Origin of the sequence: Clostridium sp. E02 (genome assembly GCF_003833015.1) — a bacterium.
Classification (GTDB): Bacteria; Bacillota; Clostridia; order Lachnospirales; family Lachnospiraceae; genus Lacrimispora.
Genome location: NZ_RJLQ01000007.1, coordinates 115,344 through 173,014, shown reverse-complemented (window position 1 = coordinate 173,014; position 57,671 = coordinate 115,344). Strand labels below are relative to the sequence as shown.

Annotated in this window: 55 protein-coding genes (2 of these 55 cut by a window edge); 49 read left to right on the top strand and 6 right to left on the bottom strand. The window is 39.7% G+C overall.

The features are described from left to right. The 9 genes from EFT72_RS07115 to gtfA all read left to right on the top strand — a co-directional run. Positions 1 to 1,599 carry the 3' portion of an FAD-dependent oxidoreductase gene (locus EFT72_RS07115; protein ID WP_124066216.1) on the top strand. The gene continues 1,092 nt to the left of window position 1, outside the view, so the window shows 1,599 of its 2,691 coding nt (coding positions 1,093-2,691); its start codon lies beyond the left edge, outside the window; it ends in the stop codon at positions 1,597 to 1,599. 20 nt (positions 1,600 to 1,619) lie between these two features. Next, positions 1,620 to 1,961 (top strand): hydrogenase maturation nickel metallochaperone HypA, encoded by a 342-nt coding sequence (locus tag EFT72_RS07110; protein ID WP_124066215.1) that lies wholly within the window; start codon positions 1,620 to 1,622, stop codon positions 1,959 to 1,961. Positions 1,962 to 2,153: 192 nt separating this feature from the next. Then, the gene (locus EFT72_RS07105; protein WP_124066214.1) at positions 2,154 to 3,173 is read left to right on the top strand and encodes a transglutaminase domain-containing protein; all 1,020 of its coding nucleotides are present in this window, start codon (positions 2,154 to 2,156) and stop codon (positions 3,171 to 3,173) included. A 90-nt stretch (positions 3,174 to 3,263) separates the two neighbouring features. Then, entirely contained in the window at positions 3,264 to 4,241 is a 978-nt protein-coding gene (locus EFT72_RS07100; protein ID WP_124066213.1) for a LacI family DNA-binding transcriptional regulator, read from the top strand. Between the two features lie 205 nt (positions 4,242 to 4,446). Further along, a complete protein-coding gene (tnpA, locus tag EFT72_RS07095) occupies positions 4,447 to 4,908 on the top strand; it encodes an IS200/IS605 family transposase (RefSeq protein WP_124065458.1) in 462 nt (153 codons plus the stop codon). A gap of 431 nt (positions 4,909 to 5,339) precedes the next feature. Then, on the top strand, positions 5,340 to 6,674 hold the full coding sequence (locus tag EFT72_RS07090) for an ABC transporter substrate-binding protein (RefSeq protein WP_124066212.1): 1,335 nt from the start codon (positions 5,340 to 5,342) through the stop codon (positions 6,672 to 6,674). Between the two features lie 30 nt (positions 6,675 to 6,704). After that, positions 6,705 to 7,586, top strand: a complete 882-nt coding sequence (locus EFT72_RS07085) for a sugar ABC transporter permease (RefSeq protein WP_124066211.1) — start codon at positions 6,705 to 6,707, stop codon at positions 7,584 to 7,586. Continuing rightward, complete coding sequence (locus tag EFT72_RS07080) at positions 7,586 to 8,452, top strand: carbohydrate ABC transporter permease (protein ID WP_124066210.1); 867 nt, start codon at positions 7,586 to 7,588, stop codon at positions 8,450 to 8,452. The genes EFT72_RS07085 and EFT72_RS07080 overlap by 1 nt, the downstream gene beginning before the upstream one ends. Before the next feature lie 138 nt (positions 8,453 to 8,590). After that, positions 8,591 to 10,027: a sucrose phosphorylase gene (gtfA, locus tag EFT72_RS07075; RefSeq protein ID WP_124066225.1), complete on the top strand. Its 1,437-nt coding sequence runs from the start codon at positions 8,591 to 8,593 to the stop codon at positions 10,025 to 10,027. 71 nt (positions 10,028 to 10,098) lie between these two features. On the opposite strand, the gene EFT72_RS07070 is transcribed toward gtfA, so the two are convergent. Beyond that, entirely contained in the window at positions 10,099 to 11,838 is a 1,740-nt protein-coding gene (locus EFT72_RS07070; protein ID WP_124066209.1) for an ABC-F family ATP-binding cassette domain-containing protein, read from the bottom strand. A gap of 330 nt (positions 11,839 to 12,168) precedes the next feature. Between EFT72_RS07070 and EFT72_RS07065 the strand changes: the two genes are divergently transcribed. From EFT72_RS07065 to EFT72_RS07000, 13 genes are all read left to right on the top strand, one after another. Continuing rightward, positions 12,169 to 12,597, top strand: a complete 429-nt coding sequence (locus tag EFT72_RS07065; RefSeq protein WP_164473104.1) for a transcriptional regulator — start codon at positions 12,169 to 12,171, stop codon at positions 12,595 to 12,597. An 87-nt stretch (positions 12,598 to 12,684) separates the two neighbouring features. Next, positions 12,685 to 14,445, top strand: coding sequence for an ABC transporter ATP-binding protein (locus EFT72_RS07060; RefSeq protein WP_124066207.1), 1,761 nt, complete (start codon positions 12,685 to 12,687; stop codon positions 14,443 to 14,445). Continuing rightward, a complete protein-coding gene (locus EFT72_RS07055) occupies positions 14,442 to 16,265 on the top strand; it encodes an ABC transporter ATP-binding protein (protein ID WP_124066206.1) in 1,824 nt (607 codons plus the stop codon). The genes EFT72_RS07060 and EFT72_RS07055 overlap by 4 nt, the downstream gene beginning before the upstream one ends. 97 nt (positions 16,266 to 16,362) lie before the next feature. After that, positions 16,363 to 16,857, top strand: a complete 495-nt coding sequence (locus EFT72_RS07050; protein ID WP_124066205.1) for a GAF domain-containing protein — start codon at positions 16,363 to 16,365, stop codon at positions 16,855 to 16,857. A 178-nt stretch (positions 16,858 to 17,035) separates the two neighbouring features. Continuing rightward, positions 17,036 to 17,335, top strand: coding sequence for a zinc-ribbon domain-containing protein (locus EFT72_RS07045; RefSeq protein WP_124066204.1), 300 nt, complete (start codon positions 17,036 to 17,038; stop codon positions 17,333 to 17,335). 427 nt (positions 17,336 to 17,762) lie between these two features. Next, positions 17,763 to 18,680 carry a phosphotransferase gene (locus EFT72_RS07035; RefSeq protein WP_243109965.1) on the top strand — a complete coding sequence of 306 codons (918 nt, stop codon included), beginning with the start codon at positions 17,763 to 17,765 and terminating at the stop codon, positions 18,678 to 18,680. 194 nt (positions 18,681 to 18,874) lie between these two features. Beyond that, a complete protein-coding gene (locus EFT72_RS07030; protein ID WP_124066202.1) occupies positions 18,875 to 19,234 on the top strand; it encodes a NifB/NifX family molybdenum-iron cluster-binding protein in 360 nt (119 codons plus the stop codon). A gap of 18 nt (positions 19,235 to 19,252) precedes the next feature. Continuing rightward, positions 19,253 to 20,077: an ATP-binding protein gene (locus tag EFT72_RS07025; RefSeq protein WP_124066201.1), complete on the top strand. Its 825-nt coding sequence runs from the start codon at positions 19,253 to 19,255 to the stop codon at positions 20,075 to 20,077. Continuing rightward, positions 20,074 to 20,931, top strand: coding sequence for an ATP-binding protein (locus EFT72_RS07020; protein WP_124066200.1), 858 nt, complete (start codon positions 20,074 to 20,076; stop codon positions 20,929 to 20,931). Before EFT72_RS07025 ends, EFT72_RS07020 begins: the two co-directional genes overlap by 4 nt. Before the next feature lie 31 nt (positions 20,932 to 20,962). Then, entirely contained in the window at positions 20,963 to 21,319 is a 357-nt protein-coding gene (locus EFT72_RS07015) for a NifB/NifX family molybdenum-iron cluster-binding protein (protein WP_124066199.1), read from the top strand. Then, entirely contained in the window at positions 21,319 to 22,155 is an 837-nt protein-coding gene (locus tag EFT72_RS07010; RefSeq protein ID WP_124066198.1) for an MBL fold metallo-hydrolase, read from the top strand. Before EFT72_RS07015 ends, EFT72_RS07010 begins: the two co-directional genes overlap by 1 nt. A 160-nt stretch (positions 22,156 to 22,315) precedes the next feature. Beyond that, entirely contained in the window at positions 22,316 to 22,792 is a 477-nt protein-coding gene (locus tag EFT72_RS07005) for a DUF134 domain-containing protein (protein ID WP_124066197.1), read from the top strand. Between the two features lie 183 nt (positions 22,793 to 22,975). Next, entirely contained in the window at positions 22,976 to 23,824 is an 849-nt protein-coding gene (locus EFT72_RS07000) for an Mrp/NBP35 family ATP-binding protein (RefSeq protein ID WP_124066196.1), read from the top strand. Here EFT72_RS07000 and EFT72_RS06995 read toward each other — a convergent pair. Then, entirely contained in the window at positions 23,819 to 24,940 is a 1,122-nt protein-coding gene (locus tag EFT72_RS06995; RefSeq protein ID WP_164473103.1) for a PucR family transcriptional regulator, read from the bottom strand. The genes EFT72_RS07000 and EFT72_RS06995 overlap by 6 nt on opposite strands. Before the next feature lie 162 nt (positions 24,941 to 25,102). Here EFT72_RS06995 and EFT72_RS06990 point away from each other — a divergent pair, with 162 nt between their 5' ends. The 19 genes from EFT72_RS06990 (at position 25,103) to cooS (ending at position 43,151) form a co-directional block, all read left to right on the top strand. After that, positions 25,103 to 25,708 carry a cytidylate kinase-like family protein gene (locus EFT72_RS06990; RefSeq protein ID WP_124066194.1) on the top strand — a complete coding sequence of 202 codons (606 nt, stop codon included), beginning with the start codon at positions 25,103 to 25,105 and terminating at the stop codon, positions 25,706 to 25,708. A gap of 103 nt (positions 25,709 to 25,811) precedes the next feature. Continuing rightward, entirely contained in the window at positions 25,812 to 26,534 is a 723-nt protein-coding gene (locus EFT72_RS06985; RefSeq protein WP_124066223.1) for an amino acid ABC transporter ATP-binding protein, read from the top strand. A 38-nt stretch (positions 26,535 to 26,572) separates the two neighbouring features. Further along, positions 26,573 to 27,268: an amino acid ABC transporter permease gene (locus EFT72_RS06980; protein ID WP_124066193.1), complete on the top strand. Its 696-nt coding sequence runs from the start codon at positions 26,573 to 26,575 to the stop codon at positions 27,266 to 27,268. Positions 27,269 to 27,311: 43 nt separating this feature from the next. Then, positions 27,312 to 28,205: an ABC transporter substrate-binding protein gene (locus EFT72_RS06975; RefSeq protein ID WP_124066192.1), complete on the top strand. Its 894-nt coding sequence runs from the start codon at positions 27,312 to 27,314 to the stop codon at positions 28,203 to 28,205. Positions 28,206 to 28,231: 26 nt separating this feature from the next. Then, positions 28,232 to 29,362 carry an iron-containing alcohol dehydrogenase gene (locus tag EFT72_RS06970; protein ID WP_124066191.1) on the top strand — a complete coding sequence of 377 codons (1,131 nt, stop codon included), beginning with the start codon at positions 28,232 to 28,234 and terminating at the stop codon, positions 29,360 to 29,362. Positions 29,363 to 29,407: 45 nt separating this feature from the next. After that, complete coding sequence (locus EFT72_RS06965; RefSeq protein WP_124066190.1) at positions 29,408 to 30,760, top strand: aspartate aminotransferase family protein; 1,353 nt, start codon at positions 29,408 to 29,410, stop codon at positions 30,758 to 30,760. A 168-nt stretch (positions 30,761 to 30,928) separates the two neighbouring features. Continuing rightward, on the top strand, positions 30,929 to 31,669 hold the full coding sequence (gene larB, locus EFT72_RS06960) for a nickel pincer cofactor biosynthesis protein LarB (protein ID WP_124066189.1): 741 nt from the start codon (positions 30,929 to 30,931) through the stop codon (positions 31,667 to 31,669). A 1-nt stretch (position 31,670) separates the two neighbouring features. Then, positions 31,671 to 32,936 carry a nickel pincer cofactor biosynthesis protein LarC gene (larC, locus tag EFT72_RS06955; RefSeq protein WP_124066188.1) on the top strand — a complete coding sequence of 422 codons (1,266 nt, stop codon included), beginning with the start codon at positions 31,671 to 31,673 and terminating at the stop codon, positions 32,934 to 32,936. After that, positions 32,923 to 33,747, top strand: a complete 825-nt coding sequence (gene larE / locus EFT72_RS06950) for an ATP-dependent sacrificial sulfur transferase LarE (RefSeq protein WP_279221983.1) — start codon at positions 32,923 to 32,925, stop codon at positions 33,745 to 33,747. The genes larC and larE overlap by 14 nt, the downstream gene beginning before the upstream one ends. A gap of 208 nt (positions 33,748 to 33,955) precedes the next feature. Beyond that, positions 33,956 to 34,444, top strand: coding sequence for a flavodoxin (locus EFT72_RS06945; RefSeq protein ID WP_124066186.1), 489 nt, complete (start codon positions 33,956 to 33,958; stop codon positions 34,442 to 34,444). 81 nt (positions 34,445 to 34,525) lie between these two features. Next, positions 34,526 to 34,729 carry a hypothetical protein gene (locus tag EFT72_RS06940; protein WP_124066185.1) on the top strand — a complete coding sequence of 68 codons (204 nt, stop codon included), beginning with the start codon at positions 34,526 to 34,528 and terminating at the stop codon, positions 34,727 to 34,729. 167 nt (positions 34,730 to 34,896) lie between these two features. Next, on the top strand, positions 34,897 to 35,457 hold the full coding sequence (locus EFT72_RS06935) for a sigma-70 family RNA polymerase sigma factor (protein ID WP_124066184.1): 561 nt from the start codon (positions 34,897 to 34,899) through the stop codon (positions 35,455 to 35,457). 70 nt (positions 35,458 to 35,527) lie between these two features. Beyond that, the gene (locus tag EFT72_RS06930; RefSeq protein WP_124066183.1) at positions 35,528 to 36,232 is read left to right on the top strand and encodes a lantibiotic protection ABC transporter ATP-binding protein; all 705 of its coding nucleotides are present in this window, start codon (positions 35,528 to 35,530) and stop codon (positions 36,230 to 36,232) included. Positions 36,233 to 36,234: 2 nt separating this feature from the next. Then, complete coding sequence (locus EFT72_RS06925) at positions 36,235 to 36,993, top strand: lantibiotic immunity ABC transporter MutE/EpiE family permease subunit (RefSeq protein WP_124066182.1); 759 nt, start codon at positions 36,235 to 36,237, stop codon at positions 36,991 to 36,993. A 1-nt stretch (position 36,994) separates the two neighbouring features. Then, positions 36,995 to 37,783, top strand: a complete 789-nt coding sequence (locus EFT72_RS06920; protein WP_124066181.1) for a lantibiotic immunity ABC transporter MutG family permease subunit — start codon at positions 36,995 to 36,997, stop codon at positions 37,781 to 37,783. Between the two features lie 18 nt (positions 37,784 to 37,801). Next, positions 37,802 to 38,494 (top strand): response regulator transcription factor, encoded by a 693-nt coding sequence (locus EFT72_RS06915; protein ID WP_124066180.1) that lies wholly within the window; start codon positions 37,802 to 37,804, stop codon positions 38,492 to 38,494. Between the two features lie 19 nt (positions 38,495 to 38,513). Next, on the top strand, positions 38,514 to 39,956 hold the full coding sequence (locus EFT72_RS06910; RefSeq protein ID WP_124066179.1) for a HAMP domain-containing sensor histidine kinase: 1,443 nt from the start codon (positions 38,514 to 38,516) through the stop codon (positions 39,954 to 39,956). Between the two features lie 32 nt (positions 39,957 to 39,988). Beyond that, complete coding sequence (locus tag EFT72_RS06905) at positions 39,989 to 41,161, top strand: MFS transporter (RefSeq protein WP_124066178.1); 1,173 nt, start codon at positions 39,989 to 39,991, stop codon at positions 41,159 to 41,161. A gap of 79 nt (positions 41,162 to 41,240) precedes the next feature. Continuing rightward, a complete protein-coding gene (cooS, locus tag EFT72_RS06900; RefSeq protein WP_124066177.1) occupies positions 41,241 to 43,151 on the top strand; it encodes an anaerobic carbon-monoxide dehydrogenase catalytic subunit in 1,911 nt (636 codons plus the stop codon). 99 nt (positions 43,152 to 43,250) lie between these two features. On the opposite strand, the gene feoB is transcribed toward cooS, so the two are convergent. Together feoB and EFT72_RS06890 are read right to left on the bottom strand one after the other, a co-directional pair. Further along, positions 43,251 to 45,401 (bottom strand): ferrous iron transport protein B, encoded by a 2,151-nt coding sequence (feoB, locus tag EFT72_RS06895; RefSeq protein ID WP_124066176.1) that lies wholly within the window; start codon positions 45,399 to 45,401, stop codon positions 43,251 to 43,253. 38 nt (positions 45,402 to 45,439) lie between these two features. Continuing rightward, positions 45,440 to 45,676, bottom strand: coding sequence for a FeoA family protein (locus EFT72_RS06890; RefSeq protein WP_124066175.1), 237 nt, complete (start codon positions 45,674 to 45,676; stop codon positions 45,440 to 45,442). A gap of 124 nt (positions 45,677 to 45,800) precedes the next feature. On the opposite strand from EFT72_RS06890, the gene EFT72_RS06885 reads away from it, so the two are divergent. Continuing rightward, complete coding sequence (locus EFT72_RS06885; RefSeq protein WP_124066174.1) at positions 45,801 to 46,286, top strand: iron dependent repressor, metal binding and dimerization domain protein; 486 nt, start codon at positions 45,801 to 45,803, stop codon at positions 46,284 to 46,286. Here the strand turns inward: EFT72_RS06885 and EFT72_RS06880 are convergent. Next, entirely contained in the window at positions 46,269 to 47,033 is a 765-nt protein-coding gene (locus EFT72_RS06880) for an AraC family transcriptional regulator (RefSeq protein ID WP_124066173.1), read from the bottom strand. The genes EFT72_RS06885 and EFT72_RS06880 overlap by 18 nt on opposite strands. Before the next feature lie 122 nt (positions 47,034 to 47,155). Here EFT72_RS06880 and EFT72_RS06875 point away from each other — a divergent pair, with 122 nt between their 5' ends. The 5 genes from EFT72_RS06875 to EFT72_RS06855 all read left to right on the top strand — a co-directional run bounded on the left by EFT72_RS06875 (position 47,156) and on the right by EFT72_RS06855 (position 55,001). Next, positions 47,156 to 48,184: a cellulase family glycosylhydrolase gene (locus EFT72_RS06875; protein ID WP_124066172.1), complete on the top strand. Its 1,029-nt coding sequence runs from the start codon at positions 47,156 to 47,158 to the stop codon at positions 48,182 to 48,184. A gap of 31 nt (positions 48,185 to 48,215) precedes the next feature. Continuing rightward, complete coding sequence (locus EFT72_RS06870; protein WP_124066171.1) at positions 48,216 to 49,577, top strand: family 16 glycosylhydrolase; 1,362 nt, start codon at positions 48,216 to 48,218, stop codon at positions 49,575 to 49,577. A gap of 165 nt (positions 49,578 to 49,742) precedes the next feature. Further along, entirely contained in the window at positions 49,743 to 52,049 is a 2,307-nt protein-coding gene (locus EFT72_RS06865; protein WP_124066170.1) for a glycoside hydrolase family 95 protein, read from the top strand. Between the two features lie 34 nt (positions 52,050 to 52,083). Then, positions 52,084 to 54,462 (top strand): glycoside hydrolase family 31 protein, encoded by a 2,379-nt coding sequence (locus EFT72_RS06860; protein WP_124066169.1) that lies wholly within the window; start codon positions 52,084 to 52,086, stop codon positions 54,460 to 54,462. After that, positions 54,459 to 55,001: a CDP-alcohol phosphatidyltransferase family protein gene (locus tag EFT72_RS06855; RefSeq protein ID WP_124066168.1), complete on the top strand. Its 543-nt coding sequence runs from the start codon at positions 54,459 to 54,461 to the stop codon at positions 54,999 to 55,001. Before EFT72_RS06860 ends, EFT72_RS06855 begins: the two co-directional genes overlap by 4 nt. A 77-nt stretch (positions 55,002 to 55,078) precedes the next feature. On the opposite strand, the gene EFT72_RS06850 is transcribed toward EFT72_RS06855, so the two are convergent. Then, entirely contained in the window at positions 55,079 to 55,939 is an 861-nt protein-coding gene (locus tag EFT72_RS06850; protein ID WP_124066167.1) for an AraC family transcriptional regulator, read from the bottom strand. A 206-nt stretch (positions 55,940 to 56,145) separates the two neighbouring features. Here EFT72_RS06850 and EFT72_RS06845 point away from each other — a divergent pair, with 206 nt between their 5' ends. Together EFT72_RS06845 and xylB are read left to right on the top strand one after the other, a co-directional pair. Next, positions 56,146 to 56,997, top strand: coding sequence for a class II fructose-bisphosphate aldolase (locus EFT72_RS06845; RefSeq protein WP_124066166.1), 852 nt, complete (start codon positions 56,146 to 56,148; stop codon positions 56,995 to 56,997). Between the two features lie 19 nt (positions 56,998 to 57,016). Continuing rightward, on the top strand, positions 57,017 to 57,671 hold the beginning of the coding sequence (gene xylB / locus EFT72_RS06840) for a xylulokinase (protein WP_124066165.1). 866 nt of this gene lie beyond the right edge of the window; the window shows 655 of its 1,521 coding nt (coding positions 1-655); it begins with the start codon at positions 57,017 to 57,019; its stop codon lies off the right edge, out of view.

Below are 57,671 nucleotides of genomic sequence, written 5' to 3'. Positions count from 1 at the left end.
GCCCATATCTCTGTACAGGGTTACATAAAGCTTGCCGCTTCCGGCCGTTACCGTGAAGCATTAGAACTGATAAAGAAAGAAAATCCCTTCCCTGCTGTCTGCGGACGGATCTGCCCACATGGCTGTGAAAGTGAATGTACCCGCGGAGACATTGATGATCCGGTTTCCATCGATGAGATCAAAAAATTCATTGCAGATCAAGAGCTTGATGACTCTGTTCGCTATATCCCGCCTATGCGTTATCACCTTGGCAATAAAATCGCGGTGGTGGGTTCCGGTCCTTCCGGTCTTTCCTGCGCCTATTACCTGGCAATTGACGGGTATCAGGTAACTGTGTTTGAAAAGGAAGAAAAACTGGGTGGTATGCTTACCCTCGGGATTCCCTCATTTCGATTGGAAAAAGAGGTCCTTAACGCTGAAATTGATGTTCTGCGGGAAATGGGTGTTATTTTTAAAACAGGATTTGAAGTTGGAAAAGATAATACGCTGAACGAACTTCGCAAAGAGGGGTATGAAGCCTTTTATCTTGCAATCGGTGCGCAGGGTGGCAGAAGTCTTGGGATTGAAGGGGAAGAATCCGAGGGTGTGATTTCTGGTGTAGAGTTCCTTCGGAATGTGAATCTTGGAAAAAAAGCAAAACTTTCTGGGAATGTAGTTGTGATTGGCGGTGGAAATGTAGCCATTGACGTTGCCCGTACTGCGAAAAGACAGGGGGCGGATGCAATTAATCTTTACTGTCTGGAAAGTCTAAGTGAAATGCCGGCATTACCGGATGAAATTGCAGAGGCAGAGGTGGATAACGTCTCCTTCCATAATAGCTGGGGACCAAAGCGTATCCTGACAGAAGACGGGAAGGTGACCGGTGTAGAATTTAAACGTTGCACCAGTGTATTTGATGCTGACCAGCATTTTGCACCAAAGTACGAGGAAGATGATACAATTATTGTAAAAGCCGATTCTGTTCTGCTTTCCATTGGCCAGTCCATTGAGTGGGGCGGACTTCTCTCAGAAAGCAGGGTTTTACTTGGACGAGGCGGTACTGCAAAAGCTGATAGTTTCACCTTACAGACTTCAGAACCGGACGTTTTTGTCGGCGGGGACTGTTTTACCGGTCCTAAGTTTGCCATTCATGCCATTGCAGCCGGAAAAGAAGGGGCAATTTCCATTCACCGTTATGTACAGCCCGGACAGTCTCTTGTATATGGCCGTGACCGTCGAAAATATCATGCTTTTGATAAAAACAACGTTGCCATCGATTTACAGGATTTTGATAAGGCACCCAGGCAGAGACCAGGTCATTCCCTTGAGAAAAAAGGCACCTTCTATGAGGAACGTAAGACCTTTACGGAAGAACAGGTAAAGAGAGAGACAAAACGCTGCCTTGGCTGCGGAACGGTGGAAATAGACCGTTATAAATGTATTGGATGTGGCCTATGTACAACCAAATGTAAATTTGATGCAATTAGTCTGGAACGTACTTATAACACAGTTCCCGATACCTATGAAAAGCTTCCTGTTAAGATTGCCGCCAACGCAATTGTACGTACTGGAAAGATTGCAGCTGCCACGCTCAAAGAAAGCGTTGTCAAAAAAAGCTGACGAGAAGAGGAGAAGTAACAATGCATGAGCTTGGTGTACTAAACTCCATGGTACATACCATTGAGCGGATCGTAAAGGAGCAGAACGTAACAAAAGTCCACAAGCTTGTCATCGAAGTTGGCGAGCTTTCCGGTATTGTGCCCAGATACTTAGAGCAGAGCTGGCCAGCCGCTTCTTATAAGACCTTTATGGAAAGAACAGAGCTGGAGCTTATCGTCATACCAGGCATTGTTAAATGTAGATGCTGCGACAGGGTATTCAATGCTGTATACAATGATTTAAACTGTCCTGAATGCGGCAGCATGGACATGGAAATCCTGGAAGGTGATGACATCATTATTAAGGAAATCGAGTGCTGCTAAAGTAAAAAAACAGACCTTTTCTACAATGAGAAAGTACCAGACATGGTAATTCATTTAGAAATAGTCTGTTTTTATTTTAGTTGGATTACACATTGACATAATTGATCCGGTAAAGATAAAATAGGTATTAAATATTTTATGTATTAAAGTATTAGATTGTAAGGGACAAAAACTAGTTTGGAGAAACTTAAAATGGAACCATATTATTATAATCACATGAACAAACAACAGCAAAGGGTTTATCAAGTTATTAAGAGCGGTCTGGAATCACTTTCACAAACCATTGATGTACAAAGAATGGATGGAACAGAGTTAAGCGACATTTTTCACAAGTTAAGACTTGATTGTCCAGAAATATATTATGCGTCAACTTTTCGATATTCTTACTATGAAGATTCCACTCTGATAAAGATGAAGCCGGTTTATTTATTTGACAAAAATAAAATAAGAGAACATCAAAGGGCGATGATTGCCAGAGTGGAGAAGTTAGCTCGAGGTGCAAAAGATAAAAATGATTGGGAGAAGGAACAATATATTCATGATTTTATCTGCGAGAATGTAACTTACGATAAGTTGAAAAAACAGTATTCTCATGAAATTCTAGGCCCATTGGGGCAGGGGGTCGGTGTCTGTGAGGGAATTGCGAAATCTGTGAAAATCCTTTGTGATCAGCTTTTGATTCCTTGTATTGTTGTTATTTCGGAAAACAACCTTGAAAAGCATATCAAATATCGTCATGCATGGAACGTGATACAAATCAAAGGAATCTGGTATCACCTCGATGCGACGTTTGATAATACATTGGGAAAAAAGGAAGCGAGGTACGATTATTTTAATTTAGATGATAAGGGTATATTTAAGGACCATGAGCCTGCGATATACAAAGTTCCGGTATGTAACGATGGGGATCACTTCTATTATAAAGAAAAGAAGCTTTCATTTACGAAGCACGAGGATGTTGCAAAGCGTTGCAAACAGGCAATTAAAAAAGGCAAAGTTCTAACCTTTCATTGGAGAGGTGGTTCTCTAACCAAAGTTGTTATGGAGGAATTACTGCAAATCATAGCAGAAACAGCCAAGGAAAATAGCAAGTACAGTCAAGTTTCGATAAACTGGTCACAGGCAGTCATTCGAGTGAGATTTTTAAAAGAGAAAGTGAATGATTCGGTGAACATAGAGGATGCATACAAAGAAGAGAACGAAGAAACTTAAATGGGATTCGTACTGGACCGCATACAAACAATATGTTATACTGAACGCAAAATTTATATTTAAAAACGAAGCAGGAGGGAGGACGGATGAATGGCAACTCTTAAAGATGTGGCTGAACGGGCAGCGGTTACGGTCACAACTGCCTCTAGAGTCATCAATAATCGTGGATATATAAGTGATCTGACTAGAAAAAAAGTATATGATGCGATGAAAGAACTGAATTATCAGCCCAATGAATTAGCCCGGTCTCTTTCCAAGCAAAGAACAAATACAATCGGAATCATTGTACCACACATTGTACATCCATACTTTTCTAAGTTGATCAGTAATTTGGAAAATTCCGCAGCGAATAGAGGTTATAAAATATTACTGTGTAATTCAAAGGCAAAGAATGAGAAGGAATTGGAATACATTGAGATGTTTAAAAGCAACCGGGTATCTGGTATCGTATTGTGCAGCAGGAATGTTGATATTGCAGAAATGAAAAATTTAGACATTCCCGTTATTACGATAGAACGAAATCTAGAAGCGGGAACGGTTGGAATTGAGTGTGACAATTATCAGGGAGGGCGTCTGGCTACGGAACACCTTATATCCTGTGGGTGCAGCAATCTTCTTCATTTAAGTGGGATTCAGAACGAGAATATGCCAGCCGATGCAAGAGCAGAAGGCTTTATTACAGTCTGTGAGGAACATAGTGTAAAACATAGAGAGATACAGGCTACAAGTATGATTTATAATACACTTGATTATTATGAGTATATCAAAAATGCAATCCTCGATTGTTCTGGTGTGGATGGAATATTTGCAAGCAGTGACTTGATTGCCGCACAGACCATTCAGGTCTGTGCGGAGCTTAATCTTCGTATACCGGAACAGATTAAACTGGTTGGGTTCGATGATGTTGATATTGCGAGGTTGACAACACCAACGATAACCACCATTCGTCAACCGATCCGTGAGATGGCAGAATGGGCCGTTGTGTTTATAGAGAAGAGTTTAAATCACGAAACAGTCCCAGAGCAGTTTAAACTGCCGGTTTCACTGATGAAAAGAAACTCATCCTAGTTAAATGAGGATAAAACGGAAAGCATATGGCATTTTTTGCCATATGCTTTTTTTTTATGGGTCGTGACCCTGTTGAGCACGCGAAGCGTGCGAAATATAAACCACCCGCTATGCGGGTGCGCGGTGTTTGTTACACAAAAAAATCACCTTTCCGTTATAATAAGGTTGTTCAAGCCAATTTATAACGAAAGGAAAGGTGATTTTAATGGCCAATAAGGCAAACAGTTTGGCACATACCAAATGGATGTGCAAGTATCACATAGTGTTCACACCAAAGTACAGGAGAAAAATAATTTACAACCAGTACAAGGAAAGTATTAGAGATATTCTGAAACAACTATGTGGATACAAAGGCGTAGAAATATTGGAAGGTCATATAATGCCCGACCATATTCATATGCTTGTAAGCATTCCACCTAAACTGAGTGTATCACAATTTATGGGATATCTCAAAGGAAAAAGTGCGCTTATGATCTTTGATCAGCACGCAAACTTAAAGTATAAGTTTGGAAACCGACATTTTTGGGCAGAGGGATATTATGTGAGCACAGTCGGTCTTAACGAGGCAACTATAAGAAAGTATATCCAGGAACAAGAAAGTCACGATATTGCAATGGATAAATTAAGCGTCAAAGAGTATGAGGACCCTTTTAAGGGTAGCCGGTAATACAAAAGCCCTTTTAAGGGTTGCGACGAGTCAAGGGCGTTAAGGCTTGAACAAAGTGAAAGCCAGCGTCTTTAGGCGCTGGCCGGTAACAGAGGCTTATAGCCTCAGGACAAACCACCCGTTTGACGGGTGGTCATGATTTCGTAGGAAAAGCGCATACCGCTTAAGAAAAATCATCAATTATAACTATGACAAACGTATGACCTATAATAACTGAAATAAAAATGTAAAAACTAAGGTTTTAATAAAAAAAATCGGCCTACATATGTAAATGTGCACAAAAAAAGAGAGAAAAATTCGTGTTTAACGTAAAAAAATATGTTAACCGGTTGACATATGGAGAAGAGAAGAATATACTCAAGTTACAACAAGGGGAAGAAAACATAAAAACAGTGATTATAATGTGAAACAAAAATAAGGGAGGAAAGAAAATGAAGTTAAAGAAAATGGTTTCATTGGGATTGGCGACGGCCATGGTGCTGTCTGTAACCGCATGTGGAGGTGGAAGCAAATCGCTTGACAAAGAAACAAGCAGTGCGGCAGTTGGCAGCTCCGTAGAAGACGTGTCAACTGATGGGGTCACCATCTCAATCTTAAACACAAAATCAGGAATGGAGAAATTCTTTGAGCCTGCGTTTGGAGAATACAAAGAAAAAACAGGAGTTACAGTAGAAATGTCATCCATCTCAGAAGGGGATTCTCCTTATGAAGCAATTCAAAAGAGATATGCGGCAGGAGATGCACCTACCCTAGCCATTATGGATTGTAATGATATTGTTTCTTTGGCGGAACAAAAAGCCTTGCCACTTGATGGTGAAAAATGGGTTGCTGATGGCGGAGACAAATACGGTGTGAAAGTAAACGGAACTCTTTATGGATTTCCTTTCAGCCTAGAAGGTAGAGGACTTTTATTCAACCGGACAGCGATTGAAAAGACATTAGGGAAAAAGTTTGATGAGAAATCCATTCAGACTCTAGACGATTTTAAGGCAATTTGCGACGAATTGGTTGCTGCTGGTATGGAAAAACCAGTCTGCATTTCGAAAGAAGACTGGTCACTAGGTGCTCATTACTTAGGTCTTATGTACGAAGAACAAGATGGAACGACAAAAGGCGCAGATGCTTTTATTCAGTCGATAAAAGATGGTTCTCAAAAATTGATAGACAATTCAAGATTCAATAGCCTGTTTGATACATTTGATGTATTGATGAAATATAACATCAATGGGGATGATCCACTTGCCGCTGATTATGATATGGATAATGCAAATTTTGCGGAAGGTGACGTGGCGTTTTGGTTTAATGGTAACTGGGTATGGGAAGTGGTATCAGGATTTGCAGATGGGGACGCAGAGTTTGGTATGATGCCAGTTGTTCAGAATACAAAGGATGACGAATTCAATACTCTGGTGAATGCAGTTGGTTCCAAACAGATTATGATTGATAAAAGTGCATCTCCAGAACAGATTCAGGCAGCTAAGGATTTTTTAAACTGGTTGGTATATGATGAAACTGCACAGGATATCATTGCAAATCAAGTAATGGCAGTACCATGTTTTAATACTTTTAATGCTTCCAATGAGAATAAGCTTGGTCAGGCATTAAAAGCTTATGCAGATGCAAACCTGACATTTGATCAGTATAACGGCTTGCCAGGAGATCACTGGTCCACATGTGGTGCTTTTGTGCAAAAATATCTTGCTGGGAAATCAGACCGCGCCGCTCTTGCTGCTGATTTGGAAGAATACTGGAAATCAAAAAAATAAGAAACAGACGGATAAGAAAGGAACGCTTTTATGAAGAAAAATACAATGTCCAATAAAATAAAAACTTATATCATGTTTGCTGGTCCTGCAATGTTTTTCTTCTTTGCAATTGTAATTATTCCCTTTATTTATGGTGTATATTTAACATTTACAAATTGGGATGGAATTTCAGAGAAAAAAGAATTGATCGGAATCACCAATTTCTTAGCAGTATTTCAGGATAAAAAGTTTTGGGTCGCATTGCTATTAACATTGGCTTATGTAACAATCAGCACAATCTTGGTTCAGGTAATCGCCTTTTTGCTGGCATACATATTAACAAGCGGTCTGAAAGGACAGAACTTTTTCAGGGCAGGATTTTTTACACCTAATTTAATCGGTGGAATCGTTTTGGGATTTATCTGGCAGTTTGTGTTTTCGAAAGCGTTTACTGCATTTGGAGATATGACTTCCATTCCATTGTTTACAAGATCCTGGCTATCAGATCCAATAAAAGCGTTCTTTGCTTTGGTATTAGTAACGGTATGGCAGTATTCAGGGTACATGATGTTGATTTATGTGGCTGGCTTTGTGGGGGTTCCAAAGGACTTAATAGAGGCGGCAAGCATAGATGGTTGTACCAATACACAAAGAACGAGGCACATTGTGATTCCCATGATGGCACAGTCCTTTTCAATTTGTACATTTTTAACATTAACAAGGTGCTTCATGGTATATGATTTAAACGTATCATTGACCGGTGGAGAGCCATATGGAAGCACGATTCTGGCAGCACTGCATGTGTATCAGAAAGCATTCAAATCGAAGCAATACGGATTGGGGCAGGCAGAAGCACTGGTGCTTTTTGTGGTAGTTGCTGTAGTTGCAGTAACACAATACTACTTAAGTAAGAAAAAGGAGGTGGAAGCATAATGGCAAAAAGAAAAACAATTGTTGGCGGATACAAAGCAAGGTTCATGAATATTGTAAAAATTTTTGTTTTGACTGTGACGTTGCTGCTTTATTTGATTCCCTTTTTTCTAATTCTGATTAATTCATTTAAAAGGAAAATTACGATTATTAAACATCCGCTTCAAATCCTGGACCCCAAGGGATTTTCCATCGAAAATTATGTATCTGCGTTCAACGAGATGAATTATTTGAGAGCATTTGGAAATTCGCTTCTGATTACGGCAATCAGTGTACTATTTATTGTGCTATTTGCTTCCATGGCCGCGTACTTATTTGCCAGAAGTAAATCAATTGTATCTAAGTTCAGTTTTTCACTGATTATCGCAGCTATGGTAATTCCTTTCCAAACAATTATGATCCCGCTAATTTCCATTTATGGAAACAAGTTTGGTATGCTGAATATGAAATCGACATTGATATTTATGAACATTGGATTTGGTATGGGACTTGCAGTTTTTATCTACCATGGATTTATCCGTTCTGGAATCCCACTTTCCTTAGAGGAGGCAGCTATCATTGATGGATGCACTCCATATCAGGTGTTTTTTAAAATTGTTTTTCCATTATTAAAGCCAACGACTGCAACCCTGATTGTTTTAGACGTTCTATGGCTCTGGAATGATTATCTGCTCCCAAGCCTCATATTAGGCAAGAAGCAATTATATACGTTGCCGTTATCTACTTACACGTTTTATGGAACCTATTCCAATGATCTTGGAAAAATCATGGCTGGTCTTGTACTGACTATTTTACCGGTTATCGTAATTTATTTGATGCTGCAAAAGCAGATTATAAGCGGAGTTGTGGCAGGAGCAGTAAAAGCGTGACAGATTAAAAGTGAGTATCGCAGGAGAGGTTAAATTACATGTGTTAAGATAAATTCAATAGGATGGAGATGAAATGACCTCCGGATGTGAGATCCAGTAATGGAATGATGCGATAAAGATGAGATAGGAGTATGGATGATGGAGCTGAATAATAAAATTATGTTGATTACATATGCAGACAGTCTTGGAAGAAATCTAAGTGAATTAAATAAGATCCTGCAAACGCATTTACAAAATGAAATAGGCGGTGTGCATATTCTTCCTTTTTTCCCCTCCTCCGCAGATAGAGGATTTGCACCCATGAGCTATGATAAGGTAGAGGAAGAATTCGGAACCTTTGAAGATGTGAAAAAGATAAGTGACAAATACTATCTAATGTTTGATTTTATGGTGAACCACATCTCAAGATGTTCTGACTATTTTAAGGACTTTGAAGAGAATCAAGATGATTCAGCCTTTAAAGATATGTTTATTCGCTATAAAAATTTCTGGGAGAATGGTGAACCAACAGCCAAACAGGTTGATTTAATCTATAAAAGAAAATCGCGTGCTCCTTATATCGATGTGGATTTTAAGAACGGGAAGACAGAAAAGGTATGGTGTACGTTCTGTGAGGAGCAGGTGGATTTGGATGTAACAACAAAGACAACAAAAGATTTTATCCGTCATACTTTATTAAAGATGTGCGAGAATGGAGCCTCGATAATTCGTTTGGATGCGTTTGCTTATGCCATTAAAAAAATCAATACCAATTGTTTTTTTGTTGAACCAGATATCTTTCATTTGTTACATGAAATAGAAGATATTGTAGCTGAAAAGAACGTCATGATTTTGCCGGAGATTCATGAGCATTACAGCATACAGATGAAGATTGCAGGACAGGGGTTTTGGATTTATGATTTTGCATTGCCGGTTCTTGTGTTAAACGCTTTGTATTCTGGGAAAGGGACGTACTTAAAAAGATGGTTGGAAATGTGTCCGAAGAAGCAGTTTACAACCTTGGATACACACGATGGAATTGGAATTGTGGATGTAAAAGACTTAATGCCTGATAAGGACATTGATGCGACCAGGGAAAAGATGTTTACACAAGGAGCCAATGTAAAAAAAATCTATAATACTGCAGCTTATAACAATCTTGATATTTACCAGATAAACACGACTTATTATTCAGCACTAGGTAATCGGGATGACGCTTATCTGCTTGCAAGAGCAATACAGTTCTTTGCGCCTGGGATTCCGCAGGTTTATTATGTAGGCCTACTTGCAGGTGCAAATGATATTGATCTGATGGAAATAACGAAAAACGGCAGGGATATTAACCGTCATTCCTATAGCATCGACGAAGTGAATCGGGAAGTAGAGCGGCCTGTGGTAAAACGATTATTAGAACTAATGCGCTTTCGCAATACCCATCCCGCATTTGCAGTAGAAGGAAATATAGAGGTTAAATTGGATCATGAGCACAAGATGACGGTCATTAGAACGTACGATACTCACTACGCAAAACTTACAGCTGATTTGAAAAGTTATCAATTTGATATAACGCATAGTATTGTAACCTATGATGTGTAAAAGGTTCTAAGATTTGATAGAAAAATAAAGAAACCCTATCTCATTTGTTTGGGATAGGGTTGTTTCTTTATTTAAAGGAGTTTAATCAGTTCCTCTAATTCTTCGGACAAATCCTTTGCAAGTTCAAAATCGGTTTCTTTTAGAGCTAATTCTATTTTGGTTTCGATTGCTTTTTTCTTTTGTTCTATTTCTAAATAGTCTTTATCGAAATGTTTGGCATAAATCATCTTTCTGAATTTTCTCATGCTTATCTTTCGAATTGTTTTATCTTCTATGATTAAAATATAATCCATACAGTTTACGATGGAATAAAAATCATGAGAAATCATTAAAATAGCCCCTTTATAGTTTTCAATGGCTTTTTCCAATGCGATCTGTGAATAGGTGTCTAGATGACTGGTCGGCTCATCAAGGAGTAACAGGTTCGTTTTTCCTGCAGAAATTTTAGCTAATTGCAGAATGTTTTTTTCTCCTCCAGATAGAGCACTTACCTTTTGCTGAAGAACGGATTCCTCAAACCCATAGTTTGCGGCATAGGATATAACCTCATCATAAGTTTGAAAGCCTACTTGAAAAAACTCATCCATCACGGTTTCAGACTCATTTAACATTTCGCCCTGAAGCTGAGATAGAAAAGCTGGTTTAATAGTCTCGTTTATTTCAATGGCTGGATGATTGTTTTTAAAAATAGATCGAAGTAAAGTTGTTTTCCCACTTCCATTTGAGCCGATTAGAGCCACTTTATCTGTGGATTTCAACTCAAAATCAACATGTTCGAAAAGAATTTCGTCAAAGGATACACGGTAATCAGTTACTTTCAAAGCAATCGTTTCTGCTAGTTCGTTGTTAATGTTAAAGTTGATTTCTGGTTGTTTAATCTCTACGAATGGAGCTTTGATTCTACGAGCCTCTAACCGTTCCTGGATTTTGACTCTTGCTTTTAAGGATTTTCCTCTGGAAGCTTCTGTATGAGCGGTTGCGTTTGCACGTAAGTTTTTAATTATAATTTCGTTTCTCTTAATTTCTTCTGTGTCTGCAGCGGACAGTTCTTGTAATTCGATTTTACTTTGAAGCAAAGAGAAATTATAATCAATATAACGACCGTCAAACTCTTGAAGTAATTTGTTTTCAAGGTGTATTATTTTATTAAAACAGTGATTTAGGAGATATCGGTTGTGTGTAATAACCAACATTGACCCTTTGTGTGTATTAATCAGATTTTCAAGAGAATTAAGGTTATCGAAATCTAAAAACACGTCGGGTTCATCCATAATGATTAAATCCGGACGGGTAAGCATCTCTTTTATCACCTGAATGAGTTTAAACTCCCCACCGCTGAGTTTGGATACTGGCAGATTTTCATGCTTGCTTAATCCGGCCAGTGTTAGCTGCTTATTTAAATTGCTTTCGAAATTATCACCGCCAATTGCATCAAATGCATCCAAAGCTTGCTGGTATTTTTCCAGTAAAGAATCGATGTCTGATGATGTTTCCATTTCGGTACAGATCGATGTGATTTCGTTTTGGAGCTGAATAAATGTTTCTCCTATATAATCATAGACGGTGATTTCTTTTGTTTTATCCAGTTGAGAAAATTGGCTAACATAACCGATGCGGCAATTAGGGGATATCTCTAATTTCCCATCGTACAGATACCTTTCCGGATCCATTAGAAGATCGATCAGCGTACTTTTTCCACTCCCGCTTGTTCCTATAAAGGCACAATGCTGCCCCTCTTCTAATGTAAATGAAATGTTATTATATAAATCTTTTTGCGGAAATGAGAAGGATAGGTTCTCAATTTTTATCATATTCGTCCTCCATGTGTTGTGGGAAACAGATTGTCAAAACCTTTGTCGTCCATTCGCTATCCAACACGATTAATTCTATCGGTAAAAAAGAGCTTATCAAACGTTGTGAGATCGTGAGTTTTGTATCAATAGTTGCAGTCGTACGAGTTTACCTTTGGTAGCATACCATTTTTTAAGAACTATTACAATTCTTTCATTAAATTGCGGCTTCCAATTGACCCAATTGTTGCCTGGGATAATTTGATATTTATGAAATACCTGTTGACAAAATGATTAATAGTATATATAATGAATAGTGTTAGCAAATATGGGTATGAAAAAGGTGATATCATGGACTATAAAAATTTAGCGAATGAATTTATGGAAGTAATGGCTCAGATGCATGGCAGGAATGCCCAAAAGCGGGTGAGCGATTCTATGAACGGTGAGAATTTTGTACTTGCTTATATCTTTGATCATGAGAGTAATGCAATTCCAAGTGAGATCAGTCATGCCATGGGCACCACATCAGCCAGGATTGCGGCAGTACTGAACAGTCTGGAAAAAAAAGGGATGATAATGCGAAGAATTGATGCAGAAGATCGCAGAAGAATTTTGATAGATTTAACAGAGATTGGAAGAGAGTACGTAAACGAACAGAAACAGAAGCAGTTGAATTTTGTAGTTAAATTGCTTGAATATTTAGGAGAATACGATTCAAAGGAATATATTCGGATCATGAAAAAAATTTCGGAAGTAAACCCAGAAGACTTTATGTAGCGTGCAGTCACTACCGTGACTGCATGAATTAATGCTAATACCTAACAGTGTTAGTATGTAACACTGTTTAAAAGAGGAGGAATTGACATGATAAAATTATTTAAACGCCTGAAATGGAAAGAGTGGATTCAAGTAATTGCCAGTCTTATATTTATTGTAGTCCAGGTTTGGCTGGATTTAAAACTCCCAGATTATATGGCCCAGATTACAAATATGATTCAGACACCGGGAAGTGTAATGTCAGATATATGGTTAGCGGGTGGGAGGATGATGCTTTGTGCGTTAGGAAGCCTTATTTCTGCAGTTGCAGTGGGATTTTTTGCCGCAAGGATTGCCGCCGCTTTTTCACAGAGACTTAGAAGTCTACTGTTTTCAAAAGTAATTGATTTCTCTATGGAAGAAATCAATCGTTTCTCAACGGATAGTCTTATTACACGTTCAACCAATGATATAACACAGGTGCAGTTGTTAATTACAATGGGATTGCAGCTGATAATCAAAGCTCCAATTATGGTAGTATGGGCGATGACAAAGATCGTAGGGAAAGGGGTTTTATGGTCTTTAGCAACTGGGGTAACCTTAGGGATCATGTTTGTACTCATTGGCATTATTATGATATTTGTAATGCCAAAGTTTAAAAAAATGCAGACTTTGACAGATAATTTGAATCGTGTCACAAGGGAGAATCTAACTGGATTGCGTGTTGTACGGGCATACAATGCAGAGGGTTATCAGGAAAATAAATTCGAACAGGCAAATGAAGAATTAACGGCAGCTCAGTTGTACACGAATCGTGGAATGGCAGTTATGATGCCAGCAGTGACAGCATTAATGAGCGGGCTTTCCTTGGCCATTTATTGGATCGGGGCTTATCTCATTCATGGAGCAGTTGTGGTGGACCGTTTGCCCCTATTTTCCAATATGGTCGTGTTTTCATCCTATGCAGTTCAGGTTATTATGCAGTTTTTAATGTTGGTAATGGTTTTTACTATGATGCCAAGAGCGATTGTATCTGCAAAACGGATCAATGAAGTACTGGATACAAAACCAGCGATTGTTGATGGGCATGCCAAGGATGGGGAGAAAGGAGTGGAAGGTGAGGTTGAATTTAGAAATGTCAGCTTTAAATACCCGGGAGCTACCGATTATGTTCTGGAGAATATTAGTTTTAAAGCAAAAAAAGGAGAGACGGTTGCTTTCATTGGTTCAACTGGTAGTGGCAAGAGCACGCTTATTAATCTTATTCCAAGATTTTACGATACTACGGAAGGAGAAGTCTTGGTGAATGGAATCAACGTGAAGGAATATATACAGGAGGCCCTGTATAATAAAATTGGATATGTTCCACAAAAAGCAGTCATGTTTCGAGGAACAGTAAGCAGTAACGTTAGCTATGGAGAGAACGGAAAGAAAAAGGCAATGGCGGATGAGATAAAGTCTGCGATTAGAATTGCACAGGGAAGTGATTTTGTGGAAAAAATGGAAATGCAATACGATTCTGATATCTCCCAAGGAGGAGCAAATGTATCTGGGGGGCAGAAACAGCGACTTGCAATAGCCCGTGCAGTTTGCCGCAATCCTGATATATATATATTTGATGACAGTTTCTCTGCATTGGATTATAAGACGGATCGAATCCTAAGATCCGCACTTAAGAGGGAAACAGGGGGAGTTACCAACTTACTAGTTGCACAACGAATCGGCACGATCATAGACGCGGATCAGATCATTGTACTAAATGAAGGGAGAGTTGTTGGAAAGGGGACTCACAAAGAACTTTTAAATACCTGTGATGTTTACAAGGAAATTGCTATGTCACAGTTGAGTAAGGAGGAATTGATCTCATGAAAGAACAAATACTGGAACAAAAATCGCAGAATGATACAATGGAAAGAAGCAGCATGATAAAAACAACGATAGCAATGCTGTTAATATATTGTAAGAAATATTTACGTGGCATGTTAATAGCTATAGTTGCAGCGGTAGGTGCAACTGCGCTTCAGATAATTGGACCGGAAAAATTAAAGGATTTAACCAATTTAATTATAAAAGGGCTTCCAGCAATGGTGGAGGGAAAGACGGTAATTGGATGGATTGATATGGCTGCCGTTTCTAAAATAGCGTGGATATTAATCATACTTTATGGGGGATCTTTCCTTTTGAGTTATTTGCAAAGTCTGATTATGGCAACCATTACCCAAAAGGTTTCAAAACAAATGAGAACTGATATTTTACAAAAAGTAAATCGGTTACCACTTAAATATTTCGATTACGCAAGTTTTGGTGATGTTTTAAGTCGTGTGACCAATGATGTAGATGCCATAGGGCAGACTTTAAATCAGAGTATTGTCACGTTGATTACTTCAGTTACAATGGTGCTGTTATCTCTTATAATGATGTTTTACAACAGTTGGATTTTGGCATTAACTGCAGTCGGTGCAAGTGGAATCGGTTTTGGATTCTTGACGTTAATCGTTAAAATTTCACAGAAGTATTTTAGAGAACAACAAGAAGAGTTAGGCCGTATCAATGGGCATATTGAAGAGGTTTATACAGGGCACAATGTTGTTAAGGTTTATAATGGAAGCAGAGAGGCGAAGGAAATCTTCGAGGAAAGTAACAGAAATCTTTACAATAGTGCATTTAAATCTCAATTTTATTCTGGTTTCATGATGCTAATTATGAATTTTGTAGGAAATCTTGGATATGTCGCGGTCTGTGTTGTTGGAGCAGCACTTGCTTTAAGGGGGGATATCACATATGGTGTAATTGTAGCTTTCATGTTATATATCAGACTTTTTACACAGCCATTGTCACAGTTAACTTCAGTTATGAGTAATTTGCAAAGAACCATAGCGGCAAGCCAACGGGTTTTTGAATTCTTAGAGGAACCGGAACTAGAGAATGAAACGGAGAAAGAAAATAGTCTGAAAGAGGTAAAAGGTGATGTTGAATTTAAAAATATAAAATTTGGATATATACAGGATAAGCCTGTAATCCATGATTTTTCGGCTCATATAAAAGCAGGGCAAAAGGTGGCGATTGTGGGACCAACTGGTGCAGGAAAGTCCACATTGGTCAATCTGCTGATGAGATTTTACGAGATTGATAAAGGAGAAATCTGTATTGATGGAATTCCGATTCATCAGGTGCCAAGAGAAAATGTTCATCTACAGTTTGGTATGGTTTTACAAGACACTTGGCTTTTTGAGGGAACCATTAGAGATAATATCATTTACAGCAAGCAGGGAGTTACAGAAGAGGAAGTAATAAAAGCAAGCAAAACAGTTGGATTGCACCATTTCATAAAAACTTTACCCAATGGTTATGGCACAATTTTAAGTGATAAGGCGAGTCTTTCGGAAGGACAAAAACAGTTGATAACCATAGCAAGAGCGATGATTCAGAATGCACCTCTGCTCATATTAGACGAAGCAACTAGCTCGGTAGATACACGAACAGAGCATATCGTGCAGGAAGCAATGGATAAGCTGACGAATGGAAGAACGTCTTTTGTCATTGCACACCGTCTGTCTACAATAAAAAATGCAGATGTAATTCTTGTAATGAGAGATGGTGATATTATAGAGAGCGGTAACCACGAGGAATTGCTTGCTAAGAATGGTTTTTATTCAGAACTTTATAACAGTCAATTTGTGGCGGCATAAATCAGTATTGCTTTGAAATACGGTTGAAGCCAGTTGTAAATTATAGTATAGTATGAGACAGGAATACAGTAGAATTGATTACATCAGGAGGATTTTTATGACCATAAAAGAGGAAGAATACAAAACCCTATGTCAGTCCCTACAGGGATTAATTCAAGACGAAACCGACGCTTTGGCTAATTTATCCAATAGTGCTGCACTTTTATTTCAGAGCATGGAGAAGATCAATTGGTCAGGGTTCTACCTTTTTAAAGAAAATCAATTGGTTCTCGGGCCATTTCAGGGGAAACCGGCCTGCATAAGGATTGCAATGGGAAGAGGTGTCTGCGGTACGGCAGCTCAAAATAGAGAGACGATCATGGTGCAGGATGTCCATCAGTTCCCGGGACATATTGCATGTGATGCGGCTTCTGCATCGGAAATTGTTGTACCAATTATAAAGAATGATAAACTGATTGGTGTCTTAGATGTGGATAGTCCCATCAAAGCAAGATTCAGTGAAAGGGATTTACACGGGCTAAAAGAATACGTCAATATTCTGACCGCTCATATTCAGTGGGAGGATTTGTTACATGGATCAAGTAGTAAATAAGTGTTTACAATCAAACTAATAATAGGATGATGTAAAACGAGTGGAAGACATCTTGGAGAAACTAGTAATTTTGACGATTTTTCGTTACATTTAAAAAAATATGGCATAATTTCCTAAAATATGGTATATTTAACCAGCATTATAAATTATTATGATCTATAACTGGAGGATACAAAAGATGTATTGTAAAAATTGTGCAAAAGAAATTGATAACAAAGCAGTTGTATGTCCGCATTGCGGTGTTTCTCAAGAAAACACTCCCCAAGTGGTTGATAATGGCGGTATTGGTTGGGGATTTTTAGGCTGCTGTATTCCACTTGTCGGGTTGATTTTATTTTTGGTTTGGAAAGACACGAAGCCGAAAAGCGCAAAAGCAGCAGGGATAGGCGCTTTGATTAGCGTTGGTTGTTTGATTCTTTTCTATGTATTAGTATTTGGATTAGGGATTATGGGTGCAATCGGAAGTTCGGCCTATTAAAGCGGGATCGTACGTGTTATGAGTGGTATTTTTAGCCGATGGCTCCCAATTGTTTTTGGTTGTCATTGCAGGGCGGAACGTTCGTTTTTTTTGAATGGAAAACAATTCCCTATTTGTGCAAGATGTACCGGCGAATTGGTGGGGTTAATACTGATAGGAATAACCTATGGAATGTATCACCCACCAATTTTATATGCCTTGATTTTTTTGATCCCTATGATACTGGACGGTGGAATTCAAGTATTGACTACATATGAAAGCACCAACATAAGGAGATTTTTGAGCGGCCTGTTTTTTGGGTATGGTCTCTTTTGCTTATTTCTGACAAGCATTATCGCGACCTATTGGTATGGATATCATTTCGTGCGAGTTCTTTGAAACATTGTCCTATTTGTTGATACACAGATTGGAATGGGGGGGAATGAAAATGGAAACATATGAAATGCTTTTTGATATACCAGAGTACGGTAATTGGGACTACATTCGTCGAATAAATAAAGGCTGGTCGGCTGATATAAAATTCTTCGCAAAGACCAAATCAGGGGAACGTATATTGATTCGAGTATCGGATGCACTGCATTTTGATAAGAAGAGTAAGGAATATCAGATGATTCAAAAATATGCAGCACTTGGATTTGAAATGTCAAAACCGATTGCATTTGGAACATGTATGAATGGTACAAAGGTATATATGATCTTATCCTGGGTCGATGGGGAGGATTTAGAGGTTGTACTCCCTAATCTGACAGAGAAAGAGCAATATGAACTGGGAAAAAAAGCCGGAATGATTTTAAAAGCAATTCATAGCATATCAGTTATGGAAACTGACATCCCAGCCAAGGACAAAAAAGAGAAGAAGTTGAAACAACTTGCAAGTTACGAGGAATCAGGTATTAGAATTGCTGAGGATGAATCTACGATACAATACATAAAAAACAATATAGATAAAATATGGCGAAAGCCAGTTGTATATCAACATGGAGACTTCCACCCAGGAAATCTAATTCTGACACCAACGCATGAGATTGGCGTAATTGATTTTAATCGGTGGGAGGTGGGAGATCCCTATGAGGAATTTTATAAATTAGAGAGTTTTGGAACAAAGTTAAGTGTCCCATATTGTATTGGCCAGATTGATGCCTATTTTAATGACAATGTGCCCAAAAACTTTTGGGAGACTTTGTCGGTATATGTTGCACACGCCTCTCTTCATTCCATCAAATGGGCGGAGAAGTTTGGGCAAAATGAGATTGATTTTATGGTGGATTGCTGTAAAGATGCATTTGAACATTATGATAATTTTAACAACGTGGTACCAGCTTGGTATGATACAAATAAGTGGTAACAAAGTGAAATATATAAGAATATGAAAAAGAAGAAGTTGAGAGACGTTATTATAACGATTTTCTCGACTTTTTTTCATGATTTTTTTCGTGATTTAAAGAATTGTAATTGACATTTGACAAAAACCGGTTTAAATAGTATTATGGTAATTAGCATATGCCCATAATAAAACTAATGAAAAAGCGAGGAAAAAATATGACAATTGCAGTTTCGGCAACAGGACAGGATAAAGATTTTATACTTGATCGAAGATTCGGGAGGTGTGATTATTTTCAGATTTATGATACCGATACAAAAAAATACCATACCATTAAAAATCTTGGTGTGGATTCAGGCGGCGGTGCAGGAATTGCAGCAGCAAGTCAGCTGATTGATGAAAAAGCAGACGTTATCATCACAGGAAGTCTTGGTCCCAATGCATTTGAGTTAATTGAAAAAGCTGAGATAAAAGCATATAGCTGTAAGGAAGTTCCTGTATCCTTGGCGATTGAACAGTATCAGAAGAATCTGCTATCTAAAATCAGTATTGCAGGCAGTGCACACCATGGGATGTAACAGGAAGAGGAGAAACAAATGAATATAGCGGTCCTTAGCGGAAAGGGAGGAACTGGAAAAACAACGGTATCAACAAATCTAGCTGTGACATTAGGAATTGATTATGTAGACTTGGATGTGGAAGAGCCAAACGGATTTATTTTTCTAAATCCACTCATTAAAAAACAAGAGAATGTTTCTGTAGAATATCCAGTTGTGGATCAATCAAAGTGTGTATTGTGTGGCGCTTGTGCGAAGGTCTGCCAGTTTCACGCGATGGCGAAGGCAGGCAAAGAAATAGTAATTTTTGAAAAGCTATGTCATGACTGTGGGGCATGTCAAATCGTATGTAAAACAAACGCCTTATCTTATGCAAAGCGTTCCATTGGAACGATGGAACTAGGGACATCGGGAGAAATCACCTGTTATCGAGGTGTTCTAAATGTAGGAGAACCAATGGCAGTCCCTGTAATACGGAAGGTTTTAAAAGCGTTGCCAAAGGAAAATCATTTGCTTGATTGTCCACCAGGCACATCATGCAATGTAGTCGCTTCACTTAACCATGCAGATGCAGCTATTTTAATCACAGAACCGACGGAATTTGGACTTCATGATTTAAAAATGGCAGTTGAGCTGGTAAAGAGATACAAAATCCCTTATGGAATTATTATAAATAAAGATGACGGACAGGATAATTTGATAAAACAATATTGTCAAAAGAATCATATTTCATTATTTGGAGTTGTTCCATATAGCATGGAAGCGGCAGCGTTCTATTCAAAAGGGATTATGTTATACGAGGATGAATTCTATAAAACGATTTTTAATGGAATCGCTTTGAGAGTACAGGAGGCGTTTCTATGATAATATCAGTGTTAAGTGGAAAGGGAGGAACCGGAAAAACCACGATTGTCGCTGCTTTATCCGAACTGGTGAAGAAGGTAATTCGAGTAGACTGTGATGTGGATGCGCCAAATCTTTATCTTTTTTATAAAGGAATGGAACTTGAAGAAAAGAAATTTTATGGGGGAAAATGTGCCAAGATAGACAAAAATCTTTGCGAGGATTGCAATCTTTGTGAAGCAGTCTGTAAGTTTGGAGCAATCAAAAAGGCCACAATTGATTCCATTTATTGTGAAGGATGCGGAGCCTGTACTTTGGTATGTCCTCAAAATGCGATCACATTAGAAGAAGTAAAGACGGCAGATACGTTTTTGGACAAAACAGAGAAAGGGATTATATCCAGAGCTGAAATGGAGATTGGTAGTGACGGGTCGGGTAAGCTAGTCACCAATCTTCGAAAGAATGCCAGGCAATATGAAACAGATAAATCCATAACTATTTTAGATGGTTCTCCTGGAATTGGCTGTTCTGTGATTGCATCAATTACGGAAACAGATATTGCACTCATCGTAACGGAACCGACCAGATCCGGACTTGATGATTTGAAACGAATTCTAGAACTCACAGAGCATTTTGAAACACAAGTTATGGTTTGTGTAAACAAATATGATATAAATCCTGATATGACTGTTCAGATAGAAAACTACGTGAAAGAAAAAGAGATTCTTTTCGTAGGAAAGGTACCCTTTGATTTAAAGGTAATGGAATCGGTTAACACATTGCGGCCGATCACAGATTTTGAAGACAGTTCTGCAAAAAAAGCAATTGAAACCATGTGGGGCCACATGAAAAATTTAATGAAAATTATGGAATGAACCAAATTACAAAACAAATGGAGGAATAAAAATGAAGATAGCAATCGCAAGTGATGGAACAATGGTAAGCGGACATTTTGGACACTGTGAAGGGTTTACTCTCTATGAGGCGGAGAATGCTGAAGTGAAGAATAAAGAATTTGTACCAAATCCGGGACACAAACCAGGCTACCTTCCTGTTTTTTTAAAGGAAAAAAATGTAGATATAATCATAGCAGGTGGCATGGGGGAAACAGCGCAGGTATTATTTCGTGAAAAAGGGATTGAAGTTTTAGTTGGTGCGCAGGGGATTGCAGATCATGTTGTAAAACAATATCTTTCCGGTGAGTTGAAATCCACAGGAAGTGTCTGTACAAAACACGAACATGAGGGGCATTGTAACGAATAATGGAGCTGCAGATAACAACCTTGATTGAAAACAACCCGTCAGATCAGGGGAAATTAATGTTTGAACATGGATTATCATTCTATATTGAGGCAGATGGAAAGAACCTTTTATTTGATACTGGACAGAGTGGGGATTTTATTGAAAATGCAAAGGCTCTTAATAAAGATTTAAATAAATTGGACGTTTGCCTTATTAGTCATGGACATTACGATCATAGCGGTGGGTTAAAGAGGCTAGTAGATGAAATTGACAAGATTCCACTTCTTATCGTTGGAGAAGAATTTTTTAAGCCCAAATATAAGAAAATAGATAAATACGTCTTTCAATACAATGGTAATTCGTTTGATGAAGCGTTTTTAGAAAAGAATCAAATACCATTGAGAAAATTAAATGAAGATATAATGACTTTAACGGAGTATATTCTCGTTTTTCATAATTTTCATCGACACACGGACTTTGAAAGTAGAAATACCAAATTTTATCTAAAAGAAAATAATAAATATATTCCCGATGAGTTTGACGATGAAATCGCATTGGGAATTGTAACGGAAAAAGGGTTGGTCGTTATTGTAGGTTGTTCCCATATTGGAATTGTTAATATACTAAAAACAATTGCAGAGAGAGTAAACATTCCGATATATGCAGTGGTTGGCGGAACGCATTTAATAGAAGCAGATGAAGGGAGAATGGAAAAAACAATGAATGCGTTTCAGGATATGGGTATTCAATTAATTGCAGTTTCCCATTGTACTGGGGAAAAAGGGATACGGTTTCTACAGCAGAATCTAAAAGATAAATTCCAGTATAACAATACGGGGAATGTAATACAAATATAGATATCACAGATCGGTTTTAATTCCATTTTTGTTGACATAGAAGGACTTTTCATAGGAATGTGTTTGTTGACATTTTGAATAAATCAGATATGATTATACATATGGAACAAGATATCTTTAGCCTAGAGGGCGAAGGGAATAGATTTCGTAAGGAGAGAATATGGCTAGACCAACAAAATGGAGAAAAATCGAACATATCCCAGCAATCCCCTATTTCATACCATCGGATACAGAAGTAGGGGAACTGCCGGAAAATATATTAAAACTAGAAGAATTAGAAGCGATACGTCTAAAAGATCTAGAAGGATTAGAACAAGGCGAATGTGCAGAAAAAATGGAAATATCAAGACCTACGTTTCAACGTATTTTATTATCTGCGAGAGAAAAAATAGCAGATAGCTTAATACATGGAAAGATGATACACATAGAAGGCGGTAATTTTACCCGTAACATATGTCCAATCAGATGCAGAGACTGTGGGAAAGAGTGGAAAGAAAGCTTTGAAAATCTAGAAGAAATTAAGAATGGAAACTATCTGTGTCCAGATTGTGGCTCTGGTCAAATCATATGTCAGGATAATTGCAAAGGCAAGTTTTGCCGGAAGAATTGTTGGCGTCATAGAGGGCAAAAAGGTTAGGTTTCTATATTACATGGATTAAGAGAGGGAGCGTCATAGGATCAGTGCTTGGAAAAGGATTGGTTTTATGACACTTTTTATGATTAAACGCCGAACAATTCATATACAATATTGACATATGCCCAAAACTGCATTAAAATATCATAATGGGCATAAGACCAAAAACAAAAAAGGAGTTATTCGATGAAGGAAAATACGAAGGACTGTTCCGATAACAGTTGTACCAAAGAATCCTGTGAAGGGTGTGAACACAGCAAGCAAAATTTGCTGGAGAATTTAAATCAGTTTAGTTCAATTAAGCATGTAATTGGAGTTGTGAGCGGAAAAGGAGGGGTAGGGAAATCCTTTGTAACTGCAATGTTAGCTGTATTATTAAATCGAAAAGGGTATGAAGTAGGAATCTTAGATGCAGATATTACGGGACCATCCATACCTAAAATGTTTGGTATTACAAGAAAAGCACAGGCGAATGAAATGGGGATTTTACCAGAGAGTACCCATAATAATATTAAGATTATGTCTGTTAATTTATTATTAGAGGAAGAAGATACTCCCGTTATTTGGAGAGGACCGATTTTAGCAGGAACCGTAAAACAATTTTGGACAGAAGTAGTATGGGGAGATTTGGATTATCTTTTGATAGATTTGCCACCTGGAACAGGAGATGTTCCGTTGACTGTATTTCAATCCATCCCTCTAGATGGAATTGTAATTGTATCCTCTCCTCAGGATCTCGTTTCTATGATTGTAAAGAAAGCATATAATATGGCGAAAATGATGAACATACCAATTTTAGGCTTGGTTGAAAATATGAGCTATGTGCAGTGCCCTGATTGTGGAAAAGCAATCAATATATTTGGAGAGAGCAAATTATCTGAAGTCTCAAAGGAAATAGGTGTTGATATATTAGGAAGAATGCCGATTGATCCAGCCATTGCAAAACTAGTAGATGAAGGAAAATTCGAGAGATTTTCATGCGATTATCTTGTTGATGCCATGGAAAAAATAAAGTGTAAAATGGATGAATCATGAGATGGAAAAATATTCTTTGATATAAAAAGCCATCATTAGATCAAATTTTATAGATGCCTCATCCAACTTGGTATTTAATAATTCTTTGATCTTTTTCAGCCGGTAAATGACGGTATTCCGGTGCGTATGCAACTGGGATGCAGTCTTTAAAAGGTTGCAGTCAGACAGCAAGTAGATTTTTAAGGTATTTATATAGTTTGTATCGTGATCTAAATCAAATTGTTCCAGTTGTCCCAGGTATCGTTCATACATTTGATGTAGAATACTGGGATCTGAGGAGGTAAATAGAATCTGAAAAAACCCCAGTTCATCAAATTTTATCATTGGTAAATTCCGAAATAAGGCGGTTGCAAGAGCGAAACGGGCATGCTTGTAGCAACGGCTGATATCCATGAGTGACTGAAAGGTATTGCTGATTCCCAAAGTGATGCTGTCGCAAAACAGTAAGGTATCCACGATATCGAAAAGCTCAGGCTGCGACGGGGAAGAAAGGTAGAGAAGTATCTGCCGGTTCTCATGTTCAAAAAGATGATATTTCAGATTCATTCGGTTTAAGGAAAAGGTGACTCTGGTGGTGTTTTTTAGATTCTGGATGACGATAATTCGGTAGACCCCAGTGGTAGGAAAGCCATATTGATTTAAGGTTAGGAGAATATTTTCATGGACGGGTGTTTGATAGATAGATCCTTGAAATGCAGCATTTAATTGATCCGTACTTCTTGTATTATGAAGTAGGACACTGGAATAATCTTGCATAATGTCCACTAAATGAACCTTCCATGGCATGGTGAGTAAGGGGAAATGATTGACTCTGCAAAACTCCATAATTTCTTCGGTTAGATCAGATTGCTGCAAATATTTGCCTACATTGATTAATACCCCACTGCAATTGCAGGTTGCCAGAGAGCAGATAAAATCGTAGAGCCCGGTTCCGCTAAGGGTAAATAGACCAGTGGTTAAGATAAATTCCCCTCCTTTTAAAAATGGGATATTCTGTATATCTTCAGCCAGATAGATCCAAGAAACAGAGTTTGTCATTCCAGCTTCTCCGCTGTGAAGTGTTAGATTATATTTTCCTCTGGAGCAATGATATAAGTTCGTTACCTGTGTTTCCATTGTTTCCCCCTCCTTGTCAATGATGAATGAGTATACCACACTTTGTACTCTAAGTCCAATAACTATCTGATATTTTGGGTCCAATAACCATTGTATACTGAGGATTGAGAGGATATAATCCATATATGGAAAGATAACTTTACGAAGAAAGAAGTGTTTCTAATGAGTGAGAAGTTTATTGTAACCATTGCCAGACAATTTGGTAGTATGGGGAGACCAATAGCGCGCTTGGTCAGCGAAAAGTTAGGAATTGAATACTATGACAGAGAAATTGTAGAAATGACTTCCAAAAACTTAAACCTCCCTGTGTCCACGATTAGCGGAATTGAGGAGAGCGCAAAATCTGCTTTTTTTAATATGAATTATCCGCTGGGGCTTGGAACGACGGAAATACAAGATTCGATTTTTGCAGCTCAGCGCAAGATCATTGTCGACCTTGCGGAAAAGGGCCCCTGCATTATCGTAGGAAGATGTGCCGAATATATCTTAAAAGATCACAAAGACATTATGAATATTTTTATTTATGCCCCCTATGAGGCTCGGTTGATTAATTGTGTGGAAAAACTGGATATGGGACCGAGTGATGCGAAGAAGATGATCGCTTCGGTAGATAAAGCCAGAGAATCCTACCATAGACAATACTGTGGGTATTCCATGTCCGATAAGGAGTATAAACATATTATGATAGATTCCAGTCTGCTTGGAATAGAGGGAACCTGTGATGCTTTGTCAGATATTATAAAAAAGAAATTTCAGATACCAGTTTAAAAATTCATACTGCTTATAACAGGCAATGGTGCTTTTTGAAAAGAAAAGCCCATTGCCTGTTTTGTTATTAGAAAATAGGAAGAAGGGAGGAGTATCGATGGCAATGCTTGAAATAAAGAAACTGTCAAAATGCTTTGAAGATCTGGAAGTTTTAAGAGACATAAATTTATCTGTTAGCAAAGGGGAAGTCGTTGTCATAATTGGCCCGTCTGGATCTGGGAAAAGTACGATGCTTCGATGTATCAATTTGTTAGAACAACCGACTGGCGGTGAAATCTTTTATTTGGATCAGAATATCACCCATCTTGGGAAGAAGGTTAGCGATTATAGAAAGCAGGTGGGAATGGTGTTTCAAAGGTTTAATCTATTTCCACTTAAAACTGTAATGGAAAATATTATATTCGCTCCAGTTAAATTAAATAAGGTTTCGCAAAAAGATGCCAGGGAACAAGCGGGTGAATTGCTTAAAAAAGTAGGGCTTTATAGTAAGGCGGATTCTTATCCAGCAGAGCTTTCTGGGGGGCAGCAGCAACGAGTTGCCATCGCAAGAGCCCTTGCGATGAAGCCAGAGATTCTATTGTTTGATGAACCAACCTCTGCTCTGGACCCGGAGCTTGTGGGGGATGTGTTAGATGTTATGAAGCAGCTTGCCAAAGAGGGGATGACAATGATCGTAGTTACCCATGAGATGGGGTTTGCAAAAGATGTGGCTGATCGAGTTGTTTTTATGGATGAAGGTTATGTGGTAGAGGAGGGAAAGCCAAATGAGATCTTTTCCGAACCAAAGAATGAAAGAACCAAAGCATTTTTATCCAGAGTGTTGTAAAGAAACTGATAAAAAAAGCATCTGAAAGGGAGGGTAACATGGAATTACACTTCAAAAAGGCTTATGACACCCTGGGACCCAGCCTATTGGGTGGAGTTGGAATTGTCCTTTATATTACGATAATTGGTTTTATCTTAGCTCTGGTGGTGGCTTTGTTCCTAGCAATTGGAAGATTATCAAAAAACAAAATATTAAGCCGCTTCTTAGCCATTCTCATAGAAGTGGTCAGAGGGACGCCTCTGCTGGTGCAATTTTTTTATATATATTACGTAGTCCCTACCTTATTGAATGGAATATTTGGAATGTTTGGTTATGATACAAACCTTCAACTAAAAGCCTCTACTTGTGGGATTGTAGGATTTGCCGTCAATTATGGCTGCTATATGTCAGAGGTGATTCGTTCTGCCATATTAGCTGTTGATCCTGGTCAGCGAGAAGCCGGTATTGCCCTAGGTTTTCATGAAAAAAAGGTACTATTATATTTTATCATACCACCAGCTCTTCGAAATTCGGTTCCGGTATTTGGCAATTATCTTGTCATGCTCATTAAGGATACCTCATTGCTCGCAATGATATCGGTGCAGGAACTTCTTCTAAGAACAAAGACTTTTGCATCCCAAACATTTTTGACGGTAGAAGCCTATACGCTGCTGGCCATTGTATATCTTCTTTTAAGTATCCCCCTGTCACAGGTAAGCCGAATCATAGAGCACAAACTAAAACGTGTGCGTTAATGCAACTATATCTTGTAGAAACCCAGAAAGAGGAGTGAATCGTATGAGAGAAAAAAATGAAAAAAAAAGAATCGTGTTGTTGCTTGTTTGTTTGTTACTAGCTATGGGAGTGTCAGGTTGCAGTTTAAATAAGAAAAGCAAAGCTCTGCCTGCTTCCCAATCTGCATCAGAGGAATCTGGACTACTGGAGAAGATTAAGGAAAAAGGATATATCCTGATCGGCTCATCCAATGATGCACCTTTTTCCTATACGGATGTAAAGACAGGTGAACTAGAGGGTGTTGACATTGAAATTCTAAAAGAAATATGTAAGCGGCTTGAAATACCGGATATTCAGATGAAAGTGATTGATTTTTCCAATCTCTTAGTGGAACTTAATAATAATAACATTGATATGGTTGTAGATGCCATGTATGTAAAGGATGAGCGGCTTCAAATTGCGGCATTTACGGATAAGTGGTATCAGGAGGGGGAGGCAGTGGTAATTCCAGCCGATTCAACCATTGAAAGCAAAGAAGATTTAAAAGATAAGATTATAGGAGCTCAACCTGGAACCACCTTCTATGAGACCGCTCAGAAGTGGCTAGAGGAGGGGAGAATCGCTAGACTTGAGGCTTATGATAATCAGGCAACGCTTATGACTGCAGTAAATATGGGGAAGGTGGATGCAGTGGTTACAGATGGAATTGTTGCAGGCTATACACTTGCCTCAGACAGTTCTTTAAAACTAAAGTTACTGTCTCCCTATGAGGCGGAAGCCAGCGGGCGGATTGGAGCAGCCCTTCGTTTTGAGGATAAGGCTTTTTTAGAAGATGTCAACCAGTGTCTAAATGATATGAAAGAAGATGGTACACTGCTAAAAATATTAGAGGATTACGGCTTGACCGAGGATTATTTTGTAGATGGCAAAGACGGAAAGACAACAAATATCAAATAACAAATAACAGGATTGGAGTTGACAGGATGGAGTTTCAGTATTATTTACCGGTTAATCTGGTATTTGGCAGAGGAAAATCAAATTTAATCGGAGAGAAAGCAGCTCAACTTGGGAAGCGGGCGTTGCTTGTTACTGGGGGAAGAAGTACGAAGGAATCAGGTTTACTTAAGAAAACCGAAGAGTTACTTAATCAAAGTGGTGTTTCCTGGGTGTTATTTGACAAGGTGACGCCCAATCCACTTACCACCACTATCTATGAGGGAGCAAAATTAGCAACCGAAGAAAGGTGTGATCTTGTGGTTGCACTTGGGGGTGGCAGCAGCCTGGATGCAGCCAAAGGAATTGCGTTTCAAACATTAAATGGTGGGGACATCAACGATTATATTTATGGGAGAAAAAGCAGCGACAAGGCACTTCCCATTGTTGCTGTTCCAACTACCTGCGGAACTGGGAGTGAGGGAAATGGGTTTGCGGTCATGACGAATCCAGATACTCTGGATAAAAAATCCCTGCGCTGTGGTGCCATCGTTCCTGCATGTTCCATTCTAGATCCCCTGCTTATGATGACAATGCCAAAGACCGTATTGGCTAGTGTTGGATTTGATGCCCTTTGTCATAACATGGATGCCTATCTATCTGCCATTGCTCAGCCACTGACCGATCAGATGGCCCTACAGGGGGCTAGATTGGCGGCTGAAAGTCTTCCCCGTTTGTATCAGAATGCACAAGATCTGGAAAGCTGGGATCAATTATGCCTTGCAAGCACGTTAGGTGGAATGGTCATCCATACGGCAGGTGTTACAGCGCTTCATGGAATGGAGCATCCGGTCAGTGGATTGAAGAATGTGGTACATGGAAAAGGTCTGGCAGCACTCGCCCCCTATGTTTACGGGGCATCAATGAAGGGGGAACCGGATAAGTTCAGCCATCTTTCAAAGATTCTTGGGGGAAAGGATGAACATGATTTTACTGATCAATTAAATAAATTGCAAAAAGAGATTCAGCTGATAGAAACCCTTGGAGATCTGGGAGTGAAAGAGAATGATCTTGACTGGCTTACTGAAAATTGTTTGAAGGTATCTGCGAAAAGCATGGAAAATCACCCAGTGGTTTTTTCCACACAGGAGATAAGGAATTTGTACAAACACGCGTTGTAAGAACAAGCAAAAAGATGCGTTTCCATACGCAGAATGGAGGGAATTATGTTAAAAGATAAACTACCGAACGTGATCACACCCTTGCCGGGACCAAAGGCAAGCGCAATGTTAGAAAGAAGAAAGGAAGCAGTTCCGTCTGCAATTAAGTCTGTTTATCCCTGTGTAATCCAAAGGGGGGAAGGGGCAATGGTGGAAGATGTTGACGGGAACCTTTTTCTTGACTGGGTTGGTGGAGTAGGAGTATTAAATATTGGATACAGTCACCCGGAATTAATTGAAGTGGTAAAGGAACAATCCGAAAAGTATTTTCATGCAATGATGAATATCATCACCCACGAAGGATACGTAAAGCTTGCTGAAAAAATGAACGAGATCGTTCCGGTTCGGTCAAAGGCGAGAAAGACCATGTTTGCCAACTCTGGTGCCGAAGCAATAGAAAATGCAGTAAAAATAGCCAAATCCTATACCGGACGACCGAATATCATTGTATTTTCCGGAGCATTCCACGGAAGAACCCTTCTTGCCGCTACCATGACCGCAAAAAAAGCATATGCGGTGGGGATTGGCCCTTTTCCAGATGGAATCTACCGGGCAGAATTCCCCTATTTGTACAGAAGTCCGGTAGGTTATACGGAAGAAATGGCAGTGGATGAATCCATTTTAAAGCTTAAGAAGGTATTTGAAGAATCCTCACCGGCGGAGTATGTGGCAGCGATTGTAGTGGAACCCGTTCAGGGAGAGGGAGGGTTTATCCCGGCGCCCATGGCATGGGTGAAGGCTGTAAGAAGTATTTGCGATGAACATGGAATTTTACTAATTGCCGATGAAGTACAGACTGGATTCGCTCGTTCTGGGAAAATGTTTGTATCCGATTACTGGGAAGAATCTGGCTGCGCTCCCGATATTTTGGTGTCAGCCAAGTCCATTGCAGGTGGCGTTCCCTTAAGTGCCATAACTGCATCGACAGAAATCTTTGATGGCGTTAAAAATGGGATTATAGGAGGAACCTACGGCGGCAATGCGCTGGCATGTGCATCCGCATTGAAGGTAATAGAGATCATTGAACGAGATCACTTATGTAAACGTTCCTTAGAAATTGCCGCCAAATTAAGAAGTGAATTCAATTCCTGGAAGGATGCCTTTGAAGAGGTCGGAGAGGTAAGAGGGATTGGCTGTATGATGGGGATTGAATTTGTCAAAGACAAAAAGAATAAGGCTCCCAATAAAGAATTAGTAGCCAAACTTGTGAACAACTGTGCGCAACATGGTTTGTTAATTGAAAGTGCTGGGGCCTATTCAAATGTCATTCGTTTTCTATGTCCACTTGTGGTTACCGATGAACAGCTGGAACGTGGACTTGAAATTTTAAAATCAGCCATTGTAACTTGCAGAACGTAGAATTCTGTCACTATTTGGCACATATGCATGGAAACTCACTTTAAAATCCGTTGACGGATGCTTGGTTTTTTCGTATACTTTTTATAACGGCGGACAGGATACGTATAACCGTTTCTGGCAAGCAAGCTGATTGAAGGGCATTTACGACATCGGAGAAAGAGGTGGCATATGGATATAAAAGACATGCTAAATCAGGTGAAAACTGGCGAACTGGATATTGAGACAGCACAACAGCTATTAACGGATCTTCCCTATGAAGAACTGGGTTATGCAAAGTTAGATCATCACAGAACACTTCGTTCCGGTTTTGGCGAGACTATTTTTTGTCAGGGAAAGCCGGATGTTTATTTGGCTGACATTTTCAAAAAATTTTATAAAAGAGATGGTCAGGTACTTGGTACCAGAGCCACAAACGAACAATTTGAGTTGGTAAGAGATGTGATACCAGAGATACAGTATGATCCTATGTCAAGGATCCTTAAGGTGGAAATGCCAAAGGAGAAGACAGGGGGAATTGCCGTCTGTACCGGAGGAACAGCGGATATTCCCGTAGCCGAAGAAGCGGCTCAGACAGCGGAATATTATGGATGTGTTGTGGACCGGATTTTTGATGTGGGAGTGGCTGGGATCCATCGACTTCTTGCGCAAAGGGACCGGATTCGGAATGTGAACTGTATTATAGCAGTTGCTGGAATGGAGGGAGCTTTGGGAACCGTGGTTGCTGGTCTGGTTGACTGCCCGGTTATCGCTGTGCCCACCTCAATTGGCTATGGAGCAAGTTTCCATGGTTTGTCCGCTCTTCTTACGATGCTAAATTCCTGTGCCAATGGTATTTCGGTGGTAAATATAGATAATGGTTACGGAGCCGGCTATCTGGCAGCACAAATTAATCGACTGGCGGTGAGATGACATGGGAAAAATATTATACTTAGAATGCAATTCTGGAATTAGCGGAGATATGACGGTGGGTGCCCTGTTAGATCTGGGAGCGAATAAAGAAGTTCTTATAAGTGCGCTTGAGAGTTTGGGCGTGGATGGATATCATCTTCATTTTGGAAGAACCAGTAAATGCGGCTTGGATGCCTATGATTTTGATGTACATCTGGAAAATGACGTTGAGAAGGAACACAGTCATGAGCAGGAGCATAGTCACGGGCATGAGCACAGTCATGAGCAGGAGCACAATCATAACCATAACCAAGACCATGTACATCGCAGCCTTTCTGACATTTATCCTATCATTGACAAGCTAAAATCCGGTGACCGGGTCAAAAAGCTTTCGAAAAGAATGTTTGAAATCGTTGCAGATGCAGAATCTAAGGCTCATGGAATTCCAGTGGAAGATGTTCATTTCCATGAGGTCGGAGCCATTGATTCAATTGTAGATATAATCAGCACTGCAATTTGTATAGATAACCTTGGGATCGAGGAGGTTGTAGTATCTTCTCTTGCAGAGGGATTTGGCTGCGTTCGGTGTCAGCATGGGATTATTCCTGTTCCTGTTCCGGCGACCGCAAACATTGCTTTGGCCTATGGATTAAATCTGCGGTTTATGGATGTTGAGGGGGAGATGGTGACTCCTACAGGGGCAGCGATCGCCGCAGCTCTTAAAACCAGAAATAAACTTCCTGCATCCTGTCAAATTCTAAAAATTGGAATGGGTGCGGGGAAAAAGGAGTTTAAACAAGCCAATGTCCTGCGCGCAATGATTTTAGAGGAATCAGAGGAAGAGAATGAGAAACGTTGGGTTCTGGAGGCCAATGTGGACGATTCTAGTGGGGAAATGCTTGGACTTGCCATGGAATCTTTATTGGAAGCAGGAGCTGCTGATGTGTGGAATACACCAGTTTATATGAAGAAAAACCGACCTGCCTATATGATCTCTGTGATCTGTGGGGAAGAGGAGATAAGCAAAATGGAAGAAATTTTGTTTCTTCATACCACCACCATTGGAGTGAGAAGATATCCAGTATCAAGAACTGTAATGGGACGGAATGAAAAAAAAGTAATGACCAAATACGGAGAGGCAAACGTAAAGATTTGCACGTATAAAGATCAAGTATTTGTTTATCCGGAATATGAAAGCATAAGAAATCTTTGCAGACAAAGCGGAAAGGATTATCAAGAGGTTTATGCAAACATACGTGAGGAGGCCAAACACTGTGGAACAGAATAAAGATCAGGTAAGGAGGCAATTAGAACAGGCGATGGAAGAATATGCTAAAGAGGATATCTGTTTGGCATTTTCCGGGGGAGTGGATTCAAGTCTTCTTCTTAAAGCTGCCGCAGATGCAGCGAAAATAACGGGGAATAAAGTGTATGCAGTAACGTTTGACAGCCGCCTTCATCCTTCCTGTGATCGAGAGATTGCGGCAAGGGTTTCGAAAGAACTAGGGGGAATCCATAAAGTGATTTCCGTGAATGAACTGGATCAGGATGAGATCCGGTTTAATCCAGAGAACCGGTGCTATCTGTGTAAAAAGAAGCTTTTTCAGACGTTGAAGGATTTTGCCGGAGAAAAGAATATCCGGTATATTATGGATGGAACCAATGAGGATGACCTGCATGTTTACAGACCAGGAATCAAGGCTTTAAGAGAACTTGGAATTATCAGCCCCCTGGCACATCTTCATATTACGAAATCCAAAGTGAAAGAACTGGCTTCTTTCTATGGGATTTCTGTGGCATCAAGACCTTCCGCTCCCTGCATGGCAACCCGGCTTCCTTATCATACGGAGATCGATTATGATATTCTTAGCCGGATTGGGAAAGGGGAGGAATTCGTAAGCGCTCTTGTTAAGGGAAATGTGCGTTTAAGAATTCATAAGGATATTGTACGGATCGAGGTAGATCAGGAAGTGATGGGTGCTTTGCTTTCAAATAGCAAGGAAATTATAGCATATTTAAAAGAATTGGGGTTTTCCTATATTACGATGGATATGGAAGGATTCCGATCCGGAAGCATGGATATAGGGGTTTCACTTTAGTATCAGGCAAATAAAACATACCGTTTGCATCTACGCTAATAGCGGCAGCTTGTGAGTACGGTCAGAAAAATGAAGGCAAAAGGAAAAGAATGGAGCTTACTTGACAATCTTATTGAGTTGCTATAATGTAATACTTAAATAATGGGTGGAGTGGAGATCCAGCAACGATAGGAATGGTTTAGTAGAATAAGGAAGAAGGAAAAAGAGAATGAAAGCGATCGTAGTATATTTTTCGTTTGAGGGGAACACAAAGTTGATTGCAGAGGCAGTGACAAAGACCATAAGTAGCGATTCTGTGGAGTTAAAAACTAGTAAAAAATATCCGACGCAAGGACTGTCTAAGTTTTTTTGGGGAGGAAAAAGTGTGATGTTTGGTGAAAAGCCAGAGCTTCTAAATGAATTGATTGATTTGGACCAATATGACACAATTTTAATCGGTACGCCCGTGTGGGCAAGTTCCTTTGCACCCCCCATAAAAAGTTTTATAGATCAATATAAAATCAAGGGAAGGAAAATCGGCTTGTTTGCCTGTCATGGAGGCGGGGGAAGCAAGAAATGCTTTGAAAAATTCAAAAAAGCACTTGATGGAAATGCGTTTATTGGTGAGGTGGATTTTTATGAACCAAAGAAAAAACCAGAAGAGAGTACCCAAAAAGCGGTTGAGTGGGCTAGAAAGATATCCGGTCCTGCTTCTTGATCGTTAAGATCATGATTGATTTCTGATTCTTTGTATAGTTTTTATGGAAATACGAAAACTAGAATCATAGGAGGTATTATTATGGCAAAATCAGGCATGAGGAGACCAAGTCCTTACGATTCTAAGAATCATGGAACAGAAAATCATGAAAAAATGCATCGTCCTAAGAATGAACAGGCACAAGTACAAGAAATCCAGGGAGCTGCCAAAAATGGCAATGAGAAAGCAGGCCCAATCCATGCACCCAATTGGGCAAGAAATGATTATAAAACAGGTGATAAGTAGTCGGTTATGTTGTTTCAAGCAGGAGGTTTTAACTTCCTGCTTTTTTTTTGCGTTATAATAAAGTGTTAAAATCATAATTACCGCCCATGATCGACAGTTTCAGAGGATTTTATAAACAAACATTATTATTTGATATAATAAATGAATAATGATAGGTGAGGGAGGGCATGAAATTGTTTGAGTGTACAAAGGTGCTTAAAGATGAGAAGGATCGGGACAAAGTGGCTGAAATCTATAAAGATTACAGTAAAACTATGTTATACGTAGCAAATTATATTTTAAAAGAAATTCACTTAGCAGAAGATGCCGTATCAGAAGCTTTTATTAAAATTATTGATAATCTGGAGAAAATAGATCAAATTGATAGTTACCGTACTCGAGCATTTATAATGATCATAGTAAGAAATACAGCCATTGATATGTTTCGGAAACAAAAGAAGAACCAGACAGTTTCACTAAATGAATGCAATTATGCTCTGGGCTATGAAGAATCTGCGTTTGATCAGTTTTCGGTGAGAGAAGCCTGTGTAATGATAGGAAAAGGAATCGCAAAGTTGAGAAAAAATTATTCTGATATTTTGTATCTTAAAATAGAAATGGACTGTTCCTATGAAGAAATGGGGAAAATATTGGGGATTAGTCGGGAAAATGCCAAAATGCGCTTGTATAGAGCCAGAAAGGCATTAAAAGAGGAATTAAGAAAAGAAAAAGAGAAGGAGATAAAATAGCGTCTTTATGAAATCTTTATTTTTTGCTGTTAAAATGCAAGGTAAAAGAAGAGAAGGGAGAATCGATAAAATGCAAGATTATATTCTACAGACAAAGAATCTAACAAAGAGTTTTAGAAAACAAATTGCAGTGGATCACGTTTCCTTATCAATCCGCTCTGGTTCTGTTTATGGATTGCTAGGCCCCAATGGAGCAGGGAAAAGCACCACACTTAAAATGATTGTAGGACTTTTGCGCCCAACAGAAGGGGAAATTTATTTCCAGGGGAAAAAGTGGGAGAGAGCATGTCTGAATGAAATGGGAATCTTAATTGAATCTCCAGCATTATACGGAAATCTTACCGCTAGGGAAAATTTAAAGATACATACCATGGTACTGGGAATTTCCAAAGAACGAATTGAAGAAGTACTTAAGATCGTAGATCTTACTGGCACAGGGAATAAGAAAGCAGCTCAGTTTTCATTGGGAATGAAACAAAGATTAGGCATTGGAATTGCACTTCTAAATCAACCGAAGCTGTTGATTCTCGATGAACCAACTAATGGACTTGACCCTCTGGGCATTCAGGAGTTACGTGAGTTAATCCGGTCTTTTCCAGGTCATGGAATTACCGTAATACTATCCAGCCATATTCTTTCTGAAGTGGAGCAGATTGCGGATGAGATTGGGATTATCAGTGACGGAAGACTGAGTTACCAAAAACCAATTGGACATGAGGAGAATTTAGAAGCCTTGTTCATGAAAGTAGTCAAAGAAAATAGGAGAGTGGTATAGTCATGTTCTCAATTATTCAATCGGAACATCTTAAGCACAAACGAACCTTTAGTAAAAAATTGATTGTGATTGCTCCTTTGTTTTTTTGCTTATATACCGTGATTGTCCAGATTTTTCTTCCTTTAGGTGTGAAACCTTTGTGGGGAACATTCCTCCAGTTGGTATTTAATTGGTGGCCGTTTATTTTTATTCCATTGGGAATTGCTCTTCTTGGTTCGCTGACTGAAAACAGAGAGGAAAAATCAGGAGGTAACCGCAGCCTTCGCGTGCATAATATAAATCCTATCTACCTATGGATTGCTAAAATATTGGTGTTGGCCTATTACATGTTGCTTTCATCTATCGTTTTAATTGCAGTTATCTTATTAACAGGGACTATTTCTGCAGCAGGAAGCGTTCCGATTTTTACAATACTGAAAGCGGCTGTGATCATCTGGTTTGTTTCTCTAAGTCTGATTCCCATTCATCTATTTGTGTCGGCATGGAAGGGAACCGTTGTTTCTATGGGGCTTTCCATCGTTGGAATGTTCGCTGGAGTCATCGTTGCTCCCGGATCTCATTGGTTTTTACTTCCCTGGAGCTGGCCGCTTCGTCTTATGTGCCCAGTGGTAGGCGTTCATCCCAATGGAGTTACACTTGCTCCTTCTGATCCTTTACTGGATCCTTCAGTCATTCCCATAGGAATCTTCGTGTCTTTGGCCGCTTTCCTTATTTTGACGATGTTGACGGCCCAATGGGACAAAAAAAGGGAGGTAAAGTAACTTGAAACTGTTAAGAATCCTATCATCAGACTGGATGAAGACCAAACGTACATCGATTAGAATTCTACTTTTGGTCTCTCCCATTTTTTATCCTCTTCTAATCCTTTGGTATTTTTGCTCCTTTACGAAACCACAAGAATTGGCATATAATATACATATAACCTTTTTCCAGCTAGGAACCGTATTTTTGCCTATGGCGGCGGGATTATTTTCAGGAATTCTTAGTACCCAGGAGGAACATGCTGGTGATTTTATTGGGATGATGACACAACCTGTTTCAAGGGGATTAATCTATTTAAGTAAATTGCTGCTTTTGATTGTTATGTTAGCAGGGGTGATTTTTGAATCGATGGGAATCTTGTTGATTGGGATGAAAATCTTGTTACACATGGAGCAGATAGAGGCAGGATTATTTTTTCAAAGTAGTGTCCTTGCCGTTGCTGGTATGCTGCCGTTATGCTCCTTCTACCTGTTTTTAGGTATACGGTTTGGCCTGGGGGCATCCATCAGTGCAGGAAGTGCCGGACTTTTGATTGCTGCAATTTTTGGAACAACGGTTGTTGGGGATTTAATCTGGCCTTACATTCCGTTTGCATGGTCGGTACGGATTTCCTGGGCTCCGATTGTCCGGATGTCAGGAGTGGATTTACCCGACTCAATGACGAATATGGATTTTTTTATAGAACAATTAAGAAAAGGCCTGATTCCCGCTATATGTTGTTTTTTGTTTTTTACAATCATCAGTTTGGTTTGGTTTCGCAAGTGGGAAGGACGAAAGAGTCATGAATAAAAGAGCTTAGGAGAGCGTATGAGTAAAATTCTTATTATTGATGATGAAAAAGAGCTTGTCATGCTTTTAGAAGACGAATTAAAGACAAGAGGACATGAAATATTAACGGCATTTGATGGGGAAACGGGAGTAGAATTAGCAAAGAACCAGCCTGACCTTATTCTACTGGATATTATGATGCCAATAATGGATGGGTTTGATGTTTGCCGTACCATACGAGATGATGTTTTCTGCCCCATCTTGTTTCTAAGCGGAAGGCAATCGGAATCGGACCGAATCAAAGGTTTGAATCTTGGTGGGGATGATTATATCGTGAAACCCTTTGGACTACACGAGCTGCTCGCCCGAATAGAGGCCAATTTAAGAAGGGAAAAGCGGGCGCAGTACATAAACAAAGAACACAAAAGAGTCAATCTGTATTTTGGAAAGTTAAGTCTGGATGTGAAAGAACGGACCATCCATATCAATGAGACTATGGTTTTATTAACCAGACGGGAATTTGATATTGTGGAACTTCTGGCATTGCATGGTGGTCAGATTTTTGACCGGGAACGGATCTACGAACGAATCTGGGGATATGATGCGGAAGGGGATGCAGCGACGGTAGTGGAACATATAAAAAAAATAAGAGCGAAATTTGCTTTTCTTGATCCTGAGACGGAATATATTACAACCGTATGGGGAATCGGTTACAGATGGAATAAAATGTAGTGAAAAGGTAGGGGAGGTCATGGAAAGTAAATCTCTAAAAGTTCAGATACAGGCTACGTTTGCAAGGATTCTACTATCCAGTATTGCGGCAACGATTATTACCTATCTTTTGTTTGCTATATTGATTTTTTATTTACAGTATAAAGCGATCTATCCAGCAAATTACTACGAGCAGCAGATTCCTTATATTGAATCTTACATAAAGAAGGAAAACGTAGGCTTGTTAAATAAAAAGGCACGTAGAGAACTGGAAAAGATGATACCAGAAACAGGCATAGGCTATCAGGTGCTTGACAATCAATTAAGCATTCTTTCTGGGAATATGGAAGGCACTTTCATAAATAATAAAGAGCAGCTATATGATCAATTGAACACGTTGACAAGCAAAAATGGCTATTACATCAGGACGATTCCACTGATTCGTGGGGAAGACAGTCATATATCTGGGGTTGTTTTGTTATGCTATCAGTTGAAGATGACATATACCAATCATATAGGAAGTATTTGTCTGCCGGTTCTTTTTACACTTGCACTCATATCCCCGTTTCTTTATATGATCCTTTTTACCCTTTTATTTTCCAGAAAATTTTCAAATCGGATCAATTATCCTTTGACTTTATTAAATCGTGCGTCCAAAAAGATAATGGAGAAAGATCTTGATTTTGATATAGATTATCACGCAAAGAACGAACTTGGTGATCTTTGCGTTGCCTTTTCAGAAATGAAAGAGGAATTAAAACATTCCCTCTCTGCTCAATGGGAGATGGAGCGGGACCGGGTCGATATGGTGGAATCCCTAGCTCATGACTTAAAAACTCCATTATCAATTATAGAAAGTTATTCTGAGGCTTTGTTAGACCAGCCGCTTGACAAAGAAGGAAAAATCAGCCGATATTTATCTATTATAAAAAAGAATGCAAATAAAAGTGCGACACTGGTGCGCCAGATGCAATATAGTACGGATTTGGAAAAAGATACAGTTCCCCTTCATCTTGTACCAGTTGTGATTTCGTCTTTTATGGAGCAAAAAATCAGGGATTATGAGCTACAGGCAAATCAAAAAGACATCCGATTGTTTCTTACTGTCACGGGAAACGCTCAAAATCCTGTGCTCACAGATCGGGAAAAATTAGAGAGAATCCTTGATAATTTGTTAAGCAATCATTTAGAATATACCCCTAAGAAGGGGGAAATCCATATCAGTGTTCAAGTAGAGGCAAACCGAGTTTTTTATAAAATAACGGATTCTGGCTGTGGGTTTGGAAGAAAAGATTTGGAGAAAGCTTTTTTAAAGTTTTACAGGGGGGATACAGCGAGAAATCAGAATGACGGACATTCGGGACTGGGGCTTTACATCTCCAGACAATTGGTCGAAAAACTTGGAGGAACCATACATCTATCAAATAAGGAAGATTTCGGTGCCTGTGTAGAATTTTGGCATAAAATTTACGAAGACAAATAGCATGTACTAGGTAGGGTAAAAAGGAGGGAAAGATGGTTCAATTATTGATCGTTATAATCTACATTTCTTTTATTAGTTTGGGGCTTCCCGATGCTTTATTAGGATCTGCATGGCCGGTGATGTATTCTGAAATGAATGTGCCAATATCCTATGCAGGTATTCTGTCTATGATCATTGCCGGGTGTACTATATTCTCTAGCTTGTTAAGTGGACGTATGGTTCGTAAGGCAGGTACTGGGGTCGTAACCGTTATCAGTGTGGGAATGACTGCGGTTGCATTGTTTGGCTTCTCTATTTCTCCCAGTTTTTTATTCCTTTGTATTTGGGCGATCCCCTATGGGTTGGGAGCAGGAGCGATTGACGCTGCATTAAATAACTTTGTGGCCTTGCATTATAAAGCCAGACATATGAACTGGCTCCATTGTTTTTGGGGCCTAGGAGCGACACTGGGTCCTTATATTATGGGAGCAAGTTTAACGGGGAATCTAGGCTGGCAGCATGGCTACCGATTTATTTCTTTGATTCAGATTTTATTAACAGCCATCCTTGTTCTATCACTGCCATTGTGGAAAAAGCAGGTGGACCAGACAAAGGAAGAACAAAGTGAGATGCCAACGTTTCGTATAAAAGAGATTCTAAGGCTCCCATGTGCCTGGCAGACTTTGATCGCTTTCTTTTTTTACTGTTCCCTAGAACAGGTGACCGGATTGTGGGGAAGCAGTTATATGGTATTAAAAAAGGGGATTACACCGGAGACTGCCGCCTCATTGATCTCTTTGTTTTATCTTGGAATCACAGGTGGGCGTTTTTTAAGTGGATTGCTGACAATAAATATCAACACAAAAAATTTAATCCGATTGGGTCAGGGGATCGCAGGCTTTGGAGTCGTATTATTATTTATCTCACAAAACACAATCCTTATATCTGTAGGGTATTTGCTAATAGGACTTGGCTGTGCGCCCATTTTTCCAAGCTTACTCCATCAGACACCGGAACGGTTCGGAAAAAATGCGTCCCAGTCGATGATGGGGGTGCAGATGGCATGCGCTTATGTCGGCTCTACTTTTTCTCCTATTACGATAGGTTTTTTGACACAAAAACTTGGGATTACATGGTATCCCCTATTTCTGCTTGTTTTTATTGGTGGTATGATTTACTTGATAGAATCTTGCAACTACAAACAGGTGAGAAGGACAGGAGATTAACTTAGGAGTTGATTAAAAAAAGAATTGTATTAAAAAAAACTGGCATACTAACCCTTAAAATATATGTATGGAGGTAGTTATGTCAGAAATGATATTAGAAAAAACACAGGGACGTGTAAGTTACCATGATTCGGTAGAAGAGATGCTCATAAGAATTCGGGATGACGGTTTATCCAGTGTGTTTTCCAGATGGGATGAACAGGAAAAGATCCGGTGTAAATTTTGTCTTCAGGGGTTAAGCTGTCAATTATGTACCAATGGTCCCTGCCGGATAAACGAACAGAAGGGACCGGAAAAAGGGGTTTGTGGCATTGGTGCTGATGCCATGGCGATGCGAAATCTTCTTATGCAAAATATAATGGGTGCAGCGACTTATGCTCATCATGCGTACGAGGCATTCCGGACATTGAAAGAAACAGGGAAAGGAAATACTGCTTTTCAGATAACCGATGAAGTGAAATTAAGATGGATGTGTGAAAAAACTGGAATTAATACCAATCAAAGTATTGGTCAGATGGCAACTTGTCTGGCAGAACTTTTGGATCGGGATATGAAGGGGGATCCAGATCAGAAAAGTATTATGACCGAGGCGTTTGCACCAAGAAAGCGGAAAAAGATCTGGAGAGATTTAAATCTTTATCCGTCTGGTATTGAACATGAAGTCCAAAACTGCATTGCAAGCTGCTTGACCAATGTGGATGGGGATTACGTTTCGCTTGCAAAAAAAGCCCTTCGTTTGGGGTTGTCTACCATCTATACAGCTCAGATTGGTCTTGAAATGACTCAAGATATCCTTTTTGGTACTCCAATGCCTCATGAGGTGGATGTAGATCTTGGAATTATGGATCCAGACTATGTAAACATTGCATTTAATGGGCATCAGCCATGGATTGGTGTGGCAACGTTGCAGTTGGCTAAAAAAGAAGAATATAAGGAATTGGCAAAACAATGCGGTGCCAAAGGAATTCATATTGTAGGCTCCATTGAAACAGGACAGGAACTCCTTCAGAGATTTGATATGGATGATGTATTTGTGGGACTTATGGGAAATTGGCTGACCATTGAGCCTTTTTTGGCAACAGGAACCGTGGATGCCTTTGTTATGGAAGAAAACTGTTCGCCTCCAGCCATTGATCAATACGCTGAAAAATATCAGGTTGCTTTGGTTAGTGTTAGTACCATTATTGGAGTCCCTGGAACGGAACATGAGATGCCATACTATCCGCAAAAAGCGGGAGAGATGGCCGAAAAATGCATTCACATTGCCATTGAGAACTTTAAAAAGCGGCATAATAAGATCAAACCAATGGTACCTGCCTATAAACAGAAAGCGATTGCTGGTTTCTCAACAGAGGCGGTTCTTCATGCAATCGGCAATGATTTAGATGCTTTGGTGGATGTTATTGCAAAGGGACAGATAAAAGGAATCGTAGCGTTAGCCAATTGCTCCACCTTAAGAAACGGCCCACAGGACTGGAATACGGTGAATCTAACCAAGGAACTGATTAAAAAAGATATTTTGGTGGTAGCTGGTGGTTGTGGAAACCACGGATTAGAGGTTGCGGGTTTGTGTAATCTGGATGCGATTGACCAAGCAGGAGATGGGTTACAGGGAGTGTGTAGAGCGCTTGGGATTCCTCCGGTCCTAAGTTTTGGTACTTGTACAGATACTGGGAGAATCTCTATGCTTGTCACAGCCTTGGCAGATCATCTGGATGTGGATATTTCAGATTTACCCATAGCGGTAACTGCACCGGAGTGGATGGAACAAAAGGCTACTATAGATGGGGTATTTGCAGTCGCATATGGAGCCTATACGCATTTATCTCCAACCCCGTTTATTACAGGAGCACCTAAGTTAGTGAAACTTCTTACTGAAGAAGTGGAAGGGCTGACAGGTGGAAAAATAGCGTTGGGAGACGATCCCATCCAAGTAGCGAATGATATAGAGACTCACATAATGAAGAAAAGGAAGAACATGGGACTATAGATGATATAAGACAAACAGACCGATTTTTCAGGAACTTTAAGTATAGTTAAAGCATGAAAAATCGGTCTGTTTTGTATGTTTCGTTGGTTACTGCAATGTTTAAACCAATCCCAAAAAACGTGCGGTAGTTGCAACTGCAAAGCAAAGAATCATGCCAGTTGCCGTTGGAATAGCAAAGGAAATCAGAGTCCATTTAAGACTTTGGGTTTCTTTTTTTATGGTCAGACATGTGGTGCCGCAAGGCCAGTGCATCAGAGCAAAAAGCATGGTACAGACAGCAGTCAGCCAGGTCCAGCCGTGGTCAATGAATAATGTATGCAGTTTGGTTAGGCTTTCCATATCCGTTAAAGTCCCAGTCGCCAAATAACTCATGATTAAGATGGGAACAACGATTTCATTTGCCGGAAAGCCCAGGATAAATGCCATCAAGATAAATCCGTCTAGTCCAAGAAGTCTGGCAAAAGGATCAAGAAAGCTGGCACAATGAGTAAGGAGACTCATATCTCCAACAGATATATTGGCAAGAATCCAGATGATAAAGCCGGCAGGGGCAGCCACCATGACAGCCCGGCCAAGGACAAAAAGAGTGCGATCTAAGATAGAACGTATAATTACCTTTCCCACGTTGGGACATCGGTAAGGAGGAAGTTCCAACTGAAAGGATGATGGGATTCCCTTCAATATTGTTTTGGAGAGCAATTTGGAAATCAATATGGTCATGAATACCCCTAAGACAATAACTCCCGTAAGCAGTAAGGTTGCAAGAACGGAAGAGAATAGGCCACCTGCTGCTCCTGCAAAAAACATGGTTATAATTGCAATCAGGGTTGGAAATCGACCGTTGCATGGAACAAAGTTGTTGGTAATAATTGCGATTAAACGCTCTCTGGGAGAATCTATAATGCGGCAGCCGATGACTCCGCAGGCATTGCATCCAAACCCCATGCACATTGTAAGCGCCTGCTTTCCATGGGCAGCAGCCTTCCGGAAAAGATGATCCAGATTAAAAGCAATTCTGGGTAGATATCCAAGATCCTCTAACAGCGTAAAAAGCGGGAAAAAGATAGCCATAGGAGGAAGCATAACAGAAATCACCCAAGCAAGAGTACGAAAAATACCATCAATAAAAATCCCTTGCAGCCATATTGGAGCTGAGATCCATTGAAAGAAGGTAATCAGAGGTTTCTCCAGTGAAAACAAAGCAGTGGAAAGCAGTTTTGAAGGGACATTGGCACCTGTTATAGTGAGCCAAAAAATACAAAACAGCAGTGCAATCATAATGGGAATACCAGTTAGTTTTGAAGTTAGTATTTTATCTATTTTACGGTCTTTGGATGCATATTCCCGACTTTCAAAGGTAACTGTATCATGAGCGATCTTTTCACATTCAGTTACAATTTTAGTTACAATATGATCTCTAAAATGGTCCAGTATACCTGCCTTTGAAAGTAGAATACGGGCTTCCATTATTTTTTCAGACAATGCTTCCTCTTGCATTAAGTCAAAGCCAAGATAAGTCTTTAACGATTGAAGAAGACTAAGATCCCCTTCTAACAGCTTCAGTGTAACCCAGCGGCTGTCAATCCGTTCATCGAGCAGCTTAGAAACTTCTGGCTCTACCAGTGTAACAGCCGCTTCGATTTCATCACTATATGTAACGGTGAAAGGACGAGTTTTTCGTGGATATTCTGTTAAAACTTCCACTTCATCCATAAGCCGTTTCATACCGTAACCAGATTTTGCATTGGTGCCGATAACTGGGATTTTTAGTATCGTTGATAGATGGTTTAAGTCAATACGGATCTTTTTTTTAGAAGCCTCATCAATTAGATTCACACAAAGAATCACTTGATTTGTGATCTCCAAAGTTTGTAAAACCAGATTCAAATTTCGTTCCAGGCAGGTTGCATCTGCAACAATGACTACAGCATCTGACGTTCCAAAACAAATAAAATCTCTGGCGATTTCTTCTTCAGTGGAATTGGCCATCAAAGAATAAGTTCCGGGGATGTCTACCATAATGTAGTTTTTTTCATGATAACGACATTTTCCTTGTGCATTGACGACTGTTTTTCCCGGCCAGTTGCCAGTATGCTGTTTTAATTTTGTCAGATGGTTAAATACCGTACTTTTCCCTACGTTTGGATTGCCACCCAGTGCAATGATTTTATCTTGTTCGGACTCTTTTATAATGTGCAGTCCGCAGTATTTTAAGATTCCTGTGCCGGTAGATGCACTTGTTAATCCCATATAAAACCTCCTGAAAAATTAGTTTCAAAGTTTTTCTATTATAATGTCAACACCTGAATGTGTTCCGTTACATCAGATCTCAGTGCAATTACGGCACCTCGAATTAAATAAGCAATCGGATTTCCGGCTGGGTTTTTATAGAGCAATTCGATTTCCGTTCCGTCAATAATGCCAAGATCAAGGATCCGTCTTCGGATGGAACCATCGGTTGTGATTTGGGATACAATTCCCTTTTGACCAGGGGATAGCTGGTTTAATAAAATTGGATCGTTCATAGAGAACAAGCCTCCTTATTCCATTTGTTTACGGCGAGAAACTTTCCCTAAGCTAATATATGGTTATGAAATGGTTTGTGTTACGAATATACTGGAGTAAAAGAAAGAAAAAGGAGTTGATCTTATCAATAACGTAAAAAAATCAGAGTTCAGAACCGTTCGGGGATATCAGTTAGTGAATCAAAAAGAAGGACAATTGACACCAGCAATGGAAGACTATCTAGAGATGACTTATCGACTCTGTAGTGAAAATGATTATGCCAGAGTGGGACAGCTGGCAAAACTGCTTAATGTGAAAGCTTCTTCTGTCTCGAAGATGATTGTAAAACTATCCCAGTTAGGTTACATCAAATCGGACCGCTATGAGAGCATAAAATTAACGGATACTGGAACAGATCTTGGGCGGTATCTGTTAAAAAGACATGAAACCATAGAATGTTTTTTAGAAATGTTGAGAAGCCCAGATGCCTTAGAAGAGACGGAGCTAATCGAACATTCACTGGGGGCAGAGACGGTAAGTAGTCTATCTTTGCTATTAGATCTGTTAAAGAAAGATGAAGTGGGGGAGAAAATCTTAGAAAAGTTTAATGAGTTAAGAGAACGGGTTTGATTTTTTGATCCCTGTTTCCCCGTAGCAATGATCCTGATACTGTTTGGGAGTTAGTCCAACTTCTTTTTTAAAGACTTCACAGAAATAACTTTGGGTTGGAAACGCTAAAAAAGATGCAATCTGAGAAGAGGAGTATTCGGAATATTTTAACATATTTTTTGCAGTTTCTATTTTTTGCTTTTTGATATAGCTGCGAATGGTACTGCCGGTCTCTTTTTTAAATAGCCTAGATAGATAACTGGAGTTTAAGTTCGTTTCATGCGCCAACTCTGTAACTGTAATTTTTTTGTGCAAATTGTTATAAATATAGTCGATACATTTTGATATGGGTTTTGAGCACACCTGGCTTTTTCTGATGGCTTTCATCTTTTGCGTGTAATGTAAGGACATATCCTTATGAATTCTAGAGAGTTGGTCTGCGCTTTTGCATTTGTCTGCTTTCAAAATATAGTAATCACTAAGGCTATAGGCCATTTCATGGCTCATCCCTCCCTCAATACAGAATCGGGCTACCATGGCGGCAGTGATAACAAGATGATATTTCATGTTTCGAAGTAAGTCTTCCGATAATTGGCCAAGTCCACTTTTTTCTGTAAAAGACTCTTCTTCACACAACTTTTTTACCTCATAGAGATTCCCTGATTTAATAGCAAAATAAAAGGCAAACTCAGGACTGTAGGGCGCATGGGACAAGCTGTGTTCCCGATTGATAAATTCCCGATAACTCATTTCTTTTTTTAGGCTCATAAAAATCCCCTTTTTTTACGTTATATCATATTTACGATAAAAATACAATGAAATTGATATACGAGCCTTTTTTATGCTGTTATGATAAAGTCACATAAGTTAAATTGGATTGGAGGCACTACATGAAAGCATTTGCCGGATACAAAAGAGGGATCAATCTTGGGGGGTGGTTATCTCAGTGTGAACATAAGAAAGAACATTACGAAACATTTATAACAGAAGAAGATATAAAACGCATTTCATTATGGGGATTGGATCATGTGAGGCTTCCGGTAGATTATGAGTTGGTGCAGAAGGAAGACGAGTCTGATCGAGAAGAGGGATTTGATTACATAGACCGTTGTCTTACATGGTGTGGACGATATGGACTGAATATGATTCTTGATCTCCATAAAACCGCGGGTTATTCCTTTGACGAGTTCGAGACTTCAGAAGGTTTTTTCCAAAGAGAAGATCTTCAAAATCGATTTATTTCATTATGGGAAACATTTGCAAAGCGATATGGAACATATGAAAACCGACTGTCTTTTGAATTGCTGAATGAGATTGTGGATCAGGAAGTTTCAGATATCTGGAATGGAATCGCGAGACGTGTAGTATCAAAGATTAGAGCTTATGCACCAACAATACACATACTTCTGGGGGGCGTAAGAAATAACAGCATTGAATCACTAAAACTACTTGACTTGCCTTATGATAAACATATCGTATATAACTTTCATTTTTATGAGCCACTTATTTTTACACATCAGGCGGCTTACTGGGTTAAGGGGATGCCATCGGATTTCTCCATTGCTTATCCGGCAGAGTATGAAGAAATACGTTGGAATACAAAGCAGTATCTTTCCAGTGATCAGGGGGCTATTTTTGAGAATCTAAGTTTGGAGAAAATGGATCTGTCTTTTTTTACAGCTTTATTGAAAGAGGCGGTACAGGTTGCGAAGGAGCGGAATGTTGCTTTATATTGTGGGGAATATGGAGTCATCGATCAGGCAGATATTTCCTCTACATTAAACTGGTATCAAGATATAAACCAAGCATTTGAAACTTTTGGGATATCGAGAGCCGCTTGGACCTATAAAGGGAAGGATTTTGGAATTACAGATGCCCATTACGCTGCCATATTCAATGAACTGATTCGATTATTATAATCAATGTTATGTTTGGGAAGGGAGTTTTTATATGGGAAAGAACGTGAAAAGGAAAATCGGTCTATGTTTTGGGGCTCTATTAATTGGGGGCATTGTGTGTGGTTTTAACAGTCACAGGGAGGTTCCGTCTTATGATGGTTATACGTTGTTGTGGAACGATGAGTTTGATGGAAATTCATTGAATACAAATCTATGGAATTATGAGCCTCATGAACCGGGATGGACCAATGAAGAACTTCAGGAGTACACTACGTCTAACAATAATGTAATGGTAAAAGACGGGAAACTGATCATCAAAGCCATAAAAACGAAAGATAACAGTGGCAATAATTATTATACGTCAGGAAAAATAACCACAAAGAATAAGAAAGATTTTACATATGGGAAAGTCGTGGTATCAGCTAAAGTTCCAAGGGGGAAGGGACTTTGGCCTGCCATCTGGATGATGCCTACCGATGAGGGACTTTATGGTCAATGGCCAAAATGTGGAGAAATTGACATCATGGAGGTACTTGGAAATCAACTAAATACTTCTTATGGAACCATTCATTACGGAGAACCACATGCACAGCAGCAAGGGACTTATGTACTGACCAATGGAACCTTCGCCGATGATTTCCACGAATTTTCTGTAGAGTGGGAGCCAGGGGAGATGCGCTTTTATGTAGATGGAACTCTTTACAAGACCATAAATGACTGGTTTACGGCTAAAGAAGGAGAAGAAGAGGAGCCCTATCCAGCTCCGTTTAATCAACCATTTTTCTTACAGTTAAATCTTGCGGTAGGCGGTACCTGGCCAGGCAATCCAGATGATAGCACAGATTTTAATCATGCTGATTTTGAAGTTAAGTATGTAAGAGTTTATCAGAAACCATATTATGATCCCAATGTAAAAAAACCAGAAAAGGAATTCAGAGAACCAGATAGCACCGGAAACTACATTGTTAATGGTTCGTTTAAAGAGTATGAAAATTTATCGGATGAGAAAAACTGGACTTTTCTAACGACCCAGAATGGAAGGGGAGATGCATCAATTCAGGATAACACCTTGAAGATTTATTCCCAGGCAGAGGGGGATGTGGATTATTCCATACAATTGGTTCAGCCTAATCTTCCCATGAGGAAAGGGACAAGATATCGGTTGAGTTTTGATGCCTGTGCCTCACATAATAGAGACATCATTGTATGTGTATCTGCACCGACCAATGGGTGGATCCGGTATCTGAAAGACACCAAACAGTCACTTACAACGAATTGGCAGACATACAGCTATGAATTTGACGTATCAGGCAAAGACGATCCCAATGGAAGAGTGGAGTTTAATTTGGGACACAGGGGTTCCACTGCAGCGGTATCCTTAAGGAATGTAAGATTGGTTGCTGTCAATCAATAGAATTTTTTGAACTTTAAAACCGTCAATGGGCGAATGCTCTTTGGCGGTTTTTGGGGTTGTTCAATATATTCATAGCACAGACAAAATATTAAGATTGATTTTAGAGGTTGAATCTAGGTAAGATAAGAAGGAGCAAGTGAAAGAATTCGTTTGGAGGAACTTCTTATGGAGAAATTAAAGTTAATCTATGACAAGCCGGTGGCATATGAAGAGGCAGGACCGGATACAGAAGAAATTTGGAACGAGGCACTTCCCATTGGAAGTGGTAGCATAGGGGCTATGGTCTTTGGGGGCGTTTGCAAGGAAAAATTACAACTCAATGAGGATACCATCTGGTATGGCAGAGGGGGACGAAATCGGGTCAATAAAAAAGCAAGAGATCATTATTTAGAAGTTCGTAAATTGCTGGAAAAAGGGGAGATTGAAAAGGCCCAGAGTCTTGCAAAAGATACGCTGATGCCAGTTCCTGACCAGCAAAGAAATTACAGTACAGCGGGGGAAGTTTGGCTTACTTTCCATGAGGAAGAAGCGTTTCACCATTATAAACGATGTCTAGATCTGAATGAGGCAGTGGTGACACTAGAATATTCGTTGAAAGACAGGTCCTATCAAAGAGAATATTTTGCAAGTGCAGTCCATCGAATTATTGCCATTCATCAAGAAGCAGGAGAAGGGGAGACGTTAAATGGGTGTATTGCTTTATCAAATTTTAGAAAGAATGTGGAAGCAATTACGGTTCACCCAGGTGGTCTGCTTTCCCTCACAGGAGTGGAAGGTGGAGGTGGCTGTAAGTACTGTATTATGGCGGCTATTAAAAAGGAAGGTGGTACCGTGGAAATTTACAGAGATCAGATTCGGATCAAAGATACCGATTCCTTTACTGTTTATCTGACCATAAGAAGTGATTTCTATCAGGATAATCCAGTCTCCTGGTGTATGAATACGTTAAATACCGTTTTACAGCTCCCATATGAACAAGTAAAACAGGCACATATGTTAGAATACAAAAGCTATTTTGGCCGAGTAGAGTTTACACTGAAAACAACAGAGGATAAAGAACATCTTCCAGTACCAATGCGACTAGAAAGAATAAAAAGAGGAGAGAAAGATCTCGGACTAATTGCAGCATATTTCCAATTTGGACGGTATCTACTGATTTCCAGCAGCCGTCCTGGATCACAGCCAGCTAATCTTCAGGGAATCTGGAACCGGCTGGAACATCCAGCATGGGGAAGTAAATATACCATTAACATCAATACAGAGATGAATTATTGGCCAGCAGAAACCTGCAATCTATCAGAATGTCATATGCCATTGTTTGATTTGATTCGCAGAATGCTTCCCAATGGAGAAAAGGTTGCCAGAGATATGTACGGATTATCCGGGTTTGTTGCTCATCATAATACAGATTTGTTTGGAGACTGTGCTCCTCAGGATTCAGTTATGTCCTCTACGATATGGCCATTGGGAGCAGCTTGGCTTTGCCTCCACATCTGGAATCATTATGAATACACCCAGGATGTTTTTTTTCTAAGGGAACATATGGTCCTGTTAAAACAGGCAAGTCGATTTTTAACCGAATACCTGTTTGAAAATCAGCATGGAGAATTGGTAACGGGACCATCCATATCACCAGAAAATACCTATATCCATTCAAATGGGCAATCCGGTCAACTTTGTATCGGACCCTCCATGGATACAGAGATTATCAAAGATCTTTTTACGGCTTGTCTAAAGGCGGCTAAAATAACCGAATGTGAAGATGAGTTCACACAACGGATTGAAACATTACTTCCCTGCCTGCCATCTCTTTCCGTGGGGAAACATGGGCAGTTGATGGAGTGGGCAGAAGATTATGAAGAGGCCGAGCCAGGACACCGTCATATTTCTCATTTGTATGCACTTTATCCATCGGAACAGATAACCTTTGAAAAAACGCCAGAATTGATGAAAGCGGCCAGAGTGACACTTGAGAAACGTCTGGCCAATGGTGGTGGTCACACGGGCTGGTCCAGAGCCTGGATCATACATATGTGGGCGAGATTAAGAGACGGAGAGAAAGCGGGAGAAAATGTAGAGGCGCTGCTGACTCAGTCCACCTATCCCAATCTTTTTGATCGCCATCCACCGTTCCAGATTGATGGTAATTTGGGGGGGACTTCAGGAATTGCTGAAATGCTGTTACAGTGTATGGACCATACCCTTTATTTTCTTCCTGCTTTGCCTAAAGACTGGTCCGAAGGAAGTGTCACCGGATTAAAAGCCAAGGGAGCGATAACGGTTTCTTTATCCTGGAAGTCTGGTCAGTTAAAACAGGGCAGATTGGTGGTGGAACGGGGAGGGAGAGTCGCTTTCCGAAAACCAGACAGCATCGGTAACATAGAAACTGACCCGAAGGTTCATAGGGAGCAGGAAGGATCGTATATCGTATGTGATTGCATTAAGCCTTATGAAGTACAGTTGACGTCATAAATCTTTTTTTAGTTCTTTCGTAGGGGAGGTAATTATGCTAGATGCAACAAAGAGACCAGATAGAAAAATAACAGAAGTAAAACGCGTTCTGGATGGATTGATTCTATATTCAGAGGATGGAACGATGAAGTTAGAACCAATGTCACCGGATATCATTCGCATCGTGTACACCAAAAAGGATACATTTGTTACAAAAAAAAATCCTGGGATAGTACCCATGAAATCGTTCAATCAGTGGAATGTGGAGGAGTTGGAGCAGGAAATCCGATTGGTTACGTCACGTCTGTTTCTCCGGATTAATAGGGCGTCTGCTTCCATTGGATACTATAAAGCAGGTGGCAGGCTTCTTTTGCAGGAACGGGAGTTTGAGAGCAAGGATTTGGTGGAATTTGATAGTTATAAGGGAACAAAAGATGGAAATTCCAAGTTAAACCAAATTGAAACACCTGATGGAATCAAAGAAGTGGTGACAGATGTTACGAAAGTTTTTGACCAAAAACTATATAAAACCAGACTGCACTTAAACTGGCAGGACGGGGAGGCCTTGTATGGATTGGGCCAGCAGGAAGAAGGAAATTTAAATCTCCGAGGTCAGACAGTCTATTTGCATCAGGCCAATAAAAAGATAGCAGTTCCCCTATTGGTGTCCAGTTTTGGGTATGGGATTCTTATGGATACATACAGCCCCATGATCTTTAGTGATACCAGTTATGGTTCCTATCTCTATACGGAAGCGGATCTTGAGATGGATTATTATTTTATCCATGGTGAAACCATGGATGGAGTCATCAAGGGATACCGAAATCTTACAGGCAAAGCAGTGATGCTTCCTAAATGGGCATTCGGTTTTATTCAGTCACAGGAACGGTATGAGACAGCAGATGAATTGATTCACGTGGTGGAAAAATACAGGGAGTGTGAGATAGGGCTGGATGGGATTGTTTTAGACTGGTGTTCTTGGGAAGGAGACTTGTGGGGACAGAAAAGTTTTGATCCAAAGCGGTTTAAAGATCCAAAGGCAATGATGGAGAAGCTTCACGAAATTCACGCCAATCTTATGATTTCAGTCTGGCCGAATATGAGCAAAGACGGAGAAAATTATAAGGAATTTGAAAAAGAAAATTTACTGCTTCCACTTAGCAGTATTTATGATCCTTATCAAGAGGAAGGGAGAAAACTTTACTGGGAGCAAGCGCAAAGAGGATTGTTTTGTCATGGAATCGACGCATGGTGGTGCGATTCTAGTGAACCATTTACCCCAGAGTGGAATCAAATGGGGCAACCGGAACCAAGTACTATGTATCACCAGTTTTATGAGACAGCCAGCCAGTGCATACCGGCTCAGCTGACCAATTCTTATGGCTTATTCCACGCAAGAACCATGTACGAGGGACAACGCAGTCAGAGCAATGAAAAGCGGGTGATGAATCTTACTCGGAATGGGTACACCGGACAGCAAAGATATGGAACGGTTTTATGGTCTGGTGATATAAGTGCCACATGGGATACCTTAAAAATACAGATTGCCGCTGGTCTCAATCTCTGCGCAAGTGGTCTTCCTTACTGGACACTAGACATCGGAGGGTTCTTTGTAAAAAAAGGGGTACCATGGTATTGGAATGGGGATTATGAATTGGGATATGAAGATGAGGGGTACCGGGAATTGTTTACAAGGTGGTATCAGTATGGAAGTTTTCTTCCGATTTTTCGGAGTCATGGTACGGATTTTAGAAGAGAACTTTGGAATTTTAGATCACCAGGCAGTCCCTTTTACGATGCACTGGTTAAAATCAACCAATTGCGGTACCGGTTGATGCCGTATCTCTATTCTATGGCTGCAAAGGTATGGAAAGATGATAGTACCATGTACCGGATGCTGGCATTCGACTACCCAGGGGATGCGTTAGCCAGAGAGACGGCTGATCAGTTTTTATTTGGAACCAGTTTAATGGTTTGTCCGGTAACAAACCCAATGTATTTTGAGAAAAATTCCAGACCCCTTGAGGGAGTTGAAAAATCAAGAGAGGTTTATCTTCCAGAAGGAAATGGCTGGTATGATTTCTGGACGAATGTTTCCTATGAGGGAGGACAGACGATAAAAGCAGATGCTCCCCTTGACCGAATCCCTCTTTATGTGAAAGCGGGGAGTATCCTTCCAATGGCACCGTTTATGCATTACGTGGATGAGAGATTAGATGCCTCCATAGAAGTGCTTGTTTACCCAGGCAGGGATGCTTTATTTGAACTTTATGAGGATGAAGGAAACAGTTACCGGTATGAAGAAGGGCAATATGCGATTACAAGGATGAACTGGTTGGAGGAGAACCGAAACCTTCAAATCCACAAACCAGAAGGGAACTATAGAGGAATGGGGGGGGATCGGGAATTTAAGATTCAGTTGATCGGAGTATGAAAAACCTACCAAACGTTCTCTCGATTCTTCGTATTGTCCTGTCTGTGGTATTAATACGGATAGATGATTGCTGGGAACTTTTTTTGATCCTATATTTTGTGTGCGGAATTACCGATATACTAGATGGCTTCCTTGCCAGAAGATATCAACTCACATCGGCTGCTGGTGCCGCCATCGACAGTCTTGCTGATTTTATCTTTTTGATTGCTTCGTTAACTGGAATGATTTGTTTTTATGGATTAAAAATCCATGGTGCGGTCATCATAGGCGGACTTATTATCGCTGTGATCAGAGTGTTGAATTTCGTCATTACGAAGAAAAAATTCAATCAATATGGAATGATCCATACCGTAGGGAATAAATTATCTGGATTCATCCTCTTTTTTGTATTCCCCTTTGGGATAGCAACGGGTCATATACCGTTTGTGGTTATAGTTATCCCCTTTCTAGCTGCACTGGAGGAGACCCTTCTTTTACTCATAATGGATCGTTACAACCCCAATGCAGGCAGCTTATTTGACTCGAAATTAAATTCATAATAGGAAAACTGAAGGGTGAGTGCTTGCCATCCAATCATTAAAAAACAGCCGTTTAAATTGACAAAAACAGCTGTTTTTTATTTCTGGTTTTTTCGGTATTGACTTGCTGTTAACTGATAATATTTACGAAACGCATAGGAAAAATGTTGAACAGAAGAGTAATTAAGCAGATCTGAAATCTCAGAAATATTTAAATCTGGGTTGTCTAGATAAATCTTAGCCATGGACATTTTGGCATCCGTTTTTTTCTGAAGAAATGTTTTTCCATAATAGTCTTTTAAAAACCGTTCCGTTTGACGGACACTCAGACCAAGGCGGTCTGCCAACAATTCCAAAGTCAGCGTTTCAAATTCATAAAGAAAACTTTCTTCCACAATGAGATATTTGCTGTCTACCAGATTTGAGGGAGAAAAATGCTGTTTGGAATGGGTTCTGTTTTCGTAATTTCTTACAATCTTAACAATACATTGCTGAAGAAGAGCTTCTACCTGAATCATGTATCCAGTATATCCATGCTCCAGCTCAAAGAATATCTGCTGCATCAAAGGGTAAAGTTCCTGAGAATCCTGTCCAAACCAAAAATGAGTTTGTTCAAATTTATAGGCTACGGAATCTTTGGATGTTTTTTGTCCAGTGGAATTCTTTTTTAGTTTAAAATAGATACAATATTCGGTCATAGGATCATTCTTAACCGGGATCTGTTCGTGTTCCACATGAGGGCCAGTCATATAAAGAGTATTGGGGGCTATGTCATAAATCTGATTGTCAATGCTTACCTTTCCATGGCCATAGGGAATGTAGTGAATCTCATAACTGTTGTTTCCGTGGCTGTGTCTGGGCATGGAACGAAGAAACCGTTCAAATACAATGTTTAATACCAGAAACGTCGTATCGTTGATGACTGTCTTAATATTTAAATCCGTAAAAACCTTTCTCATTGCAGCACCTCGCTGATTGATTCCATATGCATCCAGAAATATTTGCTTCCAGTTTACCAGTGTGGATTCCGGAAGTCAAGAAATGTTCGAGAACACGACAGAAATGCCCCTTGTTTGTCTCGTTCGCTACTTATAATTTTGTGCAAATCCAATATAATGAAAAGAGAATGAAACAAAAAATTGTACATATTTAAGGAGGAAGCCATATGTCATTCGTCACATCAATACAAATGCTGTCTGACGCTCAAAAGGGTGGATATGCAGTGGGAGCTTTTAATGTAGAGAACATGGAGATGGTAAAAGCAGTCATTGCAGCGGCAGAAGAACTGAGAGCACCAGTTATGCTCCAGACCACACCATCAACCGTACGATATGGAAAACTAGAGACCTATCAGGCGATGATATCTGCAGAAGCAAAAAAAGCAACCGTTCCCATATGCCTCCATCTAGATCATGGAAATAGTCTGGAACTTGTAGTGCGTGCCATCCATGTTGGATATACTTCGGTGATGATTGATGGGTCTATAGAAGACTTTGAAACCAACATAGCACTTACAAAAAAAGTGGTAGAGATTGCAAATGTATGTAACATTCCAGTGGAAGCAGAACTTGGAAAAGTAGGAGGAAAGGAAGATGATTTATTCTCAGAAGAAGAAACCACCACCAAGCCTATGGAAGCCAAAGAATTTGTGGAGAGAACCGGAGTGGATTCTCTGGCGGTTGCAATTGGAACGGCTCATGGCTTTTATGCAAAGACTCCTATCCTTAACAAAGAAAGAATTAGTGAGATTAAGAAGGTTGTTTCCATTCCATTGGTTCTTCATGGAGCTTCTGGACTTACAGATGAAGATGTAAAGGAGTGCGTGCAGAGAGGGATGTGTAAGGTCAATTTTGCAACAGAATTAAGAGGGGCCTATTCAAATGCGGTGAAAAATTTGTTTTTAGAACACCCGGAGACCATAGATCCCAAAAGCCTTGGAAAGGCTGGGATGGAGGCAGTCAAAGATCTGGTTAAAAAACGTATGATTGTATGTGGCTGTGATCATAAGATAGATTAACAGGTTAACGGAGGACACAATGGGACCTTATTTATTAGGAATTGATATCGGAACAAGTGCCTGCAAAGCAGCCGTGTTTGATAAAGATGGGAAAGTAATGGCAGCCGCCAATGGGGAATATGGAGTCTATTATAAAAAACCTGGATGGGCAGAACAAGACCCCATGGAGTGGTGGATGGCCGTATGCAGCGCAGTAAAGGAGATCTTTACTCAGACTGGAGTCCGGGCAGAAGAGATTGTAGGAATCGGAGTTGCCGGGCAAAGCTGGTCTGCCGTTTCTGTGGATAAAGAAGGGGAAGTTTTAACCAATACTCCCATCTGGATGGACACCAGATCAAAGGAAATCTGCAAAGAGCAGAATCAGAAAATAGGGGAAGATTCTATCTTTCGTTTATCTGGGAACACACTCCAACCTTCTTACAGCACTGGAAAAATCATCTGGTATCAGAAACATATGCCACAGGTATACAGAAAAACAGCAAAGATTCTCCAGTCCAACAGTTATATTGCCTTTAAATTGACGGGAAATATGACACAGGACCTGTCTCAAGGGTATGGGCTGCACTGTTTTGATATGCACCATGGAACTTGGGATCTGGATATGTGCAGAGCGCTTTCAATTGACCCGGATCTACTTCCAGACTTGTATCCCAGTGATGAAATCATAGGTCATG

Excerpts from the sequence above, each read along its gene's own strand:
- EFT72_RS07060 (WP_124066207.1), top strand. The coding sequence starts at position 12,685 with ATGATAAAATTATTTAAACGCCTGAAATGGAAAGAGTGGATTCAAGTA.
- EFT72_RS06880 (WP_124066173.1), bottom strand. The coding sequence starts at position 47,033 with ATGAGCCTAAAAAAAGAAATGAGTTATCGGGAATTTATCAATCGGGAA.
- EFT72_RS06915 (WP_124066180.1), top strand. The coding sequence starts at position 37,802 with ATGAGTAAAATTCTTATTATTGATGATGAAAAAGAGCTTGTCATGCTT.
- EFT72_RS07045 (WP_124066204.1), top strand. The coding sequence starts at position 17,036 with ATGTATTGTAAAAATTGTGCAAAAGAAATTGATAACAAAGCAGTTGTA.
- EFT72_RS06925 (WP_124066182.1), top strand. The coding sequence starts at position 36,235 with ATGTTCTCAATTATTCAATCGGAACATCTTAAGCACAAACGAACCTTT.
- cooS (WP_124066177.1), top strand. The coding sequence starts at position 41,241 with ATGTCAGAAATGATATTAGAAAAAACACAGGGACGTGTAAGTTACCAT.
- EFT72_RS07065 (WP_164473104.1), top strand. The coding sequence starts at position 12,169 with ATGGACTATAAAAATTTAGCGAATGAATTTATGGAAGTAATGGCTCAG.
- EFT72_RS07080 (WP_124066210.1), top strand. The coding sequence starts at position 7,586 with ATGGCAAAAAGAAAAACAATTGTTGGCGGATACAAAGCAAGGTTCATG.
- EFT72_RS06980 (WP_124066193.1), top strand. The coding sequence starts at position 26,573 with ATGGAATTACACTTCAAAAAGGCTTATGACACCCTGGGACCCAGCCTA.
- EFT72_RS06930 (WP_124066183.1), top strand. The coding sequence starts at position 35,528 with ATGCAAGATTATATTCTACAGACAAAGAATCTAACAAAGAGTTTTAGA.
- feoB (WP_124066176.1), bottom strand. The coding sequence starts at position 45,401 with ATGGGATTAACAAGTGCATCTACCGGCACAGGAATCTTAAAATACTGC.
- EFT72_RS06985 (WP_124066223.1), top strand. The coding sequence starts at position 25,812 with ATGCTTGAAATAAAGAAACTGTCAAAATGCTTTGAAGATCTGGAAGTT.
- EFT72_RS06965 (WP_124066190.1), top strand. The coding sequence starts at position 29,408 with ATGTTAAAAGATAAACTACCGAACGTGATCACACCCTTGCCGGGACCA.
- EFT72_RS07035 (WP_243109965.1), top strand. The coding sequence starts at position 17,763 with ATGGAAACATATGAAATGCTTTTTGATATACCAGAGTACGGTAATTGG.
- EFT72_RS07025 (WP_124066201.1), top strand. The coding sequence starts at position 19,253 with ATGAATATAGCGGTCCTTAGCGGAAAGGGAGGAACTGGAAAAACAACG.
- EFT72_RS07005 (WP_124066197.1), top strand. The coding sequence starts at position 22,316 with ATGGCTAGACCAACAAAATGGAGAAAAATCGAACATATCCCAGCAATC.
- larC (WP_124066188.1), top strand. The coding sequence starts at position 31,671 with ATGGGAAAAATATTATACTTAGAATGCAATTCTGGAATTAGCGGAGAT.
- EFT72_RS07010 (WP_124066198.1), top strand. The coding sequence starts at position 21,319 with ATGGAGCTGCAGATAACAACCTTGATTGAAAACAACCCGTCAGATCAG.
- EFT72_RS07070 (WP_124066209.1), bottom strand. The coding sequence starts at position 11,838 with ATGATAAAAATTGAGAACCTATCCTTCTCATTTCCGCAAAAAGATTTA.
- EFT72_RS07090 (WP_124066212.1), top strand. The coding sequence starts at position 5,340 with ATGAAGTTAAAGAAAATGGTTTCATTGGGATTGGCGACGGCCATGGTG.
- EFT72_RS07110 (WP_124066215.1), top strand. The coding sequence starts at position 1,620 with ATGCATGAGCTTGGTGTACTAAACTCCATGGTACATACCATTGAGCGG.
- EFT72_RS06890 (WP_124066175.1), bottom strand. The coding sequence starts at position 45,676 with ATGAACGATCCAATTTTATTAAACCAGCTATCCCCTGGTCAAAAGGGA.
- EFT72_RS06850 (WP_124066167.1), bottom strand. The coding sequence starts at position 55,939 with ATGAGAAAGGTTTTTACGGATTTAAATATTAAGACAGTCATCAACGAT.
- EFT72_RS06865 (WP_124066170.1), top strand. The coding sequence starts at position 49,743 with ATGGAGAAATTAAAGTTAATCTATGACAAGCCGGTGGCATATGAAGAG.
- EFT72_RS07085 (WP_124066211.1), top strand. The coding sequence starts at position 6,705 with ATGAAGAAAAATACAATGTCCAATAAAATAAAAACTTATATCATGTTT.
- EFT72_RS06855 (WP_124066168.1), top strand. The coding sequence starts at position 54,459 with ATGAAAAACCTACCAAACGTTCTCTCGATTCTTCGTATTGTCCTGTCT.
- EFT72_RS07105 (WP_124066214.1), top strand. The coding sequence starts at position 2,154 with ATGGAACCATATTATTATAATCACATGAACAAACAACAGCAAAGGGTT.
- EFT72_RS06945 (WP_124066186.1), top strand. The coding sequence starts at position 33,956 with ATGAAAGCGATCGTAGTATATTTTTCGTTTGAGGGGAACACAAAGTTG.
- EFT72_RS07020 (WP_124066200.1), top strand. The coding sequence starts at position 20,074 with ATGATAATATCAGTGTTAAGTGGAAAGGGAGGAACCGGAAAAACCACG.
- EFT72_RS07000 (WP_124066196.1), top strand. The coding sequence starts at position 22,976 with ATGAAGGAAAATACGAAGGACTGTTCCGATAACAGTTGTACCAAAGAA.
- EFT72_RS07100 (WP_124066213.1), top strand. The coding sequence starts at position 3,264 with ATGGCAACTCTTAAAGATGTGGCTGAACGGGCAGCGGTTACGGTCACA.
- EFT72_RS06875 (WP_124066172.1), top strand. The coding sequence starts at position 47,156 with ATGAAAGCATTTGCCGGATACAAAAGAGGGATCAATCTTGGGGGGTGG.
- EFT72_RS06940 (WP_124066185.1), top strand. The coding sequence starts at position 34,526 with ATGGCAAAATCAGGCATGAGGAGACCAAGTCCTTACGATTCTAAGAAT.
- EFT72_RS07030 (WP_124066202.1), top strand. The coding sequence starts at position 18,875 with ATGACAATTGCAGTTTCGGCAACAGGACAGGATAAAGATTTTATACTT.
- EFT72_RS07050 (WP_124066205.1), top strand. The coding sequence starts at position 16,363 with ATGACCATAAAAGAGGAAGAATACAAAACCCTATGTCAGTCCCTACAG.
- EFT72_RS06860 (WP_124066169.1), top strand. The coding sequence starts at position 52,084 with ATGCTAGATGCAACAAAGAGACCAGATAGAAAAATAACAGAAGTAAAA.
- EFT72_RS06995 (WP_164473103.1), bottom strand. The coding sequence starts at position 24,940 with ATGGAAACACAGGTAACGAACTTATATCATTGCTCCAGAGGAAAATAT.
- EFT72_RS06990 (WP_124066194.1), top strand. The coding sequence starts at position 25,103 with ATGAGTGAGAAGTTTATTGTAACCATTGCCAGACAATTTGGTAGTATG.
- tnpA (WP_124065458.1), top strand. The coding sequence starts at position 4,447 with ATGGCCAATAAGGCAAACAGTTTGGCACATACCAAATGGATGTGCAAG.
- EFT72_RS07015 (WP_124066199.1), top strand. The coding sequence starts at position 20,963 with ATGAAGATAGCAATCGCAAGTGATGGAACAATGGTAAGCGGACATTTT.
- EFT72_RS07055 (WP_124066206.1), top strand. The coding sequence starts at position 14,442 with ATGAAAGAACAAATACTGGAACAAAAATCGCAGAATGATACAATGGAA.
- EFT72_RS06935 (WP_124066184.1), top strand. The coding sequence starts at position 34,897 with ATGAAATTGTTTGAGTGTACAAAGGTGCTTAAAGATGAGAAGGATCGG.
- EFT72_RS06975 (WP_124066192.1), top strand. The coding sequence starts at position 27,312 with ATGAGAGAAAAAAATGAAAAAAAAAGAATCGTGTTGTTGCTTGTTTGT.
- EFT72_RS06905 (WP_124066178.1), top strand. The coding sequence starts at position 39,989 with ATGGTTCAATTATTGATCGTTATAATCTACATTTCTTTTATTAGTTTG.
- EFT72_RS06845 (WP_124066166.1), top strand. The coding sequence starts at position 56,146 with ATGTCATTCGTCACATCAATACAAATGCTGTCTGACGCTCAAAAGGGT.
- EFT72_RS06870 (WP_124066171.1), top strand. The coding sequence starts at position 48,216 with ATGGGAAAGAACGTGAAAAGGAAAATCGGTCTATGTTTTGGGGCTCTA.
- EFT72_RS06970 (WP_124066191.1), top strand. The coding sequence starts at position 28,232 with ATGGAGTTTCAGTATTATTTACCGGTTAATCTGGTATTTGGCAGAGGA.
- EFT72_RS06910 (WP_124066179.1), top strand. The coding sequence starts at position 38,514 with ATGGAAAGTAAATCTCTAAAAGTTCAGATACAGGCTACGTTTGCAAGG.
- larB (WP_124066189.1), top strand. The coding sequence starts at position 30,929 with ATGGATATAAAAGACATGCTAAATCAGGTGAAAACTGGCGAACTGGAT.
- gtfA (WP_124066225.1), top strand. The coding sequence starts at position 8,591 with ATGGAGCTGAATAATAAAATTATGTTGATTACATATGCAGACAGTCTT.